Origin of the sequence: Streptomyces sp. NPDC046203, assembly GCF_040646255.1 — a bacterium.
In the GTDB taxonomy this organism is placed as follows: domain Bacteria; phylum Actinomycetota; class Actinomycetes; order Streptomycetales; family Streptomycetaceae; genus Streptomyces.
Genome location: NZ_JBEYZX010000049.1, coordinates 1 through 46,949, shown reverse-complemented (window position 1 = coordinate 46,949; position 46,949 = coordinate 1). Strand labels below are relative to the sequence as shown.

Genomic DNA, 46,949 nt, shown 5'->3' with positions numbered 1-46,949 from the left:
CCATTCCGACCCCGGCCGAGGCCGAGAAGACGCCGATCGCGGCCGCCCGCGCGGGGCCCGTGAAAATCCACATGAGGATCGCCATCATGGCGGGCCCGGATTCCCGGGGGCGCACGGCCGGGAGGCGCCCCGGGGCTTCACGGCGGCAGGAAAATCCGACCCTCCGCCTCCCCGCCTTCTCGGCCCCCTCCCCGGCCCTCGCCTGTTCGGGGCCCGTCCCCCCGTTAGGAGTACCCAGATGAGCACGGCCGACCTGGTCTTCACCGGTGGCCCTGTCTTCACCGGCGACCCGGCCCGCACCCGGGCCACCTCCCTCGCCGTCGGCGGCGAGCGGATCACCGCCGTCGGCCACGACGAGGTCCGGGAACTGATCGGGCCTCGCACCGAGGTCGTCGACCTCGCCGGCCGGCTGCTGATCCCCGGCTTCCAGGACGCGCACCTCCACGCCGTGTTCGGCGGGATGGAACTGGCCGAGTGCGATCTCACCGGCGCCGAGGACGCCGACGCGTATCTGCGGACCGTCGCCGCGTATGCCGCCGCCCACCCCGAAGAGCCCTGGATCACCGGCGGCGGCTGGTCCATGGACAGCTTCGAGGGCGGTCTGCCCACCCGCCGGCAGCTGGACTCCGTCGTCCCCGACCGGCCCGTCCTGCTGATCAACCGTGACCACCACGGCTCGTGGGCCAACACCCGGGCCCTGGAACTCGCCGGGATCACCGCCGCCACCCCGGACCCCGCCGACGGCCGGATCGAGCGCGACGCGGACGGCGTGCCCACCGGCATGCTCCAGGAAGGCGCGACCTCTCTCGTCTCCCGGCTGATCCCGCCGACCACCCCCGCCGACCGGCTCGCCGGACTGCTCCGGGCCCAGAGTCTGCTGCACTCGCTCGGCATCACCGGCTGGCAGGACGCCATCCTCGGCGAGTTCAGCGGCCGGCCCGACCCCTCCGACGCCTATCTGGCCGCTGCCCGGGACGGCAGCCTCACCGCCCGGGTCACCGGCGCGCTGTGGTGGGACCGGGCGCGCGGGGCGGAGCAGATACCCGAACTGGTCGCCCGGCGCGCGGCCCTCGGCCACGGCCGGTTCCGGGCCGGGTCGGTGAAGATCATGCAGGACGGCATCGCCGAGAACTTCACCGCCGCGATGACCAGCCCCTACCTCGACGCGTGCGGCTGCGCCACCGCCGAGACCGGACTCAGCTTCGTCGACCCCGAGGCGCTCCGCACCCATGTCACCGCCCTGGACGCCCTCGGATTCCAGGTGCACTTCCACGCGCTCGGCGACCGTGCCGTACGCGAGGCACTGGACGCGATCGAGGCGGCCCTCGCCGCCAACGGACCGCGCGGCAACCGGCACCACCTGGCCCATCTCCAGGTCGTCCACCCCGACGACCTCACCCGCTTCGCCCGGCTGGGCGCGCTCGCCAACATCCAGCCCCTGTGGGCCGCCCACGAGCCGCAGATGGACGAACTCACCATCCCCTTCCTCGGGCCGGAACGCGCCGCCTGGCAGTACTCGTTCGGTGCTCTCGTACGGGCCGGGGCCACCCTCGTCGCGGGCAGCGACTGGCCGGTCAGCAGCCCCGACCCGCTCGCCGGGCTGCATGTCGCGGTCAACCGCCGCCTGCCCGGGGCCACCGACGACCGGGTCTTCCTGCCCGAACAGCGGCTCGACCTCACCACGGCGCTCGCCGCGTACACGGCGGGCTCCGCCTACGCCAACGGCCACGACGACGCGGGCAGCCTGCGCCCGGGCCACCTCGCCGACCTGGTCGTCCTCGACCGCGACGTCCTCACCGGACCGCCCGGAGAGATCGCCGACGCCCGCGTGGAGCAGACCTTCGTCGGCGGGGTCCGAGTGCACGGAGCCTGACCGGCGGTACGAAGCCTGACCGGCGGTACGAAGCCCCGTACCGACCAGTCGAACCGGACCCGCCCCGGACCTCCGCAGCCCGCAGCCTGCCGCGCGCCGCCCGCCGCCCCGGTCAGCCCACGTGCACCCGCGGGCGGCGGGAGCGGTCCGGTTCGGCCTCGCGCAGCACCTCGCGGGTCACCGGCGCGACCTCGCCGTGGCCGAACAGGAAGAAGCGCAGGAAGTTGGCGAACGGACTGCCCTCCGTCCACTCGAAGTAGATGTGCGGGCGGGTGCCGGTGACATCGCGGACGTGCAGCAGCAGGGCGGCGAGGGCATTGGGGATCGAGGAGCTCTCCACGGCGAGCACCCGGTAGTGGTCGTGCAGCACCTCACCCCGTACGGTCAGGCTCGTCTCGAACTCCGACGGGTCGGTGACCGTCACCTCCACGAGAACGAGGTCCTCGTGGGCGGGGATGTCGTTGTCGGCACGGATCTGCTCCAGCTTCTCCCGGTACTCGGCCGCGTCCCTCAGGCCCGGTTCGTTGGCGATGAAGCGCACCGTCCCGTGCGAGGCGTCCTGGATGAACCGGTTCGCCGTCTCGTCGAAGTCCATGTCGGTGACGCGCAGCTCGAAGGCGCGGGCCAGCCGGGAGGCCAGCGAGATGAGGATGATGCCGGCGATGAAGCAGGCACCGATCTTCACACCGTCGGGCCGCTCGATCACGTTCACCACGGTGGTGTAGAGGAAGACGGCCGAGATGACGCCGAAGCGGACGGCCCAGCGGCGCTGACCGGCCTTGCGGGCCGCGATCGTCACGGCGATGGCCGCCGAGGAGATCAGGACGAGCACACCGGTCGCGTACGCGCCGCCCTGCGCGTCCACGTTCGCGTCGAAGATCCAGGTCACCAGGAAGGCGACCAGGATGAACACCAGCACCATGGGGCGCACGGCGCGGGCCCAGTGCGGGGCCATGCCGTAGCGCGGCAGATAGCGCGGCATCAGGTTGAGCAGTCCGGCCATCGCCGAGGCGCCCGCGAACCACAGGATCGCGATCGTCGACGCGTCGTAGACGGTGCCGAAGGTGTTGCCGAGGTACTCGTGGGCGAGATACGCGAGGGCACGGCCGTTGGCCTGGCCACCGGACTCGAACTCCTGGTGCGGGATCAGGACCGTGGTCACGAAGCTGGTGCAGATGAGGAACACGCTCATGATCAGCGCGGCCGTCGTCAGCAGCTTCTTCGCGCCGCGGATCCGGCCGGCCGGGTGCGCCTCGGTGTCGTCCGGATCGCCGTGGACGTGCGGCATCACCGCCACCCCGGTCTCGAATCCGGACAGACCGAGCGCCAGCTTGGGGAAGACGATCAGGGCCACGCCGACCATCGCGAAGACATTGGAGTGCTGCGCGGTCAGGGCCGTGGTCCAGTCCGTCACCACGTGTTCCTCCGTCACCACGTGCCACAGCCCGGTCGTCACGACCACCAGGTTGAGCGCGAGATAGACGCCGACCAGCGCCACCGCGACCCCGATGGCCTCCAGGAAGCCCTTCAGGAACACCGCGCCGAGCAGCGCGATCAGCGCGAGGGTGATCACCATCTGCTTGTCGTGGAGGACGGCCGACAGATGTGGGTTCTCCACGAGGTGGGTGGAGGCGTCCGCGGCCGACAGGGTGATGGTGATGAGGAAGTCCGTCGCGGCGAAGCCCAGCAGGGTCAGGACGAACAGCTTGCCCTTCCAGAACGACAGCAGCCGCTCCAGCATCGCGATCGAGCCCTCGCCGTGTGGGCTCTCCTCCGCGACCCGGCGGTAGACCGGCAGCGCGCCCAGCAGGGTGACGGCGACCAGCACGATCGTCGCGATGGGGGAGAGCAGTCCGGCCGCGAGGGCGGCGATGCCCGGCTGGTAGCCGAGGGTGGAGAAGTAGTCGACACCGGACAGGCACATCACCCGCCACCATGCCTGGCCCTGATGGCCGGTTCCGGCCGTCTGACCTCTGGTGCCCTGGGCGCTTTCCGGGCCCTCGGCGGCTTTCGTCGGTACGGGCGAGATGGCCGGCTCCGTACCGCCCGGCGGGTGGGAAGCGGTGCCGGGCCGCCCCTTGCCCATGTCGGACAGCCCTTCCAGCATCCAGGCGCGCAGTCGGTCGGTACGGGTCGGGGGAGGGGTGGACATCGGGCTCCTGCTGTCCGGTGAGGCGAGAAAGGTTGAATTTCAGCCATCACGCGGACGGCGGCCGAGTCAGCGTATGCAAGGGGTATGTAAGGAACCCGGCCGTTGGCGTCAGGAAACCGTCAAGATCCCTCCGCCGGGCGTCGTGTCGCTCACAGTCGGCGCAGCCTGGGAACGTACGCAGCCGTGTCCCGCGCGCCTCGCGCCCGCGCGTTCCGTACCTGTGCACCCCGTACCTGCGCACCCCGTACCTGCGCACCCCGTACCTGCGCACCCCGTACCTCTGCACCCCGCACCCGGAGTCCCGACCCGTCGGAGGTGGATCATGCGGATGCCGCTCCGGGACGCCGCCGCGCTCGCGGCCGCCGTCCTCGCGCCCTTCCTCGTCGCGCTCGCACTGGTGCCGGTCCGCACCGGTCTCACCGAGACCAACCTGGCCCTGCTGCTGGTCGTCGTGGTCGTCGCCGTCGCCGCCCTCGGCAACCGCTGGGCGGGCGCGCTCGCCGCGCTGTCGGCGGCCTTCTGGTACGACTTCTTCCTCGCCGTGCCCTACTACAGCCTCCGGATCCACGGCCGGGCCGACGTCGAGACCGCGATCCTGCTCCTGATCGTCGGTCTGATCGTTTCCCAGCTCGCGGCCCACGGCCGGCTGCTCGGCGCCGTCGCCCTGCGCGACGCCCGCCATCTGGAACGGCTGCACACCACCACCCGGCTGGCCGAGACCAGCCGCTCGCCCGACGATCTGGCCCGGGTGATCTGCTCCCACCTCGTCGAACTGCTGGGACTCGCCGACTGCCGGTTCGAGTACGGGACGCTCCTCGGCCGGCCGCCCCGGCTCCGTCCCGACGGCACCGTCCAGGTCGACGGCTGGATCTGGGACCTGGAGCGGCAGGGCTGGCCAAAGGGCCCGGTGGAACTCCGGGCCGTCGCGGGCGGCCACTACCAGGGCCGCTTCCTCCTCACCCCCGTGCCCGGCGCCCCGGCCCCGTCCCTGGAGGCGCGCCTCGTCGCCGTCGACCTCGCGGGCCGGGCCGCCGCGGCCCTGGCGGCGACGGTCGCGCCGCCCTGTCCACCGGACAGGGTGCGGCAGCCGGTGTCCTCCGGGTGAGCCACCGCGAGGAAAACGGAAGCGCGGGGACGGTCAGCCCCCGGCCGATCAGCCTCCGACCGGATCCGGCACGCTCATCGTCACCCGCCACAGCCGGCGCGGCAGATCGCCCTCCTCGAAGGCGTGGACCTCGCGCAGCTCCCAGCCCTCGGCCAGCCGGTCCACCAGCTCACGCGGGAAGAAGTGCACGGCGAAGCCGCCGTGCTCGTGGATGTCGTCGCCGTGCGCGATCCCCGTGCCGTAGTGGGCGTCCCCGGTGTGCCGCACGGTGTAGACGAAGGTACCGCCCGGCCGGAGCACCCGGCGGATCTCGCCGACCAACTCCTCGATCCGCCGCGTCGACAGGTCCATGCACAGCAGCATGTGGCCGAACACGGCGTCGGCGGACCCGGGGGCGAACGGCAGCGGATCGCGTACGTCCACCAGGGTGGTGGTCACCCGCCCGGCGAGCCCCCGGGCTTCGGCGCGCTCGGCGAGCTGTCCCAGGGCCGCCGAGCTGAAGTCGGCGGCCCGCACCGAGAAGCCCTGCCCGGCGAAGTACAGCGCGTCACGGCCGTGGCCCGCCCCCAGCTCCAGCACGTCCCGGGCGCCGGCCGCGGCGAAGAGTTCCGCCGCGTACCGGGCCGGCCCCGAGGGCTGCTCCCCGTACATGCCGGGATTCTCCTGGTAGGTGCGCTGCCAGTGGGCCTGTGGTGCGTCGTGCGTCATGGGCGGAGAGTAGCCTGGCCCGCATCGGACAGGGGGGAGCCGGGGATGTTCCGGGACGACGAACCGGTGTTCAAGCGCAAGTACGGCAAGTACTACTTCAACCCGCGCAATCCGACCGGCTTCGCGCTGATCATCGGCTCCTTGCTCTTCGCCGGTGTGATGCTCCTGCTGATGAAGGCCCACGCCGGGCCGTTCGCAGGACCCGACGAGCCCACCACCCGGCCTTCGTCGACCTGGACCGGCTGGTACCCGCCCGCGGACGATCCGGCACAGCCGTTCACCGAGCCCCCGGCGCCGGATCCGACGGCGACACCGTGACGGTGAGCCGCTCCGGCCCGTGGAACACCCAGTCCGGCGCGTAGCGCACGGTCAGTTCCGGGCGCGCGCCCGGCCGGAGCGCCGGCAGCCGGTCCAGGAGTTCCGCGAGCCCGGCCTCGGCCTCCGCCCGGGCGAGGCCCGCCCCGGCGCAGTAGTGGATGCCCAGCCCGAAGGCGCAGTGCCGCACGGTGTCCCGGTGGATGTCGAGCCGGTCCGGATCGGGGAAGTACGCCGGGTCCCGGTTCGCCGCGCCGAGGACCAGGACGGTCCGGTCGCCCGCGCGGATCGCGTGCCCCGCGAGCTCGGTGTCGCGCAGCGCCCACCGGGTGACCATCTGCACCGGCGGGTCATGGCGCAGGAACTCGTCCACCGCCCCCGCCAGCAGCCCGGGGTCCGCTCGGAGGGCGTCCCCCAGTTCCGGGCGGGCGAGCAGGGCGAGTACCGCCTTGCCCAGCAGCCCCGTGGTGGTCTCGTGCCCCGCCGTCAGCAGATGGACGCAGGTCGCCGTCTGCTCCTCGGGCGACAGCGAGGTCTCCTCCTCGGCGGCCCGTACCAGGGCGGACAGCAGATCGCCCCGGTCCCGGCCCGGTCCGCGCCGGGCTTCCAGCTCCCGCCGGAAGTACGCGGTGAGTTCGGCCGCCGCCCGGTCCGCCTCCACCATCCCGGCCAGGGTCCGGTCCACCCGCGCCCCGCCCGCGCGCTGGAGCGCGAGCGCCCGCTCCCGGAACCAGCCCTGCCGTTCCTCCGGCACCCCGAGCACGCCCGATATCACCAGGAGCGGGAACGGCGCCGCGAACTCCGCCACCAGGTCGACGCTCTCGCGTGTCACCAGCGGATCGACCAGCCGGCGGGCGATCCGCCGGATCCCCGGCCGCAGTGCCGCCACCGGACCGGCCGCGAGCGCGGGCGCCACCAGCGCCCGCAGTGCCGTGTGGCGGGGCGGGTCGAGGAACACCAGCCAGTTCTCGACGACCGCGCGCAGCACCGCGTAACCCGGCGGCAGCGGCGCGGCCGAGGCGCTGCCCGGTGCCGTCCGGCCGAACTCCCGCCGGGCGAGGACCCGCGCCACCTCCGCGTAGCCGAAGACGTACCAGGTCGTCGGCCCGCGCGCCCCGCACGGCACCGCCGCCGGGCGGACCGCGTGCACCGGGCCGGCGTCCCGGTAGCGCCGGTAGACGGGGTACGGGTCGGCCAGATCGAGCCGGGCCGGATCGAAGTCCGGCAGCCCACCGGCCGGGGCCCCGCCGCTCGCCGGCCCGCTCACCGGCCCGCTCCCCGCACCAGATCGACCAGCGCGAGCGGGTCGCGCGGCTGCCGGGTGCCCCGCCAGGCCACATGGCCGTCCGGGCGGACCAGGACGTACGGCTGCTCGTAGCGCCGTGCGATCTCCGGAACCGTGCAGCGCACCACATGCAGCGGGACCCGGCGCTCCGCGAACGCCCGCGCCAGCCCGTACGGTTCGCCCGCCGCGCCACCGCCACCGGCATCGCTCCTGTCACCGCCCCCGCCTCCGGCGGGCTCCGCGAACGACAACAGGACGAACTCCCGCCCGTACAGATCGAGGGTGGAGCGGCCCGGCTCCAGCCACGCGTGCGGGGCGCGCACCCCCGGCAGCGTGGACGCGTTCAACCCGGACCCGGACAGTGCGGCCGAGTCCGCGCAGTCTGCCGAGTCCGCTGCGCCGGCCCTGTCCGCCGGGAGCTCGGCCGCGATGACCGGGGAGACATAGCGGTACGCGAAGTGCATCTCGGGATGGTCGAATTCGCGCCCCACGTCGGAGGTGGCCAGTTCCCGGCGGAGCGCCTTCCGGGCCCGCTCGCCCACCGGATTGTCGTCCAGGAGCGCGGGCGAGAGCCGCCGGTCCTGGGTACGGAGCAGGTTCGCGTTGGCCTCCGCGACCCCGGCCACGGCCACCGGGCGGCGCTCGGTCTCGTACGAGTCGAGCAGCCCCGGCCCCGCCCAGCCGGCCAGCGCAGCGGCCAGCTTCCAGCCGAGGTCGGCCGCGTCGCAGACCCCCGTGCTCATCCCGAAGCCGCCCGACGGCGACAGGGTGTGCGCCGCGTCCCCGGTGAGGAACACCCGCCCGGAGCGGTAGCGGTCGGCCACCCGGTGAGTCAGATGCCAGGCCCCGTCGGCCTCCACCGTCAGCGGCGTGTCAAGGCCCACCGCCCGCCGTACGACGGCCTGCGCCGGTTCCCCGGTCGCCGGGGCGGTCAGCCGGTACGTCCCCCGCCCGTCGATGGCGCGCAGCGGATACCGCAGCCCGGTCGGCGAGACGAGGAAGTACAGCAGCGGGGCCCGCGGGCCGAGCAGCCGGGGCAGTTCGGGTGCCCGGAACAGGATGTTGCGCAGGACCCGGGGCGGGTGCAGCTCGGGCACGTCGATCCCGCAGATCTTCCGTACGGACGAACCGGCCCCGTCGCAGCCGACCAGATACCGGGCCCGGACCTCCGAACGGGAGCCGTCCGCCCGTGCCACCGTCGCCGTCACCCCGCCGGGCTCGGGGACGATGCCGAGCAGCCGGCAGCGGGTGCGCACCGGGCCGTCCGGGTAGTGCCCGAGCCGGTCCAGGAGCAGCGGCGCCATCCAGTGCTGCGGGCAGATCGCCTCGGGTTCCGGGGTGTGCCCGGGCAGCGGCCGGTCGGCGACCGTGCCGAACGGCAGCCGGTGGATCTCGTGGCCCGCGACGGCCGTCACCCAGGCCACGTCCAGACAGTGGTCGTCCGGCCAGCCCGCGCCGCGCAGCGTGCCGGACATGCCCCAGCGGCGGAACATCTCCATGGCGCGGGGGCCGACCGTGGTGATCCGGGGGTCCGCCGGGATTCCCTCCCCCGCTTCGATCAGGGTGAAGTCCACCCCGCGGTGGGCGAGGTCGAGCGCGAGCGCCATGCCGACCGGGCCGCCGCCCACGACGAGGACGTCCGTCTCCCAGCCGCCGCGCTCACCCGGTCTGCGGTACGTGTACGTGTTCATCGCCTCAGCGTTCTCCTTCGGCACGGAACCGGTCGGCGTAGAAGGTCATCAACTCGGGCACCCGGTCGGGCACCCCGGCGCACGCCCGCGCCATCCGGGCGAGGTGCCCGAAGCGCATCGCGAACGCCCGCCGGGCGACATCGGGCCGGGGGAGGGCCACCGGGGGCTCCTCCAGTTCGAAGGACGGTCCTGCCGTACGTCCCCGCCAGCCCGAGTCCAGCGTCACGAGCAGTTCCGCGAGCGGGCGCATCATGCCGGTCATCACGTCGATCGCCGTGTTCATCAGCGGCGAGCGGCGCAGACTGGCGTCCGGGCTCTCGGCGAAGTGCTGGGTCATCAGCTGGAGCATCAGGAAGTAGCAGCGGTTGAACAGCAGCGTCACCTCCCGGGCGTGCGGATCGCGGATCGCCGCCCGGCCCGGGTGCGTCGGGTCGAGGGACGGATTGCGCAGGGCCGGATAGGCCGGACTCCACGGCGCCCCCCGCCCGCCGGGGCCGTCCGCCCGCTCGGTCATGAGGAGTTCGCCGAGCCGGACGAAGGTGTCGTGGTGGGACTCGGGCACCGGCCCCGGCGCGTCGAGCACTCCGCCCTCGCCCTGATCGGTGACGAAGTCGACGGCGAACAGGGCGCTTTGCAGATCGTCGACCTCCAGCTGGTAGTCCGGGTGCCGGGCGTCGACCGTCCGGCCGAGGAAGAGATGGTGCTCCCCGCCGCCCCGGCCCCGGTCCACCAGGAACAGGTCGGGGACCCGGGCCAGCCCGTCACGGATCGCCGCGTACAGCTCGCTCGGGGAACCGAAGGGGGCCGCCGCCCCGCCGCCGGAGGCCGTCAGACCGCCCAGGGCGCCGGGGCCGGCGGGACCGGGAGAGCCGCCGGGGCCCGGGAAGCCGGGGCCGGGCGGACCACCGGCCCCCGCGAGGTCCGCCGCCGGGCCGCCCCGGGTGCCGCCCGCCATCCGCTCGGGCCGCTCGATCGCGATGAACCGCTGCACACTGGCCAGATGCAGTGGCTCCAGGGCGAAGTCCAGGGGCATCGGCAGCCGCCCCGGCGCGCCGAAGTCGATCGCCGGCACATGGAACGGCTCGCCCATCGCCATCAGGATGTTGTTGACGACGAGAAAGTGGATCATCTCCTCGCGGGCCACCTCGAACAGACTGTCGCGGATCCCCCGGCTCAGCGTCTCGCCGCCGTCGCCGCAGGCCAGCCGCAACTGCCGGGGCGTCCAGACCCCGCGCCGTACATACGTGAACCCGGCCGCGTGCGTGGGCAGCGAGTACCCCGCGTACAGGTACTGGAGCGAGGTCGCCAGCTCCACCGAGACCGCCAGCCACAGCGCCGCCCGCAACTGCGCCCGGGTGGTGATCCGCGGCGCCGCCGAGGCCGGCGCGGGCGCGCTGACCGGGAGCACCGCGTCGGCGGCGGACCGCGCCCGCAGATACGCCAGCAGCAGCCGGGCCTTCGGCAGCGTCAGATCCCGCGACGGCGGCATGTAGTACGTACGGTCCCGGTTGGCCGGGTCGCACATCTGCCAGATCAGCTTCGCGTACGTCTCGACCTTGCAGCGGTCCTCAAGGCTGAACACCTCGTCGCGCATGAACGGATACAGCTGCTCGTAACAGGCGAAGACCTCCCGGTGCAGCAGCTCGAAGGACACCTGCTCCTTCAGGACCGCGTCCAGGTGCCAGTCGTCGGCCAGCACCCGTACGTGCGCCCCGCCCGTCCCTGCCCACCAGCCGAGCGCGTCCCCGTCGTCGTACGCGGCCACCGCCGAACCGGGGGCGTCCAGCGGACACGGCGGGGTGTCGCCGGCGTCGGCCGACAGCAGCAGCCGGGCCGTCCCGGCCCGCGCCCCGCGCAGGGTGAACCAGCCGCGCCCCTGCGCGTCGGTCACCACCCGGCACTGCTCGCCGAAGACGCCGTCCTCGCCCGGTCCGTCGGTCGCGCCCGCCCCGCCGACCTCGCCGTCGGTCACGGACGCCCCGGGAGAACCGGGAGAACCAGAAGTCCCGGACGCCTCAGATGCCTTACGGACCTTGTCCGCCTCCGGGCCCCCGCGGTCCTCGCCCGCCTCGGCATCCCCGGTATTCCCGGCATCCCCGATATCCCTCGTACCCCCGGCCCTCCGGGGGGCGTCCCGCGCGGTTCCCCCGCCCTCCGTGAGCCGGCCGGGACGCACCTCGACGATCCGCAGCCCGCCTGTGCGCGCGTCCGGAGCCGAGGCCACCGGATCGCGGGGCAGCGCCCGGGGATTGGCGAACTGCCGCACGAGAACCGTCCGCCCGGCCGCCGGCCGGCCCCGTACCGTCGCCCGCACGGCCACCTCCACCGCGTGGTCCTCGTCCCGGTCCCGGTCCGGGTGCTCCACGAACAGCGCGGCGTCGTCCGTCACCACGACCGTCTCGCGCTCCCGCAGCCACACCACCCGGCCGCTGCCCGTGCCGTCCTCGCCCACCAGGCACAGGCCCTCGTCGGCCGCCGGGCCCGCGCCGTCCCCGGCCACCGGCACCGTCACCACCCCGGGACCCCGGTCGCCGGTGTCCCGTACCACCGCGACCAGCCGGTCCGTCACCGCCGTCCGCAGCTGAAGATCGCCCGTCCCCGGGCGGCCGAACGGCAGGTTGAACACCGCCCGTTCGGGCGTCACCCGAACCGAGCAGATCCGCGCCCCGCTTCCCTCCGCTCCGCGTCCCTCCGTTCCGCGCCCGCCCGCGCAGCCGTACGGCACGAGCAGCCGGCCCGCCGGATGGGTGCGGGGTTCGCCGGGACGCCAGGGGGCGATCACTCCGTGCAGCCGCCAGCGCTGCGGGGCGTCCCCGGGACCCGCGTACCCGTGGCCGGGCGACCCGGGCGCCCCGTCCGCGGTCAGGGTGAACTGCACCAGGAGCCCGCCGTGTTCCTCGGCCGCCGCCCGCAGCGCGACCGCCGCCGGAGAGCCGGCCGCCGGCCCCTCGGGCCAGTCGAGCGCGGGGCCCGCCGGCACGGCGAACTGGTGCAGCACCGACGGCACCGGGGCGAAGGACTGCCAGCGCGGCGGCTGGAACCCCGTCACCTCGCCCAGGCACACATGACCGGAGTCGTGTGACCGGCCCTGGCGGCCGAGCGCGAACCGGCCGGCCATCAGCGTCGTCGTCCAGGCCGAGGCCGGATCCACGTCGAAGACCCGCGCCCGGTTCACGGTCGTGCCCAGATACGGGTTGTAGTGCCCCCACAGATCCACGGCCCGGCCCACCAGCGGATCGGGGGCCGGGGCCGCGTCGTCCGCCGGATCCGTCCGGAACTCCGCTCCCGCCGCCCGGCCCTCCGCTCCCTCCACGGCCGTCACCCGGGCGTCCACCGAGAAGTGTCCGTTGCCGGAGAAGTGGCCGCCGAGCGCGCCCCGTTCGGCCAGCAGCGCGTGAGCGGAGGCCGCCGGGCCCTCGGGCACCAGCACCGTGTTCGTGGCCAGATCGAGCAGCCCGGCCGAGGCCGCCCCGCGTGCCCCGGTGGGCAGCCGGGTGACAGCGGTGCCGGCGAAGGTCAGCCGGGGGGTGTCGAACACGCTCATGCCGCCGCCTCCCACTGCTCCGGGCCCTGCTCGTACCGGGCTCTCGAACGCCCCTCGATCGCCCGGACCGCCACCTGGGCCGACTCCACCGCGCCCTCGATCCAGGCGGGCTCCGACGAGCAGTGCTCACCCGCGAAGAACAGCCGCCCCTGCGGCCGGACCGCCCGCCGGCGCTCCTCCTCGCACGCCGCCTCGTCCCGGCCCCAGCGGATGGTGCAGCCGCCGACCGTCCACGGGTGCTCGCCCCAGGCCACCCCGGTCACCCCCCGGACCATCCCGCGCCGCAGCAACTGCGGGTGCATGCGGGCCAGTTCGTCGAGCACCACCCGGTGGCGCCGGCGGACCGGCATCCGCCCGAGCACATCGGCGTCCTCTCCTATGGTGTAGCTGGCGAGCAGCGCCGCGCCGCGCTCCCCGGCGCCGGGCGCGCCGTCCTCCGCGGCGGCCGGGTAGTACGTCTGCCGGATCAGCCCGCCGCTGAAGGAGGCGCCGCCCCGGATGCCCTCCCGCTCCCAGAACGGCTCGCGGACGTGCACGGCCACCTTGGTCGCCGGGCAGTAGACGACCTCCCGGACGACGGCCAGCTTGTCCTCGTCGAAGCCGCGCAGGACCATCCCGCGCAGCACCGAGAACGGCACCGTGCACAGGACCAGGTCGGCGTGGCGGACGACGGCCAGCGGGCCGCGCCCTATGCGCAGCCGTACCTGGTCGGCGGCCACCTCCACGCCGGTGACCTCCTGCCCCAGCCAGATCGGGCCGCGCACGCGCGCGGCGAGCCGCTGCACCAACTGGTCCATGCCGCAGGCGAGCCGGATCAGCTCCGGGCTGGTCTCCGTGAGGATGTCGTCCAGGAAGCTGTTCAGCCGGGTCCCGCACGCGGACCGGATGCCCGGGTGGGCGGCGAACAGCCCGTGCACGTCTATGCGGTCCTTGTTGTCACCGCGCAGATGGGGGGTCAGATCGATCCGTTCCACCCGGTCGAGCAGGTCCCCCGAGAGATCGGCGCGCAGCCCGGTGCGCAGCGCGGGCGGCGCGATCGCGTCGACCACGGCCGACAGCCAGGCGCCGAACACCACGGTCTCGTCCCGGTAGTCGTCGCGGGCGAGCGAGGCGCGGACGTCCGCGATCAGCCGGCGCGGGGCGTCCCGCAGCCGGACATGGCCGCCGCTCGTGGCGAGCAGGGCGTTCTCCTCGGACAGCAGGGTGACGAACGGCCGCACCTGGTCGCCGAGCCCGAGGTGGTCTATGTAGTCCATGGTGCGGTGGTGGGCGGTGGGCACGCGCATGGCGCCCAGTTCCACGAAGGGGGCGCCCTCGTGGGCGCCGAAGCGGTGGGTGCGGATGCGGCCGCCGAGCCGGCGGCTGCCCTCCAGGATCTCCACGCGGTGGCCGAGACGTTCGAGTTCATACGCGGCGACCAGGCCGGCCATCCCCGCGCCGATGACGGTGACGGTGCCTCGGGTGCGCGTCCGGTGCTTGGACAAGGGCTTGCTCCCGTCACTGCGCGGTGTCGGAGGAGGACGGCGGCGAAGGCGGCCGGGGGGACGAGGCGGACGGAGCCGACGGAGCCGACGGAGCCGACGGGGCCGACGGCGCGGCGGGGGAGCGGGCGCCGGAGCGCCGGGGCGCGAGCATGAGCAGATACGCGTCGAGCACCGAGGGCCGGTCCAGCGGGGCCACCAGGCCCACGTACCCGTCCGGCCGGACGAGCCGCAGCTCTCCGGTTCTGCCGAGCAGCCGGGCCTCGCCGGCGCCGGCGGGCGAGACGGGCAGCAGCCGGACCGGCACGGGCGCGCGCCGGCACCGCTGCTCAAGGGCGTGCCGTACGGCCGGGTCGGCGACCCGCGCCGCGTCGACGAGCAGGGTCCAGGTGTCGTACCGCAGCAGGGTGTGCAGCCGCACGGGTCCGTTCGGCGGGTCGCCCGCCGTCACTCTCGCGTCGGGCATCCGGTCGCCGGCCCGGGGGATGCGGTGCCGGCCGTGCGAGGGCGCGGGGCGCTGCCAGGACAGGTCGCTGTAGCGGTGGTTGCGGCCGAGATCGCTCAACTGCCGGTCGAGCCGCCGCTGGAAGCCGCGCAGGGAGAGCATCACGGGCACCGTGGCGGTGAAGGCCCGGTAGCCGAGCGGCGGCAGCGGCAGCTCCATGAAGTTGACCCGCATCTCGCGGATGTAGCGCAGGGCGAGGGCGCGCTGTTCGGTGTCGTAGGTGTCGAGGATCCGTTCGTCGGCCTCGCCGCGGTGCACGGCGGCCAGCTTCCAGGCCAGGTTGTGCGCCCCGAGCATCCCCACGTTCATGCCGTGGCCGCCGACCGGCGCCCAGGCGTGCGCGGCGTCCCCGGCGAGCAGCCCGCGCCCGTGCCGCAGCCGGGCGGCGACCCGGTCGCTGAACCGGGCGCGGTTGAGCCAGGGCCGCTCGGGGGGCGAGAGCCGCAGCCGCGGCAGCCGCGCGGTGTCGGCGACCAGATCGCGCAGCTCGTCGAGGGTGGGCGGCGCGGTCAGCCCGGGGTCGGGGTCGTCGCGGAAGCAGAAGAAGCGGTACGCCCCGTCGGGCAGCGGGAAGGCGAGCAGTGCGCGGTGCGGGGCGAGGAAGATGTGTCCGTGGCCCGGCTGTTCGCCGAGCGGCCACTCGGGGTGCGCGTTGCCCTGGACGACCTGGAGACCGGTGCGCCGGCGGCCCTCGAAGGGGATGTGGAGCCGGTCGCGGACCACGCTCGCGGTGCCCTCGCAGCCGACGATCCAGGCGGCGGTGCCCGACTCGGCCGTGCCGTCGGGCCGGGTGAGGGTGAACTCGGCCCGGTCCTCGTGCACCTTGACGTCGGTGACCTCGGTGTCCCACTCCACCTCGGTGCCGCGTCCGGCCAGTTCCTCGACCAGCAGCCGCTCGATGTCGTGCTGTTCGATGTTGAGGGGGCGGCTGTACGCCGAGCGGTTCCAGCCGGTGGTCAGCTCCCCGAGCCGCCGCCCGCGCCCGTGGATGGTGACTCTGGACAGTTCCACCGCGTTGCCGCGCAGCGTTCCGGCGACACCGAGGGAGTCCAGGGCTTCGAGCGCCCTCGGCCACAGGACGAGGGCGCGCGCCTCGCGCTTGGCCGCCGGGGCACGGTCGACGATCCGTACCTCCAGGCCGAGCCCGCGCAGGGCGATCGCCAGCGTGAGGCCGACCGGCCCCGCCCCGACCACGCATACGTCCATGTCCGGCATACGGCCCACTTCCCCACAGTGACGACGACAGCGACAGCGGCTGCGACGGCGTCGTACCGCGTGCCGGGCGGATCGGCCGCCCGCATTTCCTCAGGGTGCGCGCGGATGATCACCGTTCGCCAGGGCGTACGGCCCGGCGCGGGAAGCATTCCACCTGCCCGTATGACTCCGTGTGCATCATGTGTGCGGTTTGGGTGACGACTCACGGCAAAGGGAGTGCGTGGTGTGGGGGAGCGTGTTACCGGGCGGCGGCCCGCCGCCGACGAGGTAGGGCTGCACGTACCAGATCCGGAATGAGACCCTCCGGAATAATTTTGAAGATCACTTTAACGAAGGCGTCTTGTGGGCCCGCCGCCCCGGCCTTACCTTGCGGTACGGCATCGTTCCCCGAGGCGCCGCGGCCACCGCGCCCCTCGGCGGCGATCCGTGACAACCCAGGGGGAAAATATGTCCACCGCTTCACAGCCGCAGCCGCAGCCGCAGCCGCAGTCCGGCACTCCGGCCCGTTCCAGATCCGCCGCCGCCATCGGCTGGGTCCTCACCATCGGACTCAACATCATCGCGCCGATCCTCACCTACGGAGCGCTGACCGATCACGGCTGGAGCGAGTTCACCGCCCTGCTCCTCAGTGGTGTGTGGCCGGTCCTCGACACCGTCGTCAACCTCGTCTGGCACCGCAAGCTCGACGAGTTCGCCATCATCACCCTGTTCTTCCTCGCCCTCACGGCCGTCGTCTCCCTCGTCGGCGCCCACTCGACCCGCGCCCTGCTCATCAAGGACTCGGCCGTGACCGGACTGTCCGGCGCGCTCTTCCTGGGCAGCCTGTTCGCGCCCAAGCCGCTGATGTTCTACTTCGGCCGGCGCTTCGCCACCGACGGCACGCCCGAGGGCGCCGCCTGGTGGAACGGGATGTGGCAGTTCGAGGGCTTCCGGGCCGTCATGCGGCGGATGACCATCGTGTGGGGCGTCTCCTACATCGTCGAGTCGATCACGCGCGTGGTCCTGTCGTACGTGCTCGCCACCGGCACGATGGTGGTCGTCAGCCCGATCCTCATCTACGGCACCCTCGGCCTGCTGGCCGTGTGGACCATGCGCACCGCCAAGCGCTCGCGCGCCGACGGCGCCGCCCGGATGGCGGCAGCGGCGGCGGCCACGCCGGGGGCCGCCCCGGTGGCCGCCCCGGTGGCGGGGGCGGGCCCGGCCGGGGCCTGACCCCGGGGTACGAGTCCGGCGTTCCGGGCTCCGGCCCGGAGCCCCGGGTCGCTCCACCCCGGCCCGCCCCGGCCCGGGCGCCCGGCTCGCCCCAGGCGGCGGACCCGCCGTCCAGGCCGTTGTCCGGGCTGCCGCCCGGGCCGCCCGTCCCGCCGGGCGGAGGGCCCGCCCTCGCACCGCACCCGTCCGTTATGTCTCGTATAGGGTGATTCGGTAAGCGTGGCGAGAAGACGCCCCCCGGGGCCCGGTCGATGCGTAGGTCGATGCGTTGGACACTCACCAGTCGCCGGGCGGCGCCCCGCCGCCCGGGGCGGCCCTCGGCTACGCCGGCGTCCTCAACGACCTGCTGCCCGTGGCGCTCTGGCGCGAGGACACCCACGGCCGGATCGTCGAATGGTCGCTGGCCGCCCAGGACCTCCTCGGCTACCCGCCCGAAGAGGTCCTCGGCCGCCCGGCGGGCGCGCTGCTCGTACCGCCCGCCAACCGGGGCCTGGCCGACCAGCTGACCCACCGGGTCCAGTCCGGCGAGACCGTGGTCGGCACCCTCCCCGTCCTGCGCAGCGACGGCCGGCCGATCAGCATGGAGATGTGGATCGTGCCCGCCGCCGACCCGGAGGGCCGCCCCGGCGCCATGCTCATCGCCTTCGAGACCTCCCAGGTCCTCACGATGCGCGACTCCCTCGCCACCCTCGAATCCCTCTTCACCCAGTCGCCCATCGGCCTCGCCACCCTCGGCCCCGACCTGCGCTTCGTCCGGGTCAACGACGCGCTCGCCCGGATGAACGGCATCCCGCGCTCCGACCATGTGGGCCTCCGGCTCTCCCAGGTCCTGCCGGGGGTCAACGCCGGCGCCCTGGAGGACATGATGCGGGGCGTCCTCGACAGCGGTACCGCCGTCGTCGACGCGCGCCGGGTCGGCCGTACCCCCGCAGACCCCGGCCACGACCACATCTGGTCCAGCTCCTACGCCCCGCTCCGCGACCACACCGGCCGGCCCCTCGGTCTCATCGCCTCCGTCATCGACATCACCGACAGCGAGCAGGCGCACGTCGAGATGGAACGCGCCCGGCACCGCTTCGCCCTGCTCGCCGAGGCCGGCGAACGCATCGGCACCACCCTGGATCTGCGGCAGACCGCCGAGGAGGTGGTCTCCTTCCTCGTCCCGCAGCTCGCCGACTCCGCCGACATCCAGCTCCTCGAAGCCATCCTGGAACCCGACGAGTCCACCGCCGCCACCCGCAACGTCCTGCGCCGTCTCGCCGCCGCCTTCCCCGACCCGGACGGCCCGCTGAACCGGCTCTCCGTGGGCCGTACCTTCCAGATCCCGCGCGACTCCGTGTACGAGCGGGTCATCACCCGCGCCCGCGCCATGGACCTGCACGTCGCCGATATCCCCGACCTCATCCGGGACCCCCGGCTGGAGGACCTGCGCGGCTATCTCGCCACCCGGATCGGCTCCGCCCGGCTGATCCCGCTCGTCGCCCGCGGCACGGTCCTCGGTACGGTCACCGTCACCCGGCTGCGCACCCGCGCGCCCTTCGCCGACGAGGACCGGGTGCTCGTCGACGAGGTCGTCGCCCGCGCCGCCCTCAACATCGACAACGCCCGTCTATACACCACCCAGCGCCAGGCCGCCCGCACCCTCCAGCGCAGCCTCACCAACAACGCGCTGCCCGAGGTCACCGGCCTCGAACTCACCGGCCGCTATCTGCCCGCCAGCGTCCACGACGTCGGCGGCGACTGGTTCGACGTGGTCGCGCTGCCCGGCGGCCGTACCGGCCTCGTCATCGGCGACGTCATGGGGCACGGCATCCACGCGGCGGCCGTCATGGGCCAGTTGCGCACCGCCGTGCGCACCCTGGCCCGCCACGACATCCCGCCCGCGCGCATGCTGCGCTCGCTCGACGCGGTCGTCGCCGACCTCGGCGAGTACGAGATGGCCACCTGCGTGTACGCCGTCCACGACCCGGCCGGTGCCCGCTGGACCATCGCCCGGGCCGGCCATCCGCCGCCCGCCGTGGTCACCCCGGACGGCACCGTCACCTTCCTCGACGGCCCGCCGGGCACCCCGCTCGGCACCGGCGCGCACGAGTTCGGCACCGAGGAGGTCGTGCTTCCCTCGGGTGGACTGCTCGTCCTGTACACGGACGGCCTCATCGAGTCCCGCGAGCGCGATCTCGACCAGGGCATGGCCCGCATCGCCCGCGCGCTCGGGAACCCCGCGCGCCCTCTGGACGCCCTGTGCGACGACCTGCTGGCCGGGCTGCCCGACGGGCCGGCGCAGGACGACGTGGCGATGCTGCTCGCCCGTACGACGGACGAGCAGGGAGACCCTGCGAAGGGCGGGGATGACGCCCGTACGACGGACGGGGACGGAGACCCTGCGAAGGGCGAGGATGGCGCCCGTACGACGGACGGGGACGGAGACCGCGCCCCGGAGTGAGGAACGGGTCCCGACGCGGGAAACGGCGCGGGGAGCGGCCTGTCGCCGGTCAGGGCCTGGCGCGGCGGGACCTTCAGGGCCCGATGGGAAAAGGGTCACCCGTCGGGCGCGCGGGTGCCGTGCTCCAGGATGTTCTTCAGATGCCGCTGGTCACGGGGCATCTCCTTGCGGGCGGCCGGCCGGGCGACCAGGGGTGCGATCACCTTGCCGAAGCCGTGCCCCTCGAAGTCGAGGGAGAGCGTCAGCCGCGAGCGCTCACCGCCGTCCAGCGGTTCGAGCGTGCCCCGGAGGTCGCCGCGCACCGGCCCTTCGACGCCGTGGATGTGCCAGCTGTACGGCGGATCCGCCGCCACCGTCCGCATGGTCGCGGTGAAGTCGCGGTTCCCGATGCGCCGGGTGATCACGGCCTGCGAGCCCACGCTGCCGGGGGTGCCTCGGGTCGTACGGCCCGCGACCACGCTCTCCTGCCACTCCGGCAGATGCGCGGCATCGGTCACGTACCGGAAGACCTCGTCGGGGCGACGGGAGATGTCGACGGTGGTGTCGATCCTGGACATGTCGCCTCCTTGCTGGGGGTGCGGGAGGTTTCCCTCCCATCGTCCCACGCACCCCCGGCCCCGCCCCGGCCCCGGCGTCCGCCCCGGCGTCCTGCTCCCGGTCACGGCGGGCTCAGCCCCCGGTCCGCGCCTGGTGGAGGTCCCGCAGCAGCGCGATCTCGGCGCCGTGATGGAGCAGCTCCTGGTTCAGCCACCACACGACGTCGGCGAAGACGTCCTCGGGGTCGCTGCCGTGCGGATAACTGCTGTAGCCGACCGTGTCCAGGTCCTGGTCGCTCACCGTCGTCAGCATCGCGCGCCAGGCGGCGGAAGCGGCGGCGAACGCCGCCATGGCAGGGGCCGCTTCCCCGTGGATCCGCACGTCGTCGCGGGTGCGGGAACGGCTGCCGGCGGTGTGGTCCGTGCGCAGCTCGAACATCTCGGTCAGATGGCTCAGCCGCCAGGCGAGCGTCGTGAACGGGGCCGGCTCGGGGTGCGGTGGCGGCGTCGCGTCCCGGCCCCATGCGCCGGCCAGGTCACCGGTCAGCAGGGTGGCGCGGGGCCCCGGGCCGTCCGCGCGCCGGCGCACCGACCAGCAGTCGGGCACCGGCTCCCATCGGTACTCCTCGTCGGTGAGCGCGGTGGCGGGGACCGGGGTCCCGTTGCCGCTGTCCCGTACGGGTCCCGTGAGCCGGTCCAGCAGCCGCTCGCGCGCGAAGTCGAACTGCGCGAGGAGAGGGACGAGTCGGAGCGGCATCGCCATGGCACGGCTCCGGAGGTGGGAAGGGGGCGAGGGGGCACGCGCACGCTGTCATACGGAGTCCGGCCGCGGCCACGGGATTTCCCGCGCTCCCGCCCCATCCGACCCCAACCCGCCCTGCGCCGTCCCTCGCCCCCGCCCGCCTCATCTCACAGTGGTACGACGGTCACCTCGGTCGCCTTCACGCCCGTCCACACCGGCGTGCCGTCCGCGAGCCCCAGGTCGGCGGCCGCCTGCGGCGTGATCTCGGCGACCAGCGGCGGCACCCGGTCGGAGGTGACGAGGACCCGCAGCCTGCTGCCGCTCGCGGTGATCTCCTGTACGGTGCCCGGCCAGACGTTGCGGGGACTGCCGCCCGGCCGCTCGCGGTGCACGGCCACCGCCTCGGGCGGGATGACCGCCAGCGCCTCCGACCCGGCCGGCAACGGCTCGGCGGCGACCAGCGTGCCCCCGTCCGCGAGGGCGAGCCCGTCGCCGGTCGCGGTGCCCGGCCAGGCGTTGCGGCCCAGCATCCGGGCGACCCACGGCGAACGCGGATGCCGGGTGACCTCCGCGGGCGAGGCGTCCTGGAGCGCCCGCCCGTCCTCCAGGACGAGCACCCGGTCGGCCAGTGACACCGCTTCGACCGGGTCGTGGGTGACGATCAGACAGACCCCGCCGAACCCGGCGAGATGGCCGCGCAGGGCGTGCCGTACCCGGGCTCGGGTGGTCTGGTCGAGAGCGGCCAGCGGCTCGTCGAGCAGCAGCAGCCGGGGCCGGGCGGCCAGCGCCCGGGCCAGCGCGACCCGCTGGGCCTGGCCGCCGGACAACTGGGCGGGCCGGCGCCCGGCGAGGTGGCCGACACCGAGCCGGTCGAGCCACTCCTGGGCGGCGCGCCGGGCCCCGGCGCGCGGCACACCGCGGGCGCGCAGACCGTACGCGGTGTTGGCGAGGGCGGTCATATGCGGGAACAGCGCCCCGTCCTGCGGCACCCACGCCACCTGGCGGCGGTGCGGCGGCAGTTCGGTGACGTCCGTGTCCCCGAGGGTGAGGGCGGCGTGGGCGCGCGGGGTGAGCCCGAGGAGGGCGCGCAGCAGGGTGGTCTTGCCGGCGCCGTTGGGGCCGACGACGGCGATGGTGGTGCCCGGTTCGGCGGAAAGAGCGAGCCGGGTGAAACCGTCGACCTCGGCACGCAGCGCCCAGCGCTCCCCGGCCTCCTCCGGTTCCTCCGCCTCCCGCTTCCCGTCCTTCGCCGGGGCCGGGGCCGGGGCTGCGGCGCCCGTGGCTGACGTCTCCCCGCCGAAGTCCCCGGCCCCGCTCGCCGTCCGGTCCGCCGTCCGTCCGGACCGGGGAGCGGCCGAGAAACGCCCGCGCAGCGCGACCAGCACCGTCATCGCGATGACGAGCAGCAGCAGCGAGACCGAGGTCGCCGCGTGCGGATCGTCCTGGAGCAGCAGGTAGACCTCCAGCGGCAGCGTCTGGGTGGTGCCTGGCAGATTTCCGGCGAAGGTGATCGTGGCCCCGAACTCGCCGAGCGCCCGCGCCCAGGTCAGCGCCGCGCCCGCGAGCAGCCCGGGGGCGACCATCGGCAGCGTCACCGTGCGGAACACCCGCAGGGGCGAGGCGCCCAGCGACGCCGCCGTCTCCTCGTACCGGGGCCGCAGCCCGGCGAGCGCGCCCTCCAAGCTGATCACCAGGAACGGCATGGCCACGAAGGTCGCGGAGAGCACCGCGCCGGAGGTGTGGAAGGGCAGCACGATCCCGAAGGTGTGTTCCAGCCACGGTCCGAGCAGTCCGCGCCGCCCGAAGGCGAGCAGCAGCGCCACCCCGCCGACGGTGGGCGGCAGGACCATCGGCAGCAGCACCAGGCTGCGCACGAACGCCTTGCCGGGGAACGGCACCCGGGCCAGCAGCCACGCCAGCGGCACCCCAAGCACCAGGGACAGACCGAGCGCCCAGAAGGAGACGATCAGCGACAGCTTCAGCGCCTCCACCGTGCCGGGCCTGCTCAGGTGCGTCCCGATCGCACTCCACTCGGTGCGGGCCAGGATGCCGGCGAGCGGCAGCAGCAGGAGGGCGATCGCGAGGAGGGCGGGGACGGTGAGGGCGAGGGGGGTACGGGCCCGGGTCGGCATCGCGCGCGGTCCTACGGCTGCTGGAAGCCGGCGTCCCGGAGGATCTTCTGGGCCTCCGGGGTGCTCAGCCAGGTCACGAACGCGGCGGCGGCCTCGGCGTCGTGCGAGTCCTTCAGGGCGGCGGCCGGGTAGGTGGCGACGGCGTTCTGCGCGTCGGGGATGGCGACCGAGCCGACCTTGTCGCCCGCGCTGAGGGCGTCGCTCTTGTAGACGAGCCCGGCGTCGGCCTCGCCCAGCTCGACCTTGCTGAGCGCGGCGCGCACGCTCGGCTCCAGCGACACCGGCTTCACCGTGATCTTCTGGGCGTCGAGGATCTTCCGGCTGTACTTCCCGGCGGGCACCTCCGGCGCGGCGAGGACGACCTTGAGCTTGGGATCGGCGAGATCCTTCAGGGCGGCGACGTGGTGCGGGTTGCCCGGGGCGGTGGCGATGACGAGCCGGTTCTTCGCGATGACCGTCGGGGTGCCGGCGTCCGCCCCGGCCTTCTCCATGCTCGCGGTGTCGGCGGTGACCAGGACGTCGGCGGGGGAGCCCTGGGTGACCTGCGCGACCAGTTCCTGCGAGCCCGCGAAGGAGAAGGTGATCTTGGTGCCGGGGTGCGCCTTCTCGTAGGCGGATCCGGCGGTCTTGAACACATCGGTCAGGGAGGCGGCGGCGAGGACCGTCAGCTTCGTGGACCGGTTCTTGCCGGCCGAGCCGCCGCCGTCCGCCTTCCCGGAGCCGTCCGACCCCGAGCAGGCGGCCAGCGGCAGCAGCAGTCCGGCGGTGACGGCCGCGATCAGGGCACGGCGGCCGGGGCGCGCGGAGAAGAGGGACGGCATGGGTGGGACTCCTCTGAGGACGAGATGGAGAGGGGCGAACAATGCAGGGCGGACGGATCAGGGTGGCTCAGGGCGGGGCGGGTCGGATCCGAGCGGCCGACCGGGCCGGCACCGGTGGTTCAGACGAGGTCGATGTGCACGTTGGTCGACTTCACCCGGGCCGTCGCGGTCATGCCGACCTCCAGGCCCAGTTCCTCCACCGCCTCGCGGGTGAGCAGCGAGACGAGCCGGTGCGGGCCCGCCTGGATCTCGACCTGGGCGGCGATGTCGCCGAGCTTGACCGCCGTGACGATGCCGGGGAACGCGTTGCGCGCCGAGGTGTACGGCTCCTCGTCGTCCCCCGGTCCGCCCGCGCCGCCGCTGCGCGCGATCTCGACGGAGAACGCGGCGAGGTCGCGGCCGTCGATCAGCCGGCGGCCGCTCTCGTCGCGATGGGTGGGCACCCGGCCGGCGTCGGCCCAGCGGCGCGCCGTGTCCGGGCTCACGCCCAGCAGACGTGCGGCCTGCCCGATGGTGTAGGACTGCATGTGCGTCAGATTAGGCCGAACGTGATCTCATCTGCAATCAGCACCCCGCTTTATGCCTGGCAATTGCGCATCACTTAGGCACGTCGCCCGGGAGCATCGCTCGGGCGCGCCACCCGGGCGCATCACTCGGCCTCGCGGCCCACCGATTCGACCAGCGGCAGCAGCCGGTGTGCCACCCGTTCGCGGAGCGCGATCTCGGTCCGGGTGCGGACCACACCGGGCAGCTGGATCAGCCGCTGGATGACGTCCTCCAGATGGCCGGCGTCCCGCGCCACCACCCGGGTCAGCAGATCGCCGCCGCCCGTGATCGAGAACGCCTCCACGATCTCGGGGATCGCCGCGAGCGCCTCCCCGACGTCGTCGAGATGCCCCTGGGTCATCTCGATGTGCACGAACGCGAGCACCGGATGCCCCAGTGCGGCCGGGGACAGCACCGGCCCCGTCGCCGTGATCACCCCGTCCCGCTCCAGCCGGTCGATCCGCGCCTGCACCGTGCCGCGCGCCACCCCGAGGATCCGCGCGTACTCGCGGACGCTGGTGCGCGGCTGCTCGATGAGCAGGCGCAGGATGCGGGTGTCGAGCGTGTCCACCGTCATGGTCCGTTGGTCCCCTTCTGGCCGTACAAACAAGAAAATGACTGTACCAATGGCCCACTCAATTCAGCCTCGGTTGAGCCGTCGGGCGGTGGGATGCTTTCCTGTCGGAAGAGTTGGACAGAAGGCGCCGCGCACGCGCCGGACCGGCGAGGACGCCGGATCCCGGACCCGCGGCGCCTTCGTCGTGTCCAGCGGCCGTCTCCAGGCGGCGAATCCGGACGGACAGCGGGATCCACCAGCGGGATCCACGGCGAAAGAGGGTGTGTGTACGGCACCGGGGGCGGAACGACCGTCATGAAGCAGACGCGGGATACGCGGCCGACGCGGCAGGTACCGCAGACGTCGCGGATGAAGCGGGCGAACGAGCCGGAGCGGCCGGAGCGGCCGGTGACGGCCGAAGGAACGGAGAAGGTGAGGACGCGGATGAGGAACACGCCGGCGGCCTGCGCCCGGGCGCTGCGCCGTATGTGCGTGGCTCCCGACCCCGGCCGGGTGCGGCTGCGGGTGGCCACCCGCGCCGTCCTCGGCATCGGCCTGACCGTCACCCTCGCGGGCCTGGCCGGGTTCTCGCTCGTCGCCTCCCTCACCGCCGGCCTCGCCGCGCTCCTCGCCCTGTTCACCGTGGGCGACCCGACGGTCCGCGGCCAGGCCGTCACCACCGCCCTGCTGCCGCTCGCCGGCTTCCCCGTCCTCGCCGCCGCGACCGCCCTGCACGACCTGCCCGTGGCGCGTGACCTCACCTGGCTGCTCGTCGTGTTCGCCGGGGTGTACGCGCGCCGCTTCGGCCCGCGCGGACACGCGCTCGGCATCTTCGCCTTCATGCAGTTCTTCGTCACCCAGTTCCTGCACGCGCTGCCCGCGCAGCTGCCGGAGCTCTACGCGGCCGTGCTCCTGGCCCTCGCGGCGGCCGGTACCGTCCGCTTCGGCCTCTGGTGTGTCGAACGGCGCGTCCCGCCGCCCGCCGCGCCCGCGCCGCTGCCCGGCACCGGCCTCGCCCGGCCCACCACCCGCCAGGCGTTCCAGGCCACCGCCGCCTGCGCGGTGGCCCTCGTCGCCGGACACCTGGTGTCCCCCGAGCGCTGGTACTGGGCCGTCGCCACCGCCTGGTGGATCTTCGTCAACACCGCCTCGCGCGGCGAGACCCTGGTCCGCGGCTTCCGCCGGGTCCTCGGCACCGTCGCCGGCATCGCCGCCGGACTGCTCGTCGCCCTCCCGCTCGGCGGCGCGCCCGCCCCGACGGCGTTCCTGGTCGCCCTGTGCGTCTTCGGCCTCTTCTACACCGCCCCGCTCTCGTACAGCTGGATGATGTTCTTCGTCACCGTCCTGGCCTCCCTTCTCTACGGGCTGCTCGGCGTCCTCCACCCCGGCCTGCTGCTCCTCCGCTTCGAGGAGACCGCGGCCGGTGCCCTCGGCGCCGCCGCCGGCCTGGCCCTGCTGCCGGTGACCACCCACGCCGCCACCAACGCCTGGATCCAGCGTGCCGTCGCCTGCGTCCACGCCTGCACCACCGCCGCCGCCCGGCGGCTCGCGGGCGACCCGCACGCCGACCCGGCCGTACCCGCCCGCGAACTCGATCTGCTCCTGGCCCGCGCCCGGCTCACCCTCGCCCCGCTCGTCCACCCGCTCAGCCCGCTGCGCGCCCGCAAGGCGAGGGCCCGCCGGGTGCTCGCCCTGCTCGACGACTGCGCCCGCGAGATCCGGGGCCTCGCCGCGGTCGCGGCCGACCCCGACGCCTCCCACGACGCCCGCCTCGCCCATGCCGCCCAGCGCGTCGAAGCGGCCGTCCACGCGCTCGTCCCGGCCGTCGTACCACCCCGCTCCACCCTCGCGGGTCCGGCCGGCGTGCCCTCGCACCACCCCGGCGCGGAGGCCGCCCTCGCCCATCTGCACGGTCTCGAACGCGCCCTCGTCGACCTGGCCGCGCCGCTGCGCACCTGCCCGCGCGCCCCGCTGGTCACGGCCGCGTGACGCCGGGGCCGTGACGGCGAGGTCGTGACGCCTGGGGCCGTACGGGCTCTGCGGTCGTACGGCCCCGCAGGCGTACGCCCCCCACGTACACGGCGCCGCACCAGCTTGGTCTAGACCGCCTGCTAACGTCGGCCGGGCATCGGCCGGTCCACCCGGACCGGCCACGGGACAGGGGAGGCGTGTCGTGGACGGCATGCGGGCAGAGCGGCGTACGGAGCAGGACCGTACGGAAGCGGAGCGGGGCGGACCGGGGCCGAAGACCGGCACCCGGGCGTTCATCGGGTCGTTCACCTCGGCCGGCGGCCCCGGGGTGCTCGCCGCGGCCGTCGCGCCGGACAGCGGCGCCCTCACGCCCACCGGGGCGAGCGACGCCGTCGCCGACCCCTCCTACCTGGCGCTCGACGGGGACGTGCTCTACGCCGTCTCCGAGACCGACCCGGGCGCCGTCGCCGCCTTCGACGTCACCGGCCCGGCGCCCCGGCCGCTCGGCGCGCCCGTCCCGGTCGACGCCGCCGGACCCACCCACCTCGCGCTCGCCGCCGGCCGTCTGCTCACCGCGAACTACACCTCCGGCAGTGTCACCGTGCTCGCCCGCACCGCCGACGGCCGCCCCGGCCCGGTCACCGGCCAGACCCGCCACCACGGCTCGGGACCGGTCGCGGGCCGGCAGGACGGCCCGCACGCCCACCAGGTGCTGCCGGACCCCACCGGACGCTGGGTGCTCGCCGTCGACCTCGGCACCGACTCCGTCACCGTCGCCGTCCTCGACCCGACCACCGGCGCGCCGCGCCCGCACGGCACCACCGCCCTGCGCCCCGGCACCGGCCCCCGCCACCTCGCCTTCCACCCGGCGGGCACCCACGCCTACGTCCTGAACGAGCTGGAACCCACCCTCACCGTGTGCCGCTGGGACGCCGGGGCGGGCGTCCTCACCCCGCTCGGCGAGACCCGTGTCGTCCCCGAGGACGCCACCGGACCGGACTACCCCTCCGAGATCGTCGTCGCCCCCGACGGCCGCCACCTGTGGGCCGCCGTCCGCGGCGCCGACACCCTGGCCGTGCTCGCCCTGGAGGACGGGGGCGAGACCGCCCGCCTGGTCGCCTCCGTCCCGTGCGGCGGCCACTGGCCCCGTGACCTCGCGCTCGCGCCCTCCGGCCGGCACCTGTACGTGGCGAACGAGCGCTCCGGAGACGTCACCTGGTTCACCGTCGACTCCGGCACCGGTCTCCCCGCCCGGTCCGGCGCGATCCCCGCCCCCGCCGCCTCCTGCGTCGTGTTCGGCTGACCCGGACGGGACCGCGACGACCCCGGGAGCCCGGAGCCCGGAGCCCGCACGGCGAGGTCCCGGGACCGGCGCCGAACGAAGGGGCCCGCACCGGAGGATGTCCGATGCGGGCCCGGCCCGTCACGACGCTGCGGTCAGCGGGCCGGCGTCCCCTGCGGCTGCGGCACGATGCCCAGCTTCGCCATGTACTGCGAGAGCACCAGCCGGCCGATCGCCGGGTACGCGCCCAGCGGCTCGGCCGCCGCGCAGCCCGCCTCCTTCGCCGCCACGTCGAGCAGCCCCTCGGCCAGCTCCGGGCCGATCAGATACGGCGCGAGCGCCAGCTGCTCCGAACCGGCCGCGCGCAGCTGCTCGGAGATCGAGGCGATGGAACCCTCCTGGTCCAGCGCCGCCGCCATCACCGGCACCGCGAGGCGGGCGGCGAGCAGCATGCCGGTGATCCCGGCGGCCTGCACGGCCTCCTCGCCACCCACCGTGGCCAGGATGATGCCGTCGGCGGCCGTGGCGACCGTGAACAGCCGGGCGCGGTCGGCGCGGGCCAGACCGGCCTCGGAGAGACGTACGTGCAGAGCCTCGGCGAGCAGCGGGTGCGGACCGAGCACATCGGCCAGCTCGGCGGTGTTGCCGGAGTCCATCACCGCCTGGCGGACCTGGCGCATCAGCGCGCTGTCGGGGCCCGCGAGCAGCGGAACCACGACGGCGGCCGGGCCCTCGGGGGCGGCGACCTCGCGGCCGGCGGCCACGGCGATCTCGTAGCGCTGGGTGCGCAGGGCTTCCGCGTCGGTCAGGACGGCGGACAGGGTGGGGAACGTGTCGCCGTCACCGTCGAGGTAACCGACCACGGCCTCCAGACCGGGCAGCTCCGAGCGGGTGATGCTCAGGACTTCCTCGGCCAGCGAGCGTATGGCGGGCGACGGGGTGCCGGGCACGGCGAGAACAAGCGCGGGAGCGCCCTCGGGCGCCGCCACGGGTTCAGGGCGGCGGTGCCGCCCGGACTGGCGGGGGCGCGGCATTCGTACAGGCAGGCCGGGAGTGGGCCCAGTGGGGGAGCTCATGCAGCCGCATGCTACTGGTTTTGACCATGGACCCGTTCGCTGAGGGTACGGTCGGGCGTCATCTGCCCCCCTATGTCCGAAAGTGCCGTGGAACCGCCGTTTACCTGGTGAGTTGGAGCAGTCGCGGATCCTCCGGCAGCCGGAGACTGTCCGTCGCGAGCGCGGCCGCGACGATCAGGGCACCCGTCAGCGGGTCTCCCCCGGCGGGGACTTCGCGGGCCTCGGGCAACAACTCTCCCAAGTCCGCGCGCAGCGGCCCGAGGAGCGGCTCGCCCAGTCGGAACAGCCCGCCCGTCAGGGCGACATCGGCCGCCGGACCGGCGGGACAGACGGCCTCCGCGGCCTCCGCGATCCGCCGGGCGGCACGGACGAGGATCCGGACCGCCACCGCGTCGCCCGCCTCCGCGCACGCGGCGACGTCCGGCGCGAAGGAGGCGAGCACCGCGGGCCGGTCGGGCCGCGGATAGAGCGCGCCGGGCAGCTCGGCCGCCGGGCCGAACCGTTTCTCGGCGTGCGCCAGCAGCGCGGCCGAACCGCCGCGCCGCCCGTCGTACGCCCGCATCGCGGCGTCGAGTCCGGCCCGGCCGATCCACGCGCCGCTGCCCGAGTCGCCGAGCAGATGTCCCCAGCCGTCCGCCCGGCGCCAGCCGGACAGATCGGTGCCGAGCGCGATGAGCCCGGTGCCGCCGGCGACCACGGCGCCGGGCCGCTGGCCGAGCGCCCCGGCGTACGCGGTGACGGCGTCGGCCGCGAGGGCGAGCCGGCGCACGCCCCAGGCGTGGGCGAACGCCCCGGGCAGTTCGGCCCGCAGCCGGTCGCCGAGCGTCGCCATCCCGGCCGCGCCGACGGCGACGGCCCCGATCGGTCCGCCGCCCGCCCGCCGCCGCATCGCGTCGACGGCGGGCAGCACCCGTTCCAGCAGCTGTCCGGCGTCGATCCCGCCCGGCCCGGTGCGTACCGGCTCCCGGGAGGAGACCGTCTCCACGATCTCCGGGGCCGCGGCTGCGGTACCGACGCCGGCGCGGGCTCCGGCACCGGGCCGCTCACCGGTCCGCACGAGCGCGAGTGCGATCCGCAGCCCGGAGCCACCGGAGTCGACCCCGACGACGAGGCCCGGCCGGCCGGGGGACGCCGGGGAGGTCACGGCAGCTGCCAGTCCACGGGCTGGGCGCCCTGTCGCGTCAGCAGTTCGTTGGTACGGCTGAACGGCCGGGACCCGAAGAAGCCGCGGTCCGCCGACATCGGCGAGGGGTGCGAGGACTCGATGGCCGGCAGATCGCCGAGCAGCGGCCGCAGATTGCGGGCGTCACGCCCCCACAACACGGAGACCAGCGGCTTCCCGCGCGCGGCGAGCGCCCGGATGGCCTGCTCGGTGACGGCCTCCCAGCCCTTGTCCCGGTGCGCGCCGGGCTTGCGCGGCGCGGTCGTGAGCGCCCTGTTGAGGAGGAGGACGCCCTGCCGGGTCCACGGCGTCAGATCACCGTTGGAGGGGCGCGGATGCCCCAGATCGGTGTGCATCTCCCAGAAGATGTTGTTCAGGCTCGGCGGTACGGGACTCACGTCCGGCGCCACCGAGAAACTCAGGCCCACGGCGTGCCCGGGCGTGGGATAGGGGTCCTGGCCGACGATGAGGACCCGTACCTCGTCGAAGGGTTGCTGGAACGCCCTCAGGACGTTCGCCCCCGACGGTAGATAGGTGCGCCCCGCGGCGACCTCCTGCCGGAGGAAGTCGCCCATCGCGGCGATGTTCTCGGCCACCGGCGCGAGCGCGTGCGCCCACCCGGCCTCGACGATTTCGTTCAACGGTCGTGCTGCCACGGCGTCACTCTACTGGCGCAGTACGACAGTCACGCCCGACGGTGCGCCGGGCCCCGCGCCGGACCCCGGCCGGGGGCGGGAACCGGGGCCGTTCAGCCGAGGACCGTCGCTCGTACGCACAGCACGTCAGGCAGATGTTCGACGAGAAGCTCCCAGCTGTCGCCGTCGTCGGCGCTCCCGTACACCTCGCCGTTGCGGTTGCCGAAGTAGACGCCGGCCGGTTCGCCTCCGTCCGTGCACATCGCGTCGCGCAGCACCGTGCCGTAGTGGTCGCTCTCGGGCAGGCCCCGGGTGAGCGGCTCCCAGGTCGCCCCGGCATCGGAAGTCCGGTAGACCCGGCAGCGCCGGCCGGCCGGCACGCGGTCGGTGTCGGCGTTGATGGGGAACACATAGGCGGTGTCCGGCCGGTGCGGATGGGCGACGACGGCGAAGCCGAAGTCGGACGGCAGCCCGCCGCCGATGTCGGTCCACGCCCCGCCGCCGTCGTCGCTGCGGAACACGCCCCAGTGGTTCTGCAGATACAGCCGGTCGAGGTCGCCCGCGTCCTGCGCGACCTTGTGCACGCACTGGCCGAACTCGGGGTCCGGGTCGGGCAGGAACACTGCCGAGACGCCCCGGTTGGCGGGGGCCCAGCTCGCGCCGCCGTCCCGGGTGCGGAAGACGCCCGCCGCGGACACCGCCACCGTCACCGTGTCGGCGTCCCGCGCGTCGGTCACCACGGTGTGCACCGCCTCGCCGCCCCCGCCCGGCATCCACCGGTCCCGGGTGGGGTGCTCCCACAGCGGGCGGACCAGTTCGAAGGACTCCCCGCCGTCGGCCGACCGGAAGAGCGCGGCCGGCTCCGTCCCCGCGTACACCACGTCGGGGGAGTGGGCGGGCGCCGGGTGGAGCTGCCAGACCCGCTCCAGGGAAACACCGGTGTCCAGCGGGAACTTGACCGCCGGACAGGCCGGCTCGGTCCAGCTCGCGCCCAGGTCGTCGGAGTGGAAGACGGAAGGGCCGAAGTGCGCGCTGTCCCCGCCGACGAGGATTCTGGGGCGGGCGCGGCGGGTGTCGATCCCGATCGAGTAGATCGCCTGGGCGTTGAAGTGCGGGTCGTCGAACGTCCACCGGCCGTTCTTCCTGCGGCCGGTGAACAGGCCCTTGCGGGTTCCCACGGTCAGTAGCACGTCGGTCATGCCGACACCTCCAGGACGCCGTTGTCGCGGATACGGGCCAGTCTGCACCGCACCACTGACAACGGCGTCCCGGAGCCGCTTCGCCCCTGGTCAGGGGCGTGTTGCCGGACTCAGATGGCCCAGGAGTACGGCGCCGGGGCGGGGATCTCGGCGCCGAGTTCGCGGGCCGCGCGGCGCGGCCACGAGGCGTCGCGCAGCAGCTCGCGGCCGAGCAGGACGGCGTCCGCCTCCCCGTTCGCGAGGATCTTCTCGGCCTGCGCGCTCTCGGTGATGAGCCCCACCGCCGCGACGGGCAGACCGGTCTCCGCCTTGACGCGGGCGGCGAAGGGGACCTGGTAGCCGGGGGCGACCGGGATCCGGGCCGGGCCGCCGTTGCCGCCGGTGGAGACGTCGAGCAGGTCCACCCCGTGCTCGCGCAGCAGGGCGGCGAAGCGGACCGTCTCGTCGGGCGTCCAGCCCTGCTCCTCCAGCCAGTCGGTGGCCGAGATCCGGAAGAACAGCGGCAGTTCCTCGGGCCAGACGGCGCGCACGGCGTCGACGACCTCCAGGGCGAACCGGACGCGGTTGTCGAAGGAGCCGCCGTAGGCGTCGGTGCGCCGGTTGCTGTGCGGGGACAGGAACTCGCCGAGCAGATAGCCGTGCGCGCCGTGCACCTCCACCACCCGGAATCCGGCGGCCAGCGCGCGTCGCGCCGCGTCGGCGAAACGGGCCGTGATCTCGTGGATCCGCTCCACCGTCAGCTCGGTCGGCACCGGGTGGCCCTCGGCGTAGGCGACCGGGCTCGGGCCGACCGGCTGCCAGGCGAGGCCGGTCGCCGGATCGACGGGGCCGCGGCTCTTCCAGGGCTGCTGCGTCGAGGCCTTCCGTCCCGCGTGCCCGATCTGGATGCCCGGCACGGTGCCGTGCTCCGTCAGGAAGGCGGCGATCCGGCGCAGCCCCTCGATCTGCGCGTCGTCCCAGATCCCGAGGTCGAAGGGGCTGATCCGGCCCTCCGGCGCGACCGCCGTCGCTTCGAGCAGGATCAGCCCGGTGCCGCCGGTGGCACGGGAGGCGTAGTGCGCGAAGTGCCAGTCGCCCGCGACCCCCGCGGCGGGACCGGCCGGTTCCGCCGAGTACTGGCACATCGGGGCCATCCAGGCACGGTTCGGGAAGGTGACGGAGCGAAGGGTGAAGGGCTGGAAGAGAGCGGGGACGGTGCTCATGGCGGACTCCGTTTCGGGCGTGCCGGGGGAGGGTGGGCAGTGACGGGGCGATGACGCGGCTCGTACGATACCCATCGTAGTACGACAACTGTCAAACTACGAGGACTCTCGTACAATGGAGTCCCGTCCCTCCGAGAGCCGTGGAGCCGCAGCCGTGTCGACCGCGACCAACCCCCGCGCCCTGGATCACCCCGCACGCGAGGAGATCCGGCTCGAAGCCGTGCTGCACGCGCTGTCCGACGCCGTACGGCTGCGGATCGTCCGGGACATGGCCCGCGACGGGAGCGACGGGTTCAGCTGCTCGTACTTCGACCTCCCGGTGAGCAAGTCGACCACCACGCACCACTTCCGCGTCCTGCGCGAGAGCGGCGTCGTCCGGCAGGCGTATCAGGGCACCGCCAAGCTCAGCTCGCTCCGCCGCGAGGACCTCGACGCCCTCTTCCCCGGGCTCCTCGACGCCGTCCTCGAGGCGGCCGAGCGGCAGTCCGGCCGCCTCGGCGACCACTGACGGCGCCGCCGGGGGTGCGTGGACGGGCCGTGGCGCGGACTTCCGGCCCCGGCCCCCTCGGCATCGGGCTCCGGGCGTACGGCATCGGCTCCGGCTCCGGGCCCCCGGCTCCGGCTTCTCCAAGTACCGGCCCCTTCCGTCCTGTTGACGAGTCCGGCAGGGCGCGCCGGAACGCCCGGCCGGCCGTGCGTACGGCCGACAGGGTCCGGCGGTTCCGGCGGATCCGCTGGGGGCGGGGAGCCTGTACCCCTCCGGCTACATCGAGCGCATCCGCTGGATCTCCGAAGTCTGCTGGGCGACCACGTCGTTCGCCATCTCCTCCACCAGGACGTTGTTGCCCTCGGCCAGCACCTCGCCCGCCATCGTCAGCGCGCCCTCGTGGTGAGCGATCATCAGGGACAGGAAGAGCGTGTCGAACGCCGTGCCACGGGCGGCCCGCAGCTCGGCGAGCTTGGCCTCGGTCGCCATCCCCGGCATGGTGTGGTGGTCGTGACCGGTCTGCGGTCGCGGGCCGCCGTTCTTCTTCAGCCACCCCCGCATCGCGCCGATCTCCGGCCCCTGCGTGGCGGCGATGCGTTCCGCGACCTTCTTCACCTGCGGCGAGGCCGCCCGTTCGGGCGCCAGCGCGGTCATCACGAGGGCCTGCCGGTGATGCTCGATCATCATCTGCACATACCGGAAGTCGGCGCCGTTGGGCGTCTCGTCGGGCAGCATCCGGGCCGCCTCCTCGGGCGAGACGCGCCGCGCGGGCTCGCCCGGCCTGCCCGGGGCCACCACGGATCCGCTCGAACCCGCCGTGCCCGCAGCCGACTTGGCGGTCGGTCCGTCGTCGCCCGGCCCCGACTCGCAGGCGGACAGGGCGAGTACGGCGACGGCGCACAGGGCGACGGCGGCGGTTCGACGGAAACGGCTGATCAACAACACGACCTCCACGGGGACTTCGGCTGATCGGTGTCCTGAAGGGGGTGACTCACGGACCCTTCAGGATCTCCGGTTCTCTGCGTCTTCGGGGGACTCGGGCGACGACGGTGTTGCGATGCGGGGAAACCTCATGACTTTCCTGTTGCCATCTGTTGAGATGAGCACGCTAAGGACGATACTGCCGAAGTCCATCCGTGGTTCAAACCTGAACAGACCTCGAAGAGGACGGAGTAACTTCGTTGAGCCTCACGAGAATCCGGCACAGACGGAACCAAGCCCTGGGCGCGGCCGGCGCCGCGGCCGGCCTGCTGCTCGGCCTGCTCGTCGCGGGCCCCGCGGCCGCGACCCCCGACCCCGGTGACGCCCCGGCGAAGAGCGGCATCACCGCCGGTCAGGCGGCCGGCGCCCGCGCCGCCATCGCCGCGGGCGAGATACCCGGCGTGGACGAGATCGTCCACAGCGCCAACATCGAACATCTCGCCAATGTCCCCAAGGACATCCTCCCCAGCCTCAACACCGACCTCGCCTTCCAGGGCAAGTACGCCTTCGCCGGCAACTACGACGGCTTCCGGATCTTCGACATCGGCAACCCGAAGTCCCCGAAGACCGTGGCCCAGGTGCTCTGTCCGGGCTCCCAGAACGACGTGTCGGTCTCCGGCAACCTGCTCTTCCTGTCCACCGACTCCTCCCGCAGTGACGACTCGTGCGCCAGCGTTCCGCAGCCGGCCACGATCAAGGAGTCCTGGGAGGGCATGAAGATCTTCGACATCAGCGACGTCACCAACCCGAAGTACGTCGCCGCCGTCGAGACCAACTGCGGTTCCCACACCCACACCCTGGTGCCCAAGCGCGACGACGTGTACATCTACGTCTCCTCGTACTCGCCCAGCGTGGCCTTCCCGGACTGCCAGCCGCCGCACGACGGCATCTCCGTGATCAAGGTCCCGCGCAAGGCGCCCGAGCGGGCCAAGGTCGTGAACTTCCCCGTCCTCTTCCCGGGCGAGGGTCCCGACGGCGGAGGCAACCCCGGCGCGCCCACCAACCCGGGCGTCGCCAAGACCACCGGCTGCCACGACATCACCGTGCTGCCGAGCCGGAACCTGGCCGCCGGCGCCTGCATGGGCGACGGCATCCTCTTCGACATCAAGGACCCGGAGCACCCGCGGGTCATCGACCAGGTCCAGGACAACGTCAACTTCTCGTTCTGGCACTCCGCGACCTTCAACCAGACCGCCGACAAGGTCGTCTTCACCGACGAACTGGGCGGCGGCGGCGCGGCCACCTGCAACGCCGAGGTCGGCCCGAACCGAGGTGCCGACGGCATCTACGACATCACCGGCAAGGGGGACAAGCGCAAGCTGGTCTTCCGCGGCTACTTCAAGATCCCGCGCCACCAGGCCGACACCGAGAACTGCGTCGCCCACAACGGCTCGCTGATCCCGGTCAAGGGCAAGGACCTGATGGTCCAGGCGTGGTACCAGGGCGGCGTCTCCGTCTGGGACTTCACCGACTCCCTGAAGCCGAAGGAGATCGCCTACTTCGAGCGCGGCCCGCTCTCCGCGGACACGCTCGACATCGGCGGCTCCTGGTCGGCGTACTACTACAACGGCCACATCTACTCGAACGACATCGCCAAGGGCCTCGACGTCCTGAAGCTCTCCGACAAGCGCACCGACAAGGCGTCCGGGATCCGGATGGACGAGCTGAACGTCCAGACGCAGCCGGACTACTTCGCGGACTTCGGCCGCTCACAGGACGACCAGGGTCAGGACGACTGACCCGTCGGCCGATCCATTGGCTGACCCTCCGGCTGGTCCATCGGCCGATCCACGGGCGGGCCCGGCAGCGGGCCCGCCACCCGGGCCGCGACGTCGTCCCGCACCGCGCACACTACGGGCACCACGGGCATGCCGCCGGGCCGAGTACCGCCCGGCGGCATGCCGCGCTCCAGGCCGAGCCCGTAGCGCTGGAACAGTTCGGCCCGCAGCGGGGCGAGCGGCATCGCCGCCCCGGGCAGCAGCAGCGCGAAGACGGTCCCCATGAGCTGCGCCCGCAGCAGCGGATAGTCGGTGTCCGGATCCGGGGAGCCCGAACGGGCCACGGTCTCGCGCAGCAGCGCGGCGAGCCGCTGCTGTTCGGAGCACTGGAGGAAGCCCTCGGCCTGGAGGATGCCGGCCATGTGCGTCCGCATGAGGACGGGGTGGTCCGCGGCGAGCCCGAGCACCGCGTCGATCGCCCGCGCCAGGAGTTCGGCGCCGTCCTCGGTGCGCGGCTCGCGCTCCAGGGCCGCCGCCAGGGTGCGGTGCATCAGCCGGTGCACCGCGGACTGGAGCAACTGGCGCTTGCCGGGGAAGTAGTACGAGACGAGTCCGCGCGCCGAACCGGCCCGCGCGGCGATGTCCCCGAGGGTCGTCGCCTCGTATCCGCGTTCGCCGACGAGGTCCACGGTGGCCTGCAGGATCCGCTCGCGGGAGCGCCGACGAAGCTCTTGATTGACCGATGCGCTGCGCGGGGACATGCTGGACTCCTGCGTTGACTGGCTTTCAGCCAATATACTCAGCGTGTCCTGCCGTCGTGCCCGCGTGGCCGACGGCTGGGCATGCCGTTCCGTCCTGGACGACACGGGGGATCGTCCAGGACGGGACGGGCATCAAGCCCTGCCCACCGGGGGAGCGGTGCGGGCGCGGGTACGGGTACGGGCCGCGAGGCGGCGGTACGCGTCGATCGACACGGCCACGCAGCACCAGCCGAACAGCCAGCCGCCCAGCACGTCGGACGGCCAGTGGACGCCCAGGTACAGCCGGGTCCAGCCGACCCCGAGCACCGACACCACGGCCACTCCGGCGATCGTCCCCCAGCCCCGCCAGGTCTCGCGCCAGTACAGCGCCAGTACCCAGAGCAGCAGCCCGAAGGTGACCGTCGCCGTCATCGCGTGCCCGGACGGGAAGGACGCGTACCGCGCCGAGTCGACCGGATCCGGCCACTGCGGGCGCGGCCGGTCCACCAGGGACTTGAGGCCCTGCTGAAGACCCCAGGCCAGCAGGGACGTCCCCGCCACCCACAGCGCGAGCAGCCACGCGCGCCGCCACACCAGCAGCCCGACCGCCACCAGGACGAGCGCGCGCATGGTCCACGGATCCCAGACCCAGTCCGTCAGGATCCGGTTGAGGTGGGTGAAGCCGGGATGCGCGACGGCGCTGCGGTGCAGCGCCTCGGCCACGTCCCGGTCGAAGGAGAGCAACGGCGACCAGCCCACGGCCACCAGGACGAGCAACAGCACGGCCAGAGCGCCGGACACGGCGGCGGAGATACGCATCCCCCGATCCTGCCCGACGCACGGCCCGGCCCGGAGCACCGGACCCGACGCCGGGCGGAGTCCGTCCTCGTGCAGGCCCGGTCGTCACCGGGAGGTGAAACCCGGACGGTGCGGGATGTCGTCTCTCGTGCGGAGCACGCCGACCTGTTCCTCCGGGAAGCCCAGGGCCTCGGCGAGGGACAGTCCGTCGGCCCGCGCGTGGTGGAAGGTGTGGACACCGGGGCCGTACGTCCCCCCGGCCCGGTCCAGGCCGGCGTCCATCCGGGCCTCGGCGGCACACCCGGACGGAGTGGCCGTCGGTTCGGCGACGAACCTCAGTTCGTCGAATTCCGGGTCGCCCTCTTCGAAGAAGGTGAAGCGGCTGTCGAACCGTACCGTGGGGCCCGCCGTACCTTCCTCGGTCCCCAGCAGGGAGAGCAGCTCGATGTCCGGGGTGCGGCGGTAAGGCATGACGAGCCCGGTGCCCGGATAGCCGCCGTCGGCCGTCGTCATCGTCCGCCCAACCGTGGCCTTGGTGTCGGATTGCTCCCAGGCTTTGCAGTCGTTGCGGTTGCCTGACGACCTGATGGTTCGTGGAGTGCGACAGTTCTTCGACTGCTCGGATACCGCGTGATCACGTGTGGGTGCGAGGGCGCCGTCGACGATCAGTACGGTGTCCTTCGGGAACCGCTGTCTGGGCTGGAGTGCGAGCTTGCGCCCGAGATGGTCGATGATCCGGTCGGCGGCGGACTTCGAGACGCCGCATAGCGGGGCGAGTTGGCGCAGCGTCAAATTCGTACGCCAGCAGGCCGCGACCAGCAGCGCCCGGTCTTCCCTCGGCGGGCTCCAGGGCCGACCCGCCGCGGCTCGTCCGGGACCTTGCGTCGCACGACAGTCATCAACTTGTCGAAGCAGTAAGGGTTCAGTCCGGTGAGCGGGGCTATCCAAGACGGCTCCGACGCCGTGATCACACCAGCCACAGCAAAATCATTCCATTGCGGCTCAAGCTCCCAGCTGGTCAGGGTGGACCCCGGATGAGAAGGCAAGGATGTCCCGGACCGCTTCCCGCAGACTGCCGAAGTGACGATGCACGCCATCGACTGCCACAGGGGTGTTGACGCTCCACACCGTCATCCCGGCATGCAGTCCGGACTGCACCCCAGAGGGGGCATCCTCGATGACCAGGCAGTCCTCCGGCTTGGCACCGAGTTGTGCGGCTGCCTGCAGATACGGCACCGGCGACGGCTTGCCCTCCGCCACGGCGGCTGCATCCACGACGACCTTCGGGACCGGCAATCCTGTCCGTGCGAAACGTCCGCGTACCCGGTGCTCGTAGTTCGAGGTCACGAGCGCCCACGCCCCGCCCTCCAAGGCATTCAGCAGTTCAGCGGCGCCGTCGAAGGCCGCATATGAACCGTCTCGAACGTCCTCGTCCTCCAGCTCATGCAGTGCGGCCAGGCACTCCTGGGGGTCCTAATCGGGGGCAATCCGCGCGAACGTCTCCATCGGCCTCGTCTGCAGCGCCACTCGGTAGACCTCATCAGAGTCCAGCCCGTACCGCTCTGCCCACGTGTGCCAGACCAGGCGCTGGTTTTCCACGGCGTCGATCAATGTGCCATCTACATCGAACAGGACATACCTCATCGTGCCGGGACGGCCGGGTTCACTGATCATGCATCGATCATGCCATCGGGCGCTGAGCAGGCAGTTAGCGGGAAAAGCCTTAGTTCAGCGCCCGGAGCGCCGGGATGAACGCGATCAGGATCGGGACCACCGGGACCAGGGCCGCCGCGGCCGTCAGACGCAGCCGGCGGGCCGCGGTCAGCCGAGGGGCGGCGGCCAGAAGGCGGTCGACGCGTTGCGGGAGGTCGGCGCCGGGGGTCTGGCCGGGGCCGAACACGCCCCGGTCCTCGTTGAGTTCGACCAGGGCGAGGGCGATCGTCAGCCGTCCGAACCGGCGCGAGGCCACGTCGTCCGCCGCCAGTTCCACCAGACGGTGCATCTCACCCCGGAAGGCCGCGAACACCGGCACTCCCGGGAAGCCCGCCGCGAGCGCCGTCGCACAGTGCAGCAGCCAGTCGTGCCGGGCCCGGGCGTGACCCTGCTCGTGCGCGAGCACCGCGTCCAGCTGACGGCCTTTGAGCCGGCGCAGCGCCGCCGTGGTGACGACTAGGCGAGGTGTCCCGCCCGGCAGCGACCAGGCCCCCGGACGCTCGCCCTCCAGCACCACCAGGCGCGCACTGCCGGACGGCTCCTCGCCGGGCAACAGCGGTGCCCGCAGCACGAGTTCGTTCCGGCGCTGCTTGCGGCGGGTCCGCGCCCGGCCGATCTCCCGGCCCAGCATCGCCCCGCTCCACAGCCCGCCCGCCGCCAGCAGGACGGCGATCACCGCCGACCACGAACGGCCGGTGCCCAGCTGGTACGCCTCGATCACGGCGTTCGGCGCGGGCGCGAAGACCTGTCCCCGGACGGCCTTCCAGGCCGCCGCCGCGCTGAAGGTCATCGACAGCGCGAAGCTCACCAGGACCGCCGCCACCACGCACTGCCACACCCACAGCGCCACCACGGGTTCCCGTTCCACCCAGTCGGCCCGTGCCAGCAGACGCGGTGCGACGGCGGCAGTGAGCACGCCGAGCAGGAGCAGGGTGAGGGAGACCGACATGGCGTCAGCCTATGAGCGGGGTACGCGCCGGGGTATGCCCGTGCGGGGCAAGTGACGTACACCACGGCGTGATCGCGTACGGGCGGCCCCGCCCCGTACCGCTCAGAGCGTGACGAGCATCGCCAGCATCGCGAGCGCCATCGACAGCTGGCACACCCGAGTCAGCTCGGCGACCCCGGTGCCGGAACTCCCGCCGGCCACACCCGCACCTACACCCGCACCCACACCCGCGCCCGCACCCACACCCGCGCCCGCACCCACACCCGCGCCCGCACCCACGGCCGCGCCCGCCGGTGCCGCCCCCGGCACCAGCCGCGCGCCGGCGCGCAGCGCGTACCCGCCGAAGTACACGAGCAGCACACCGGTGAGGACGGGTATGCCGCCGGCGGCCGGGTGCCCGTGCCCCCCGCCGTGCCCCCCGTGCGCTCCCGGTGCCGCGGCCATCGCCACCGCCATGTAGACCATCGCCGACGAGCCGACCAGATGGTGCAGATGGTGTCCCCGGCGCGCCCCGCCCCGTCCCGCCGCGGCCGCGAGCCCGTACAGCGTCGCGAGCCCGAAGACCACCGCGTACACCGCCCAGCTCCACGACGGCGGGGTGAGCACCGCCGCGGGCAGCGCCATCGCCGCCATCCCGAAACCCATCAGGGCCTCGCTCCCGGCGCCGCCGCGCGCCCCGGGCGGGCCCCCGGCCCGGCTCGGCGCCGTCCGTACCATCAGCACCAGGCAGTAGGCCCCGCTCGCGCCGCACAGCGCGACCAGCAGCCACCCGGGCGCAGCCGTTCCGTGCACGCCGCACACCCCCTCGTCGCGATTCCCCGGGGTGCATGCCCGGGAAGGCAGCCCCCACGCGGGCGCACAGGTGTACGAGGGGGAGCGTGGCGGGCGCGCGCTAGGCTCGGAACGATCGCATCCGCCGATCGTCACCGCCCGAGGGGAGACCGCACCACCATGGACACCGCCGCACCCCGGCACACCGGCCCGCTCACCTACCGCGACGCCGTTCTCGACGACGTCCCGGCCCTGGTCCCGCTGGTCGAGTCCGCCTACCGCGGCGAGTCCAGCCGGACCGGCTGGACCAGCGAGGCCGACATGATCCACGGACAGCGCACCGACGCGCAGTCGGTCGCCGACGTCGTCACCGCCCCGGGCAGCCGGCTGATGACGGTCGAGCGGGACGGCCGGCTCGTCGCCTGCTGCCAGCTCGAACACCGCGGTGACATCGCCTACTTCGGCATGTTCGCGGTCCGCCCCGAGAACCAGGGGGAGGGCCTCGGCCGGCAGATCATCGAGGAGGCGGAGCGCCGCGTCCGCGAGATGTGGGACGTGCGCGAGATGCACATGACGGTGATCTCCGTCCGCGACGAACTGATCGCCTGGTACGAGCGCCGCGGCTACCGCCGTACCGGCAAGATGAGCCCCTTCCCGTACGGCGAGGAGCGCTTCGGCATCCCCCAGCGCGACGACCTGGAGTTCGAACTCCTGGTCAAGAACCTCGTCTGACCCGAGCCCGAGCCCGAGCCCGAGCCCCAGCCCGAGCCCCAGCCCCAGCCCGAGCCGACGGACCGGGGCCCCGCCCCGGGAGGCCCGAGCCCCCGGCTCGGGCCCCGGCGTACGCGGGGCCGGTGTCCGGGGTCCTGCCCCCGGCCCGCCCCGCGCCCGTCCTCACCTCCACGCTCCCCCCCCGGAGGACCTCAGTCCTCCGAGCGCTCCCCCGTCAGCCTGATCTCCGGCCGGTCGGTCGTCACCCCGTCCAGGCCCAGGGCGCGCGCGAGCCGCAGCTCCGCCTGGGTGTTGACCACCCAGCCGCCCACCCACAGACCCGCCGCGTGCGCCCGCTCGACGGTGTCGAGCGTGAGCCGGCGGATGTTGAGCACCAGCGCCGTCGCGCCCACCGCGAGCGCGCGTTCGATCACGTCGGCCTGCCGCTCGTCGGCGACGAGCGCGGTGCGGACCCCCGGCACCAGATCGCGGATCTCCGCCAGGGCCTCGTCGTGGAACGAGAGGACCTGTACCCGCCCGGTCAGGTCCCGCGCGTTCAGTACGGCGGCCAGCGCCCGGGCCGCGCCGACGTCCTTGATCTCGGCCTGGAGCGGCGCCGAGACCGCGTCCAGGACCTCCTCGAAGACGGGCACCCGCTCGCCGTCGCCCGCGTCGAGCGTCCGCAGCTCCGCGAGGGTCTTCCCGGCGATCGGGCCGCTCCCGTCCGTGGTGCGGTCGACATCGGCGTCGTGCATGACGACGAGAGCGCCGTCCTCGCTCAGATGGAGATCCAGTTCGACGAGGTCGAGCCCCGCCTTCTCGGCCTGGACGAAGGAGCGCAGGGTGTTCTCGGGGGCGACGCCCATGACCCCGCGGTGACCGATGGTGAGCAGACTCAAGACCTTCTCGCTTCCGTCGACGGAATTCAGGCGGCCCAGCTTGCCGCAGAGCGGCCCGGCCAAACATCCCCGCCCCTTTTTGGCTGGATGAGACCGTACTGTTCCGGTCCGCACCGACCCGTCCACCCCGCCCGATCGTGTGGGCGCAAGGGGGAGTTGGCGAAGGAAGGCCGTATTCCTCAGCCCCCTGCCCCATCCGCACAGGAAAATCCACGGCCGGACCCGGGGGTGCGCCGGACAATTTCTCTCGCACCTCTTGTGGCGGCGATCTGTGGATGGTTACGGTGGCGGCACGAATGGTTCTCCGGCGGAGGAAGTGACATGACGGAAATTCTTGTGCAGGACATGGCCGGTGCGGGGATATCCGCCGACGCTCTCGTGATCGCGCACCCTGCCTGGACCGAGCTCAAGAATGCCGTGGAGGAGCTCCGCCCCTGGCAGAGCGCGGACGGCTCCATCGACTTCGACGCCGAGGGCGCGCCGTCCCGGGCGCACGCCGAGCGGACCGTCGAGCGCGTCGCCGGCGCGGTCGAGCAGCTCTCCCCGCTGCTCCCGCACGATGCCACCTACCACCGCGCGCTCGTCGCCGACCTGCGCAAGTGGTCCGAGGGCGGCTTCGCGGTACCGGACTTCCTGGACGCGCTGCTCGCCTTCCAGCCGGCCGCCGAGCGACTGGACGGCCGCCAGCACCTCGTCGTCTTCCCGATGTACACCCAGAACGGCAACCCGGACCGCAACCTCGAAGCGGTCGTGCTGCGCATGGTGTGGCCGGAGTGGCTCTCCGAGCTCGAGGCGACCCGCTACGACAACCCGCTGTTCTGCGGCATCACCTTCGAGGACTTCACCAGCGGCTACGACACGCACTCGGCGGTCCTCTTCCCCGAGACCGTCGCGGTCCGCGAGGCCCCCGAGCGCTTCACCTGGGGCGGCATCTTCTGCGACCGCGAGGCGGCCCGCTTCCGCAAGGTCACCGAGGCGTCCGTCGACATCCTCGGCATCGAGCTGCCCGAGGACATCGCGGCCATGGTCGAGGACCAGGAGCGCTGCGAGAAGGCGTTCGTCCTGTGGGACATGGTCCACGACCGCACCCACAGCCACGGTGACCTGCCGTTCGACCCCTTCATGATCAAGCAGCGCCAGCCGTTCTGGATGTACGGCCTGGAGGAGCTGCGCTGCGACCTCACCGCCTTCAAGGAGGCCGTGAAGCTCGACGCCGAGGGCAACCCGCACGGCCGTGACATGCAGTACGCGGTCCTGTTCGACCGGATGTTCCGCTTCCCGGTCTCCGGCGACCGCAACCGCAACTACGACGGCCTCGGCGGTCAGCTGCTCTTCGCGTACCTCCACAAGCACGACGTGGTGCGCTGGACCGACAACAAGCTGCGGATCGACTGGGAGCGCGCCCCCGAGATCACCAACCAGCTCTGCGGCGAGATCGAGAAGCTGTACCGCGACGGCATCGACCGTCCGAAGCTCGTCCACTGGTTCAAGGCGTACGAGCTGGTCGCCACCTACCTCGCCCCGCACCCCGGCTCCACCTGGGCCAAGGGCCCCGACGCCCTGGACCTGTCGCTGCCGCCGCGCAAGCTCGTCGACGACGTGCTTCCCGACGAGTTTCCGCTCAGCATGTTCTATGAGGCCCTTGCCAAGAAGCTCAAGGGTGTGATCGCCTCCACCGAGGGCATCACCGCCGCCGGCGCCGAGCAGGCCGTGCAGGCCGCCGCGTGACCGGTACGGCGGACACCACGGCGGGGGCCGGTGCGGCCCCCGCCCCCGGGGCGATCACGCCCGCGCAGGCCACGGAGCAGGAGGAGACGACCATGATCGGCAACGGGAACGGCAGCCTGGACGGAGCCGTCATCGCGGTCGCGGGCGCGGCCGGGCCCGCGGGCCGGGCCGCCCTCATGCGCCTGGCCGAGGCGGGCGCCACCGTCGTCGCGGCCGACGCCGACCCGGCACGCCTCGCCGAGGCCGTCGACGCCGCCCGCTACGCGCACGGCGGCGCCACGGTCACCGGCGACACCGTCGACCTCCTCGACCTCGACGCCACCCGTGAGTGGGTGGCGAAGACGGAGAAGGAGTTCGGCCGGATCGACGGCCTCGTCCACCTCGTGGGCGGCTGGCGCGGCAGCAAGACCTTCACCGAGACCGAGCTCAAGGACTGGGACTTCCTGGAGAAGCTCCTGATCCGCACGGTCCAGCACACCTCGCTCGCCTTCCATGACGCGCTGCTGCGCGCCGGGGGCCGCGGCCGCTATGTCCTGATCAGCCAGTCCGGCGCGCACAAGCCGGTGGCCGGCAACGCCGCGTACAACGCCGGCAAGGCCGCCGCCGAGGCATGGACCCTCGCCATGGCCGACTCCTTCCGCAAGCTGGGGGGCGACGAAGGCCCGCAGGCGGCGGCTGCCATCCTGGTGATCAAGGCATTGGTGCACGACGCGATGCGCGCCGAGCGCCCGAATGCGAAGTTCGCGGGCTTCACCGACGTCACGGAACTGGCCGACGCCATCGCCGGACTCTGGGACCGGCCCGCCCAGGAAGTGAATGGACAGCGCCTGTGGCTGACTCCCAAGCCGTGACCGCGGCCCTGGGCTCCCGTACCGACGCCCGTCGTCACCACGACCCGTCGGTCCGGGGCTTCGCCAGCGACAACTACGCCGGCGTCCACCCGGAGATCCTCGCGGCCGTCGCGCTCGCCAACGGCGGCCACCAGGTCTCCTACGGAGAGGATCAGTACACCGATCACCTCCAGCGGATCATGCACAGCCACTTCGGCTCCAGCGCCGAGGCCTTCCCGGTCTTCAACGGGACCGGCGCGAACGTCACCGCGCTGCAGGCCCTCACCGACCGCTGGGGCGCGGTGATCTGTGCCGAGTCCGCGCACATCAACGTGGACGAGGGCGGCGCCCCGGAGCGGATGGGCGGCTTGAAGCTGCTCACCGTGCCCACCCCGGACGGCAAGCTCACCCCCGAGCTGATCGACCGGCAGGCATGGGGCTGGGACGACGAACACCGGGCCATGCCCCAGGTCGTCTCGATCACCCAGAACACCGAACTCGGCACCGTCTACACGGTCGAGGAGATCCGCGCCATCGTGGACCACGCCCACTCCAAGGGCATGAAGGTCCACCTCGACGGCGCCCGGATCGCCAACGCGGCCGCGTCGCTCGACGTACCGATGCGGGCGTTCACCAACGCGGTGGGCGTCGACGTCCTGTCGTACGGCGGAACCAAGAACGGCATGCTCTTCGGCGAGGCGGTCGTCGTCCTCAACCCGGACGCCGTCAGCCACATGAAGCACCTGCGCAAGCTGTCCATGCAGCTCGCTTCCAAAATGCGCTTCGTGTCGGTGCAGTTGGAGGCGCTGCTCGCCAAGGACCTGTGGCTGCGCAACGCCCGCCACGCCAACGCGATGGCCCGCCGCCTCGCGGACGGGGTGCGGAGCGTGGACGGGGTGGAGATCCTCTACCCGGTGCAGGCCAACGCGGTCTTCGCGCGGCTGCCGCACGAGGTCAGCCGGCGGCTCCAGGAGCGGTTCCGCTTCTACTTCTGGGACGAGGCGGCCGGCGACGTGCGCTGGATGTGCTCCTACGACACCACGGAGGACGACGTCGACGCGTTCCTCCTGGCGCTGAAGGAAGAGATGGCGCGCTAGCGGCCCTCCGATGTGGCATATGCCTGTGTGAACGTGCGGCCGGGCGGAAGTCGACGACTCCGGGCCCGAGCCGGGTCGGGACGCGGTTCACGGCCTGTACCCGGCTGGGCCGGTTCGGCTTCGACGACCCGATGGAGG

Annotated in this window: 37 protein-coding genes and 2 pseudogenes; 13 read left to right on the top strand and 26 right to left on the bottom strand. The window is 73.4% G+C overall.

Features of this window, described 5'->3' with window-relative positions; genetic code table 11:
• Positions 1-238 precede the first annotated feature (238 nt).
• Positions 239-1,873: an amidohydrolase gene (locus ABZ990_RS26415; protein ID WP_361236461.1), complete on the top strand. Its 1,635-nt coding sequence runs from the start codon at positions 239-241 to the stop codon at positions 1,871-1,873.
• 112 nt (positions 1,874-1,985) lie between these two features.
• Here ABZ990_RS26415 and ABZ990_RS26410 read toward each other — a convergent pair whose 3' ends face one another.
• Complete coding sequence (locus tag ABZ990_RS26410; protein ID WP_361236458.1) at positions 1,986-4,025, bottom strand: amino acid transporter; 2,040 nt, start codon at positions 4,023-4,025, stop codon at positions 1,986-1,988.
• Between the two features lie 322 nt (positions 4,026-4,347).
• Here ABZ990_RS26410 and ABZ990_RS26405 point away from each other — a divergent pair, with 322 nt between their 5' ends.
• Positions 4,348-5,130 (top strand): DUF4118 domain-containing protein, encoded by a 783-nt coding sequence (locus tag ABZ990_RS26405; RefSeq protein WP_361236455.1) that lies wholly within the window; start codon positions 4,348-4,350, stop codon positions 5,128-5,130.
• A gap of 48 nt (positions 5,131-5,178) precedes the next feature.
• Here ABZ990_RS26405 and ABZ990_RS26400 read toward each other — a convergent pair whose 3' ends face one another.
• Positions 5,179-5,838, bottom strand: coding sequence for a class I SAM-dependent methyltransferase (locus tag ABZ990_RS26400; RefSeq protein ID WP_361236452.1), 660 nt, complete (start codon positions 5,836-5,838; stop codon positions 5,179-5,181).
• A gap of 45 nt (positions 5,839-5,883) precedes the next feature.
• Here ABZ990_RS26400 and ABZ990_RS26395 point away from each other — a divergent pair, with 45 nt between their 5' ends.
• The gene (locus tag ABZ990_RS26395; protein ID WP_361236449.1) at positions 5,884-6,156 is read left to right on the top strand and encodes a hypothetical protein; all 273 of its coding nucleotides are present in this window, start codon (positions 5,884-5,886) and stop codon (positions 6,154-6,156) included.
• Here the strand turns inward: ABZ990_RS26395 and ABZ990_RS26390 are convergent.
• The 5 genes from ABZ990_RS26390 to ABZ990_RS26370 are packed head-to-tail and all read right to left on the bottom strand — an operon-like array spanning position 6,116 to position 15,874.
• The gene (locus tag ABZ990_RS26390) at positions 6,116-7,420 is read right to left on the bottom strand and encodes a cytochrome P450 (RefSeq protein WP_361236446.1); all 1,305 of its coding nucleotides are present in this window, start codon (positions 7,418-7,420) and stop codon (positions 6,116-6,118) included. The genes ABZ990_RS26395 and ABZ990_RS26390 overlap by 41 nt on opposite strands.
• Positions 7,417-9,129, bottom strand: a complete 1,713-nt coding sequence (locus ABZ990_RS26385; protein ID WP_361236443.1) for an FAD-dependent monooxygenase — start codon at positions 9,127-9,129, stop codon at positions 7,417-7,419. The genes ABZ990_RS26390 and ABZ990_RS26385 overlap by 4 nt, the downstream gene beginning before the upstream one ends.
• 4 nt (positions 9,130-9,133) lie before the next feature.
• The gene (locus ABZ990_RS26380) at positions 9,134-12,673 is read right to left on the bottom strand and encodes a ferritin-like domain-containing protein (RefSeq protein ID WP_361236440.1); all 3,540 of its coding nucleotides are present in this window, start codon (positions 12,671-12,673) and stop codon (positions 9,134-9,136) included.
• Positions 12,670-14,157, bottom strand: coding sequence for an NAD(P)/FAD-dependent oxidoreductase (locus ABZ990_RS26375; RefSeq protein ID WP_361236437.1), 1,488 nt, complete (start codon positions 14,155-14,157; stop codon positions 12,670-12,672). Before ABZ990_RS26375 ends, ABZ990_RS26380 begins: the two co-directional genes overlap by 4 nt.
• A gap of 13 nt (positions 14,158-14,170) precedes the next feature.
• The gene (locus ABZ990_RS26370) at positions 14,171-15,874 is read right to left on the bottom strand and encodes an FAD-dependent monooxygenase (protein WP_361236434.1); all 1,704 of its coding nucleotides are present in this window, start codon (positions 15,872-15,874) and stop codon (positions 14,171-14,173) included.
• 447 nt (positions 15,875-16,321) lie between these two features.
• Here ABZ990_RS26370 and ABZ990_RS26365 point away from each other — a divergent pair, with 447 nt between their 5' ends.
• Complete coding sequence (locus tag ABZ990_RS26365) at positions 16,322-17,086, top strand: VC0807 family protein (RefSeq protein WP_361236432.1); 765 nt, start codon at positions 16,322-16,324, stop codon at positions 17,084-17,086.
• Positions 17,087-17,354: 268 nt separating this feature from the next.
• A complete protein-coding gene (locus ABZ990_RS26360; RefSeq protein ID WP_361236429.1) occupies positions 17,355-19,529 on the top strand; it encodes a SpoIIE family protein phosphatase in 2,175 nt (724 codons plus the stop codon).
• A gap of 95 nt (positions 19,530-19,624) precedes the next feature.
• Here ABZ990_RS26360 and ABZ990_RS26355 read toward each other — a convergent pair whose 3' ends face one another.
• From ABZ990_RS26355 to ABZ990_RS26330, 6 genes are all read right to left on the bottom strand, one after another.
• Positions 19,625-20,086, bottom strand: coding sequence for an SRPBCC family protein (locus ABZ990_RS26355; RefSeq protein WP_361236426.1), 462 nt, complete (start codon positions 20,084-20,086; stop codon positions 19,625-19,627).
• Between the two features lie 112 nt (positions 20,087-20,198).
• Positions 20,199-20,828 carry a DinB family protein gene (locus ABZ990_RS26350; RefSeq protein WP_361236423.1) on the bottom strand — a complete coding sequence of 210 codons (630 nt, stop codon included), beginning with the start codon at positions 20,826-20,828 and terminating at the stop codon, positions 20,199-20,201.
• 146 nt (positions 20,829-20,974) lie between these two features.
• The gene (locus ABZ990_RS26345) at positions 20,975-22,939 is read right to left on the bottom strand and encodes an ABC transporter permease (RefSeq protein ID WP_361236420.1); all 1,965 of its coding nucleotides are present in this window, start codon (positions 22,937-22,939) and stop codon (positions 20,975-20,977) included.
• A gap of 11 nt (positions 22,940-22,950) precedes the next feature.
• Entirely contained in the window at positions 22,951-23,760 is an 810-nt protein-coding gene (gene modA, locus ABZ990_RS26340) for a molybdate ABC transporter substrate-binding protein (RefSeq protein WP_361236417.1), read from the bottom strand.
• Between the two features lie 119 nt (positions 23,761-23,879).
• Entirely contained in the window at positions 23,880-24,287 is a 408-nt protein-coding gene (locus ABZ990_RS26335) for a helix-turn-helix transcriptional regulator (RefSeq protein WP_361236414.1), read from the bottom strand.
• Between the two features lie 122 nt (positions 24,288-24,409).
• Positions 24,410-24,883 carry an Lrp/AsnC family transcriptional regulator gene (locus ABZ990_RS26330; RefSeq protein WP_361236412.1) on the bottom strand — a complete coding sequence of 158 codons (474 nt, stop codon included), beginning with the start codon at positions 24,881-24,883 and terminating at the stop codon, positions 24,410-24,412.
• Positions 24,884-25,306: 423 nt separating this feature from the next.
• Between ABZ990_RS26330 and ABZ990_RS26325 the strand changes: the two genes are divergently transcribed.
• Both ABZ990_RS26325 and ABZ990_RS26320 read left to right on the top strand, forming a co-directional pair.
• A complete protein-coding gene (locus ABZ990_RS26325) occupies positions 25,307-26,851 on the top strand; it encodes an FUSC family protein (RefSeq protein WP_361236410.1) in 1,545 nt (514 codons plus the stop codon).
• Positions 26,852-27,035: 184 nt separating this feature from the next.
• Entirely contained in the window at positions 27,036-28,136 is a 1,101-nt protein-coding gene (locus ABZ990_RS26320; RefSeq protein ID WP_361236407.1) for a lactonase family protein, read from the top strand.
• Between the two features lie 134 nt (positions 28,137-28,270).
• Here the strand turns inward: ABZ990_RS26320 and ABZ990_RS26315 are convergent, their stop codons facing one another.
• From ABZ990_RS26315 to ABZ990_RS26295, 5 genes are all read right to left on the bottom strand, one after another.
• Positions 28,271-29,191, bottom strand: coding sequence for a hypothetical protein (locus tag ABZ990_RS26315; protein WP_361236404.1), 921 nt, complete (start codon positions 29,189-29,191; stop codon positions 28,271-28,273).
• 100 nt (positions 29,192-29,291) lie between these two features.
• Positions 29,292-30,335 (bottom strand): BadF/BadG/BcrA/BcrD ATPase family protein, encoded by a 1,044-nt coding sequence (locus tag ABZ990_RS26310; protein WP_361236401.1) that lies wholly within the window; start codon positions 30,333-30,335, stop codon positions 29,292-29,294.
• Positions 30,332-31,009 carry a uracil-DNA glycosylase gene (locus tag ABZ990_RS26305; RefSeq protein ID WP_361236398.1) on the bottom strand — a complete coding sequence of 226 codons (678 nt, stop codon included), beginning with the start codon at positions 31,007-31,009 and terminating at the stop codon, positions 30,332-30,334. The genes ABZ990_RS26310 and ABZ990_RS26305 overlap by 4 nt, the downstream gene beginning before the upstream one ends.
• 92 nt (positions 31,010-31,101) lie before the next feature.
• Positions 31,102-32,187 carry an exo-alpha-sialidase gene (locus ABZ990_RS26300; protein WP_361236395.1) on the bottom strand — a complete coding sequence of 362 codons (1,086 nt, stop codon included), beginning with the start codon at positions 32,185-32,187 and terminating at the stop codon, positions 31,102-31,104.
• A gap of 110 nt (positions 32,188-32,297) precedes the next feature.
• Entirely contained in the window at positions 32,298-33,389 is a 1,092-nt protein-coding gene (locus tag ABZ990_RS26295) for an NADH:flavin oxidoreductase/NADH oxidase (RefSeq protein ID WP_361236393.1), read from the bottom strand.
• A gap of 154 nt (positions 33,390-33,543) precedes the next feature.
• Here ABZ990_RS26295 and ABZ990_RS26290 point away from each other — a divergent pair, with 154 nt between their 5' ends.
• Positions 33,544-33,897 (top strand): helix-turn-helix transcriptional regulator, encoded by a 354-nt coding sequence (locus ABZ990_RS26290; protein WP_361236391.1) that lies wholly within the window; start codon positions 33,544-33,546, stop codon positions 33,895-33,897.
• A gap of 255 nt (positions 33,898-34,152) precedes the next feature.
• Here ABZ990_RS26290 and ABZ990_RS26285 read toward each other — a convergent pair whose 3' ends face one another.
• The gene (locus tag ABZ990_RS26285) at positions 34,153-34,818 is read right to left on the bottom strand and encodes a DUF305 domain-containing protein (RefSeq protein WP_361236473.1); all 666 of its coding nucleotides are present in this window, start codon (positions 34,816-34,818) and stop codon (positions 34,153-34,155) included.
• Between the two features lie 239 nt (positions 34,819-35,057).
• Here ABZ990_RS26285 and ABZ990_RS26280 point away from each other — a divergent pair, with 239 nt between their 5' ends.
• Complete coding sequence (locus ABZ990_RS26280; protein WP_361236389.1) at positions 35,058-36,596, top strand: hypothetical protein; 1,539 nt, start codon at positions 35,058-35,060, stop codon at positions 36,594-36,596.
• Here ABZ990_RS26280 and ABZ990_RS26275 read toward each other — a convergent pair.
• The 6 genes and pseudogenes from ABZ990_RS26275 to ABZ990_RS26250 form a co-directional block, all read right to left on the bottom strand.
• Positions 36,584-37,336, bottom strand: coding sequence for a TetR/AcrR family transcriptional regulator (locus ABZ990_RS26275; protein ID WP_361236386.1), 753 nt, complete (start codon positions 37,334-37,336; stop codon positions 36,584-36,586). The two genes, ABZ990_RS26280 and ABZ990_RS26275, sit on opposite strands and share 13 nt — an antisense overlap.
• 132 nt (positions 37,337-37,468) lie before the next feature.
• Positions 37,469-38,134 (bottom strand): phosphatase PAP2 family protein, encoded by a 666-nt coding sequence (locus ABZ990_RS26270; RefSeq protein ID WP_361236383.1) that lies wholly within the window; start codon positions 38,132-38,134, stop codon positions 37,469-37,471.
• Positions 38,135-38,569: 435 nt separating this feature from the next.
• Positions 38,570-39,093, bottom strand: a pseudogene (locus ABZ990_RS26265) (transposase family protein); the annotation flags it as partial.
• Between the two features lie 22 nt (positions 39,094-39,115).
• Positions 39,116-39,787, bottom strand: a pseudogene (locus tag ABZ990_RS26260) (HAD-IA family hydrolase).
• Between the two features lie 49 nt (positions 39,788-39,836).
• Positions 39,837-40,775, bottom strand: a complete 939-nt coding sequence (locus ABZ990_RS26255; RefSeq protein WP_361236381.1) for a M56 family metallopeptidase — start codon at positions 40,773-40,775, stop codon at positions 39,837-39,839.
• A 102-nt stretch (positions 40,776-40,877) separates the two neighbouring features.
• On the bottom strand, positions 40,878-41,567 hold the full coding sequence (locus ABZ990_RS26250; RefSeq protein ID WP_361236378.1) for a DUF5134 domain-containing protein: 690 nt from the start codon (positions 41,565-41,567) through the stop codon (positions 40,878-40,880).
• A gap of 159 nt (positions 41,568-41,726) precedes the next feature.
• On the opposite strand from ABZ990_RS26250, the gene ABZ990_RS26245 reads away from it, so the two are divergent.
• Complete coding sequence (locus ABZ990_RS26245) at positions 41,727-42,278, top strand: GNAT family N-acetyltransferase (protein ID WP_361236375.1); 552 nt, start codon at positions 41,727-41,729, stop codon at positions 42,276-42,278.
• A 191-nt stretch (positions 42,279-42,469) separates the two neighbouring features.
• Here ABZ990_RS26245 and ABZ990_RS26240 read toward each other — a convergent pair whose 3' ends face one another.
• Positions 42,470-43,156: a glycerophosphodiester phosphodiesterase family protein gene (locus tag ABZ990_RS26240; protein ID WP_361236470.1), complete on the bottom strand. Its 687-nt coding sequence runs from the start codon at positions 43,154-43,156 to the stop codon at positions 42,470-42,472.
• A gap of 321 nt (positions 43,157-43,477) precedes the next feature.
• On the opposite strand from ABZ990_RS26240, the gene ABZ990_RS26235 reads away from it, so the two are divergent.
• The 3 genes from ABZ990_RS26235 (at position 43,478) to ABZ990_RS26225 (ending at position 46,811) form a co-directional block, all read left to right on the top strand.
• A complete protein-coding gene (locus ABZ990_RS26235; RefSeq protein ID WP_361236372.1) occupies positions 43,478-44,884 on the top strand; it encodes a DUF6421 family protein in 1,407 nt (468 codons plus the stop codon).
• Between the two features lie 92 nt (positions 44,885-44,976).
• The gene (locus tag ABZ990_RS26230; RefSeq protein ID WP_361236467.1) at positions 44,977-45,735 is read left to right on the top strand and encodes an SDR family oxidoreductase; all 759 of its coding nucleotides are present in this window, start codon (positions 44,977-44,979) and stop codon (positions 45,733-45,735) included.
• The gene (locus ABZ990_RS26225; RefSeq protein WP_361236464.1) at positions 45,732-46,811 is read left to right on the top strand and encodes a low specificity L-threonine aldolase; all 1,080 of its coding nucleotides are present in this window, start codon (positions 45,732-45,734) and stop codon (positions 46,809-46,811) included. Before ABZ990_RS26230 ends, ABZ990_RS26225 begins: the two co-directional genes overlap by 4 nt.
• The last annotated feature ends 138 nt before the right edge of the window (positions 46,812-46,949 follow it).

Excerpts from the sequence above, each read along its gene's own strand:
- ABZ990_RS26365 (WP_361236432.1), top strand. The coding sequence starts at position 16,322 with ATGTCCACCGCTTCACAGCCGCAGCCGCAGCCGCAGCCGCAGTCCGGC.
- ABZ990_RS26410 (WP_361236458.1), bottom strand. The coding sequence starts at position 4,025 with ATGTCCACCCCTCCCCCGACCCGTACCGACCGACTGCGCGCCTGGATG.
- ABZ990_RS26270 (WP_361236383.1), bottom strand. The coding sequence starts at position 38,134 with ATGCGTATCTCCGCCGCCGTGTCCGGCGCTCTGGCCGTGCTGTTGCTC.
- ABZ990_RS26380 (WP_361236440.1), bottom strand. The coding sequence starts at position 12,673 with ATGAGCGTGTTCGACACCCCCCGGCTGACCTTCGCCGGCACCGCTGTC.
- ABZ990_RS26275 (WP_361236386.1), bottom strand. The coding sequence starts at position 37,336 with ATGTCCCCGCGCAGCGCATCGGTCAATCAAGAGCTTCGTCGGCGCTCC.
- ABZ990_RS26295 (WP_361236393.1), bottom strand. The coding sequence starts at position 33,389 with ATGAGCACCGTCCCCGCTCTCTTCCAGCCCTTCACCCTTCGCTCCGTC.
- ABZ990_RS26395 (WP_361236449.1), top strand. The coding sequence starts at position 5,884 with ATGTTCCGGGACGACGAACCGGTGTTCAAGCGCAAGTACGGCAAGTAC.
- ABZ990_RS26335 (WP_361236414.1), bottom strand. The coding sequence starts at position 24,287 with ATGCAGTCCTACACCATCGGGCAGGCCGCACGTCTGCTGGGCGTGAGC.
- ABZ990_RS26235 (WP_361236372.1), top strand. The coding sequence starts at position 43,478 with ATGACGGAAATTCTTGTGCAGGACATGGCCGGTGCGGGGATATCCGCC.
- ABZ990_RS26355 (WP_361236426.1), bottom strand. The coding sequence starts at position 20,086 with ATGTCCAGGATCGACACCACCGTCGACATCTCCCGTCGCCCCGACGAG.
- ABZ990_RS26405 (WP_361236455.1), top strand. The coding sequence starts at position 4,348 with ATGCGGATGCCGCTCCGGGACGCCGCCGCGCTCGCGGCCGCCGTCCTC.
- ABZ990_RS26230 (WP_361236467.1), top strand. The coding sequence starts at position 44,977 with ATGATCGGCAACGGGAACGGCAGCCTGGACGGAGCCGTCATCGCGGTC.
- ABZ990_RS26330 (WP_361236412.1), bottom strand. The coding sequence starts at position 24,883 with ATGACGGTGGACACGCTCGACACCCGCATCCTGCGCCTGCTCATCGAG.
- ABZ990_RS26300 (WP_361236395.1), bottom strand. The coding sequence starts at position 32,187 with ATGACCGACGTGCTACTGACCGTGGGAACCCGCAAGGGCCTGTTCACC.
- ABZ990_RS26325 (WP_361236410.1), top strand. The coding sequence starts at position 25,307 with ATGAGGAACACGCCGGCGGCCTGCGCCCGGGCGCTGCGCCGTATGTGC.
- modA (WP_361236417.1), bottom strand. The coding sequence starts at position 23,760 with ATGCCGTCCCTCTTCTCCGCGCGCCCCGGCCGCCGTGCCCTGATCGCG.
- ABZ990_RS26345 (WP_361236420.1), bottom strand. The coding sequence starts at position 22,939 with ATGCCGACCCGGGCCCGTACCCCCCTCGCCCTCACCGTCCCCGCCCTC.
- ABZ990_RS26370 (WP_361236434.1), bottom strand. The coding sequence starts at position 15,874 with ATGCCGGACATGGACGTATGCGTGGTCGGGGCGGGGCCGGTCGGCCTC.
- ABZ990_RS26415 (WP_361236461.1), top strand. The coding sequence starts at position 239 with ATGAGCACGGCCGACCTGGTCTTCACCGGTGGCCCTGTCTTCACCGGC.
- ABZ990_RS26255 (WP_361236381.1), bottom strand. The coding sequence starts at position 40,775 with ATGTCGGTCTCCCTCACCCTGCTCCTGCTCGGCGTGCTCACTGCCGCC.
- ABZ990_RS26400 (WP_361236452.1), bottom strand. The coding sequence starts at position 5,838 with ATGACGCACGACGCACCACAGGCCCACTGGCAGCGCACCTACCAGGAG.
- ABZ990_RS26315 (WP_361236404.1), bottom strand. The coding sequence starts at position 29,191 with ATGAGCTCCCCCACTGGGCCCACTCCCGGCCTGCCTGTACGAATGCCG.
- ABZ990_RS26385 (WP_361236443.1), bottom strand. The coding sequence starts at position 9,129 with ATGAACACGTACACGTACCGCAGACCGGGTGAGCGCGGCGGCTGGGAG.
- ABZ990_RS26245 (WP_361236375.1), top strand. The coding sequence starts at position 41,727 with ATGGACACCGCCGCACCCCGGCACACCGGCCCGCTCACCTACCGCGAC.
- ABZ990_RS26350 (WP_361236423.1), bottom strand. The coding sequence starts at position 20,828 with ATGGCGATGCCGCTCCGACTCGTCCCTCTCCTCGCGCAGTTCGACTTC.